At 54.8% G+C, this 57,671-nt stretch carries 31 protein-coding genes (1 of these 31 running past the window's edge); 11 read left to right on the plus strand and 20 right to left on the minus strand.

The annotated features are described in order from the left end of the window. Positions 1-108 precede the first annotated feature (108 nt). The 9 genes from HZS80_RS17605 to fhuB all read right to left on the minus strand — a co-directional run bounded on the left by HZS80_RS17605 (position 109) and on the right by fhuB (position 12,406). A complete protein-coding gene (locus HZS80_RS17605; RefSeq protein ID WP_179916782.1) occupies positions 109-1,770 on the minus strand; it encodes a TonB-dependent receptor in 1,662 nt (553 codons plus the stop codon). Between the two features lie 94 nt (positions 1,771-1,864). Beyond that, entirely contained in the window at positions 1,865-2,851 is a 987-nt protein-coding gene (locus HZS80_RS17610; protein ID WP_218927764.1) for a FecR domain-containing protein, read from the minus strand. A 9-nt stretch (positions 2,852-2,860) separates the two neighbouring features. Next, positions 2,861-3,385, minus strand: a complete 525-nt coding sequence (locus HZS80_RS17615; protein WP_179916784.1) for a sigma-70 family RNA polymerase sigma factor — start codon at positions 3,383-3,385, stop codon at positions 2,861-2,863. Between the two features lie 116 nt (positions 3,386-3,501). Beyond that, positions 3,502-4,404, minus strand: coding sequence for an ABC transporter substrate-binding protein (locus HZS80_RS17620; RefSeq protein WP_179916785.1), 903 nt, complete (start codon positions 4,402-4,404; stop codon positions 3,502-3,504). A gap of 149 nt (positions 4,405-4,553) precedes the next feature. Continuing rightward, on the minus strand, positions 4,554-6,998 hold the full coding sequence (locus tag HZS80_RS17625) for a TonB-dependent siderophore receptor (protein ID WP_179916786.1): 2,445 nt from the start codon (positions 6,996-6,998) through the stop codon (positions 4,554-4,556). 94 nt (positions 6,999-7,092) lie between these two features. Next, the gene (locus HZS80_RS17630) at positions 7,093-8,118 is read right to left on the minus strand and encodes a FecR domain-containing protein (protein WP_179916787.1); all 1,026 of its coding nucleotides are present in this window, start codon (positions 8,116-8,118) and stop codon (positions 7,093-7,095) included. Further along, positions 8,119-8,682, minus strand: coding sequence for a sigma-70 family RNA polymerase sigma factor (locus tag HZS80_RS17635; protein ID WP_235272408.1), 564 nt, complete (start codon positions 8,680-8,682; stop codon positions 8,119-8,121). After that, complete coding sequence (locus HZS80_RS17640) at positions 8,682-10,340, minus strand: multidrug ABC transporter permease/ATP-binding protein (RefSeq protein ID WP_179916788.1); 1,659 nt, start codon at positions 10,338-10,340, stop codon at positions 8,682-8,684. The genes HZS80_RS17635 and HZS80_RS17640 overlap by 1 nt, the downstream gene beginning before the upstream one ends. A gap of 65 nt (positions 10,341-10,405) precedes the next feature. Then, a complete protein-coding gene (fhuB, locus tag HZS80_RS17645) occupies positions 10,406-12,406 on the minus strand; it encodes a Fe(3+)-hydroxamate ABC transporter permease FhuB (protein ID WP_179916789.1) in 2,001 nt (666 codons plus the stop codon). A gap of 187 nt (positions 12,407-12,593) precedes the next feature. On the opposite strand from fhuB, the gene HZS80_RS17650 reads away from it, so the two are divergent. Both HZS80_RS17650 and HZS80_RS17655 read left to right on the plus strand, forming a co-directional pair. Further along, a complete protein-coding gene (locus HZS80_RS17650; protein WP_179916790.1) occupies positions 12,594-13,550 on the plus strand; it encodes a siderophore-interacting protein in 957 nt (318 codons plus the stop codon). Further along, on the plus strand, positions 13,543-14,166 hold the full coding sequence (locus HZS80_RS17655) for a cytochrome b (RefSeq protein ID WP_179916791.1): 624 nt from the start codon (positions 13,543-13,545) through the stop codon (positions 14,164-14,166). Before HZS80_RS17650 ends, HZS80_RS17655 begins: the two co-directional genes overlap by 8 nt. Here HZS80_RS17655 and HZS80_RS17660 read toward each other — a convergent pair. Then, on the minus strand, positions 14,152-15,798 hold the full coding sequence (locus HZS80_RS17660) for a cyclic peptide export ABC transporter (RefSeq protein ID WP_179916792.1): 1,647 nt from the start codon (positions 15,796-15,798) through the stop codon (positions 14,152-14,154). The two genes, HZS80_RS17655 and HZS80_RS17660, sit on opposite strands and share 15 nt — an antisense overlap. Positions 15,799-16,007: 209 nt before the next feature. Here HZS80_RS17660 and HZS80_RS17665 point away from each other — a divergent pair, with 209 nt between their 5' ends. From HZS80_RS17665 to HZS80_RS17680, 4 genes are all read left to right on the plus strand, one after another. After that, positions 16,008-17,120 (plus strand): GNAT family N-acetyltransferase, encoded by a 1,113-nt coding sequence (locus tag HZS80_RS17665; protein ID WP_281662232.1) that lies wholly within the window; start codon positions 16,008-16,010, stop codon positions 17,118-17,120. A gap of 23 nt (positions 17,121-17,143) precedes the next feature. Continuing rightward, positions 17,144-18,436, plus strand: coding sequence for a lysine N(6)-hydroxylase/L-ornithine N(5)-oxygenase family protein (locus tag HZS80_RS17670; protein ID WP_179916793.1), 1,293 nt, complete (start codon positions 17,144-17,146; stop codon positions 18,434-18,436). Positions 18,437-18,555: 119 nt separating this feature from the next. Then, positions 18,556-20,715, plus strand: coding sequence for a TonB-dependent siderophore receptor (locus tag HZS80_RS17675; protein ID WP_179916794.1), 2,160 nt, complete (start codon positions 18,556-18,558; stop codon positions 20,713-20,715). A 189-nt stretch (positions 20,716-20,904) separates the two neighbouring features. Then, on the plus strand, positions 20,905-21,792 hold the full coding sequence (locus HZS80_RS17680) for an ABC transporter substrate-binding protein (protein ID WP_179916795.1): 888 nt from the start codon (positions 20,905-20,907) through the stop codon (positions 21,790-21,792). 135 nt (positions 21,793-21,927) lie between these two features. Here the strand turns inward: HZS80_RS17680 and HZS80_RS17685 are convergent, their stop codons facing one another. From HZS80_RS17685 to HZS80_RS17725, 9 genes are all read right to left on the minus strand, one after another. Further along, entirely contained in the window at positions 21,928-29,289 is a 7,362-nt protein-coding gene (locus tag HZS80_RS17685) for a non-ribosomal peptide synthetase (RefSeq protein WP_179916796.1), read from the minus strand. Next, positions 29,286-35,858 (minus strand): non-ribosomal peptide synthetase, encoded by a 6,573-nt coding sequence (locus HZS80_RS17690; RefSeq protein WP_179916797.1) that lies wholly within the window; start codon positions 35,856-35,858, stop codon positions 29,286-29,288. Before HZS80_RS17690 ends, HZS80_RS17685 begins: the two co-directional genes overlap by 4 nt. A gap of 1 nt (position 35,859) precedes the next feature. Beyond that, positions 35,860-45,762: a non-ribosomal peptide synthetase gene (locus tag HZS80_RS17695; RefSeq protein ID WP_179916798.1), complete on the minus strand. Its 9,903-nt coding sequence runs from the start codon at positions 45,760-45,762 to the stop codon at positions 35,860-35,862. 45 nt (positions 45,763-45,807) lie between these two features. Continuing rightward, on the minus strand, positions 45,808-46,809 hold the full coding sequence (locus HZS80_RS17700; protein ID WP_179916799.1) for a TauD/TfdA family dioxygenase: 1,002 nt from the start codon (positions 46,807-46,809) through the stop codon (positions 45,808-45,810). Positions 46,810-46,819: 10 nt separating this feature from the next. Then, positions 46,820-47,557, minus strand: a complete 738-nt coding sequence (locus HZS80_RS17705; RefSeq protein ID WP_179916800.1) for a 4'-phosphopantetheinyl transferase family protein — start codon at positions 47,555-47,557, stop codon at positions 46,820-46,822. After that, a complete protein-coding gene (locus tag HZS80_RS17710; protein ID WP_179916801.1) occupies positions 47,535-48,275 on the minus strand; it encodes a thioesterase II family protein in 741 nt (246 codons plus the stop codon). The genes HZS80_RS17705 and HZS80_RS17710 overlap by 23 nt, the downstream gene beginning before the upstream one ends. Next, complete coding sequence (locus tag HZS80_RS17715) at positions 48,265-48,510, minus strand: MbtH family protein (RefSeq protein WP_144810397.1); 246 nt, start codon at positions 48,508-48,510, stop codon at positions 48,265-48,267. Before HZS80_RS17715 ends, HZS80_RS17710 begins: the two co-directional genes overlap by 11 nt. A 253-nt stretch (positions 48,511-48,763) precedes the next feature. Next, positions 48,764-48,973: a FecR/PupR family sigma factor regulator gene (locus HZS80_RS17720; protein ID WP_179916802.1), complete on the minus strand. Its 210-nt coding sequence runs from the start codon at positions 48,971-48,973 to the stop codon at positions 48,764-48,766. A 123-nt stretch (positions 48,974-49,096) separates the two neighbouring features. After that, positions 49,097-49,624 carry an RNA polymerase factor sigma-70 gene (locus HZS80_RS17725; protein ID WP_179916803.1) on the minus strand — a complete coding sequence of 176 codons (528 nt, stop codon included), beginning with the start codon at positions 49,622-49,624 and terminating at the stop codon, positions 49,097-49,099. 309 nt (positions 49,625-49,933) lie between these two features. On the opposite strand from HZS80_RS17725, the gene HZS80_RS17730 reads away from it, so the two are divergent. Together HZS80_RS17730 and HZS80_RS17735 are read left to right on the plus strand one after the other, a co-directional pair. After that, the gene (locus HZS80_RS17730; protein WP_281662234.1) at positions 49,934-50,308 is read left to right on the plus strand and encodes an AAA family ATPase; all 375 of its coding nucleotides are present in this window, start codon (positions 49,934-49,936) and stop codon (positions 50,306-50,308) included. Between the two features lie 399 nt (positions 50,309-50,707). Continuing rightward, positions 50,708-51,655, plus strand: a complete 948-nt coding sequence (locus tag HZS80_RS17735; RefSeq protein ID WP_179916804.1) for an ABC transporter substrate-binding protein — start codon at positions 50,708-50,710, stop codon at positions 51,653-51,655. A gap of 41 nt (positions 51,656-51,696) precedes the next feature. Here HZS80_RS17735 and HZS80_RS17740 read toward each other — a convergent pair whose 3' ends face one another. Then, on the minus strand, positions 51,697-53,871 hold the full coding sequence (locus tag HZS80_RS17740) for a TonB-dependent siderophore receptor (RefSeq protein ID WP_179916805.1): 2,175 nt from the start codon (positions 53,869-53,871) through the stop codon (positions 51,697-51,699). Positions 53,872-54,516: 645 nt separating this feature from the next. Here HZS80_RS17740 and HZS80_RS17745 point away from each other — a divergent pair. The 3 genes from HZS80_RS17745 to HZS80_RS17755 form a co-directional block, all read left to right on the plus strand. After that, on the plus strand, positions 54,517-56,082 hold the full coding sequence (locus HZS80_RS17745; RefSeq protein WP_179916806.1) for an ATP-binding protein: 1,566 nt from the start codon (positions 54,517-54,519) through the stop codon (positions 56,080-56,082). Positions 56,083-56,209: 127 nt separating this feature from the next. Continuing rightward, entirely contained in the window at positions 56,210-57,007 is a 798-nt protein-coding gene (locus HZS80_RS17750) for an inositol monophosphatase family protein (protein WP_179916807.1), read from the plus strand. A gap of 147 nt (positions 57,008-57,154) precedes the next feature. Continuing rightward, positions 57,155-57,671, plus strand: partial view of a glycerophosphodiester phosphodiesterase family protein gene (locus HZS80_RS17755; protein ID WP_179916817.1) — the 5' portion only. It continues 830 nt past the right edge of the window; the window shows 517 of its 1,347 coding nt (coding positions 1-517); it begins with the start codon at positions 57,155-57,157; its stop codon lies off the right edge, out of view.

Here is a 57,671-nt window from a genome sequence, read left to right on the forward strand (position 1 = left end):
GAGGTCAGCGTCTGTTGTTCAGGTTCAGTGAGAGGGGCAACGAAGCGTTTTTCCATGGTTCTGTCCGTGTCAGAAATCCTGGCATGGATATTACACGAAAACTTTATATCAGGTACTTAGTGTAACAAGTAACTGATCGTTAAATAGCCCTATCACGTTTGCCGCTGCTATGGACGTTAACTCCCTTTCAAATGACTTTGGGATATCTTTGGAGAGTTCGAACTGAGTCGGAAAGCCAATCACACCAACACTTTGAAGGCTGGAAAGGCTTACATCGCTGCTCTCGTATAGATATCCACCTTCCTCCCTTAGCTTCGACACGTTTATATTGAAGTTATGGGTAATATCACCGGTTGTTACAAGGCCGCGAATCCCTGATGTGGCGCTTCTTGTGTCAACATAGTCCGGGTAATAGACGGGAAATGAGGCCAAAGGGTTTGGCGCATCTATCAGTGAGTGATTGGTTCTAAGGTTATAGCGCGTATTGTTACGTCCCCCTAATCCACCATAGAGAGTCCAGTTAGGTGATAGATCATATTCACCTTGAATAGCGGCATAAGTATCCTCGTTCTCTATTTCTTCCCATGATTGCGCTGTTTGCTTGCTTGCATCGGGTGCAGAAGGAACCTCTACTCCTTGTCGAAGCTGAAGCCCTGAGCCAAAGCCGCTCCCAGCATCTGTTCTATCTTTTTGATAGCCTAGATCGGCTGATAAGCGATAGTTATCCTCTCGATAATCAAGGCCAAGGCTGGCAACGCCTAACGTCGAGGATTGGCCATCGACCGCCGTATCGCCTTCTCTGAAGACCCCATTAAAACGTACGCCAAGTTGATTGGCCTCTCCAAATCGGCGGCCAGTGTCTATGTGACTGCCTAACTGTGAGTCGCTTTGATAAACGGCTGAGATTTTTGTTAGAGGAGTATCACTTGCTCGCTTTGGGACAATATTTATTGCGCCACCAACCCTGCCACCAGGCGATACTCCGCCCAATAAGGTGCTGGGCCCTTTAATGATTTCCACACGCTCGACGGTTTCCATGGATATAGTGTTTAGCGGCATCACACCATAGAGCCCATTAAGAGAAATATCACTGTTGAAAAGATCAAAGCCACGAATGTGAAAGGTATCACCTCCCGTGTTGGTGCCTCTTCCGCGCGTGCTAATCTGGATTGAGGGATCATTATCAGTAAGATCGGCTATGCTTCTGGCTTGCTGGCTTTCAATCAGCTCGGAGGTGTAACTGGTGATGTTAAAGGGTGCGTCCATGATGTCCATATTGCCCAGCAAACCAAGACGCCCGCCAGTTGCCACTTGCCCTCCAAAATAAGTAACGGGTAAAGCTTGGCTTGAAAATCGAGAGCCTGTGACTTCCATTAATGATAGCTCGACATCCGGTGCCCGCTCTTCCAACCGATAACCACCCTCAGCGCTGCGCAAGGCCGCAAGGCCGGTACCTGCCAACAAGCGCTCCAACCCTTCGTCTACGCCATAGTTGCCTTGCAGCCCAGCGGTTTGCTTGCCAGCGGTCAAGGTGGTATCGAAGGCAATCTCGATGCCTGCACTGACCGCGAAACGGTTTAAAGCCGTATCGAGCGGTCCTGCTTCAATGGAATAGTGGTGCTGAGTCGCGGCACTCTGCCCTTCTCCTTCTGCTTGCTGGGCAAGCGCCGTTGCGGGCAGGCCCACCAAGCAACTAGCGAGCAGGCCGTATTTAAGGGCGCGGGCCAAAAGCGTTTGAATAAAGCGTGAGTGCGCTTGCTGCGTCGTCATGAAGATCCCCGTTAAGTGATGCATTTTTTATGTCTACATCTTCTCTTCCGAACGAGAACGAGAATCCCTCAATATTTTCTGAATTTTTTTCTTCCTAGTTACCGTTAACGTTGCGCGACGCGACCGTAACCCATAATGGCGTTCGGTAGACCACCTTTAACGACAGTGCATCGGCAAGGCTGGCCAGGGCGCGATCGGTATCTTGCAGCGAGAACACCCCACTCACTCGCCGGTCGGCTACCTCTGGTGCGCAGCGCACCACGCCATGGCGATAGCGGCTCAGCATTTCGACCACGTCAGCAACCCGCATGCTCTCGGCCACCAGCCGTCCCTGAAAGCGGGCCAATCCAGCGGGTTCCAAGGGTGCCGGTGGCGATACCCCATCGGCGCTCATGGCAGCCTGCTGGCCAGCATCCAGTATCGTCCGCTCATCACTTCCACGCAGTTCCAGCGCCACCCGGCCTTCGTAAACGGCCACTTGGGTGCTGTCAGTATGCTGCTGCACGCTGAAGCGGGTGCCCAGCGGATAGGAGAGCCCTTCCTGCGTCATAACGCCGAATGCCCGGGCATCCGATGTTTTTGCTGTAGTAATCAACACTCCGCCACGTAGCAGGTGGAGTCGCCGTTGATGAGCATCGAACCTTATGTCGATGGCGGTATCGGTATCCAACACCAGATGAGTACCATCCCTCAGCGTCACTTCGCGACGCTCGCCAATACTGGTGGCATAGTCAGCGAACTGACGCTGCCACTGGGGCATGCGCGGCAGCCCAAATCCCAGCCCGCCTAGCAGCACGGCCAAGCCGCCCCACTGCAGCAAGCCCCGCCGGGAGACCTGGGAAGACGAAAACAGCTCGCTACGGGCAGCGTGGCGTGGCAGTGCGGCCAACCGGCCATCAATCGCCTGCAACTGCTGCCAGGCGCGCTCATGTTCCGGCGATGCTTGTCGCCAGGCCAGGCAAGCGTCGCGCTGGGCCTCGCTGATGTCGTCGCTCCATAGACGTGCCATCCACAGGCTGGCCTGCTCAAGCACGGCAGGATCGATGGTCTCATGGGAAGCGTCGGCGGACATGCGGCTCATGGTATTCACTTAAGGTTGAGATTCGCTTATCGCGCGGTGGCAGGCCAGCAGCGCCCGGGCGATATATTTCTCTACCGAAGAGACCGAGACATTCAGTGCAACGGCGATGTCTTGATAACTCTGGCCGTCCAGGCGGCACATAAGAAAGGCCCGGCGAGGCTTGTCGGGAAGCTCATGGAGCAGCGTGTCGATCTCTACCAGCGCCTCGATAGTAAGTGCCTGCTCCTCGGGAGAAGACGAGTGTGTCTCTGGAAGCAGGCTGAGGGTTTCCAAATAGGCGGTTTCGATTCGCCGACGGCGGTAATGGTCGACGACCAGCCCTTTGGCGACCTGGGTCAAAAAACGCCGTGACTGTTCGGGCGCTGGCGTAGTGCCCCGCGCCAGTATGCGTAGGTAGGTATCGTGCGCTAGGTCAGCAGCGGTGTGGGAACAGCCCAGCTTGGCACTCAACCAGCGCCGCAGCCAGCTATGATGATTGTGATAGAGGGCGTCGAAAGGAACATCGCTTCTGCCCTGTTGCTTTATCGATACCATCGCCCGTTGCCATTGATTGCCTGTGCCAACTGCCCCAAAAAAGGGGCAAAACCAGACGCAAACAATAAGTGATAATACTTATCATTACAAATCATATGGTGGTGATCAGGTCCGTGTTAGGGCGTGGCTGGCCCCTCTAATGCCTCAACGAGGGATTCGGCGAAGCGGAGGGCTGAGGGAAGAGCACCGAATACCCAGAACGGAGGAACTGTTATTAAATTTTTTTCTCGAATGCTAGGCACATACTGCCATAGGCCACGGCCGTAAAGTTGGCTTGCTATATTCCCAGAAAGTTGTGGGCCCTCCACGATTACTAGTCGCGCATCAATGTCGATTAGCTCCTCTACACCGACAATTGAAAACCCCTTCTGGTTTGTTGGTTCTTGCCAGGCGTTGGCTAAGCCCAGGCGATCAAGCACGGCTTGAACCAAGCTATTTTTTCCGTAAACCCTCACATGATGGGAATCTAGAGCGCGAATAATCAGTAGTGGTTCGTTCCACTCCTTGAGTCTATTTTTTAAATGTTCAATTTTATTTTCAACGTCGGCTATATACATCTCTCCAGCATCTGACAGTGTAATAGCCGAAGACACTTCTCTTGTGAAATCTGTAAGTTCATTCCATCTATTTACATCTTCATGGTAGAGAGTGAAGCGATATGTCTTGTATTTGTCTGATAGCTTCTCATCGGATACGGCGAAAACACTGTCTGATATTATTATATCTGGGTGCATCGATGTAATGAGTTCAAGATTTGGTTGAAAAGAAAGGCCAACTTCAACTGTGTCTTCGGGTATGGATCTGATGCTTCCCCATTTCTGATAATTATTTCTCATTGACATTCCTTCAGGGGGGGCGCCAATGGCGACCAGTGTTTCGGCAGTAGTCCAACTAAGTGCTATCGTAGAAGGTAGGGGCGAAGCTAGACAGGTGACGGGAATAAAAAATGAGAGGCATACAAAAAAGGCACGCAGAGAAAATTCGTTGTTTATCTTTGGTTGAGAGAGAGGAGTACTCATGTTTTTCTCAATATATGGTAATACTTATAAAAATATATGCGCTGTTAACTTGGCGGCAACTTCAATCACTCATCATTTCAGTAGCCGTTAAGTTTCCGCCAAGTTAATAAGTCCTAGAACGGCAGGTATATTACCCTGCCCATGGGTTATTAGAAATTGTAATCCATGGTAAGCATGAAGTTTCGTGGTGCACCGTAATAATTATGCCTACTTCCTCCTCTAATTGTAGAGTAGTACTCCTTGTCGGTTAGGTTATTACCATTCAATGAGATGTCCAAGTTCTCATTGACCTGATAGCCGAGCAGTGCTGAAACAGTGGTATAACCTCCTTGTTCAGTTTTAACATCCCCACTTTCGGCATAAACTCCACTAGCGGTATTCACGCCTGCACCAACCCGCCACCCCTGACTTGGGTTGTCGCTAAAGCGATAGCGTGACCATAGGTTGAAGTTATGCTCAGGTGTGTCCGGTGAGAGTGTGAGGCCTTCTGAGCTAGAGTCCCTTACAAACTCTGTCTGCGTATAAGCATAACCAACGCTGAGATCCCAGCGAGGCAACAACTGACCGCTGATTTCAGCTTCTAAGCCTTCACTCTCGGCTTTTCCAATAGGGATCGCGAAACCTGGATTATCAGGATCGGCAAAGGCACGGTTGGTGTCTTCAATACGGAAAGCTGCGACATGCCAGTTTAAACCGCCCTCAAGGTTAGATCCTTTGATCCCGATCTCTATTTGGTCGCCTTCACGTGGATCGATAATATTGTCATTGCGGTCTGTTGCCGTCTGCGGTTCGAAGAAGCCGGTGTAGCTAGCGTAGAGATTGATCTCGGGGTTGAGTTGGTAGATCAAGCCCGCATAGGGAATGAATTCGGTTCCACTGCTAGCATTCTTGCTCACTGATCCTCCAGAACTGAGGGAACTCTCACTTTCCCACCAATTGATGCGTCCCCCCAAGGCAAGGGTGAGAGGATCAAATAGGTTGAACTGAGCTTTACTATAAGCCGCATATTGCTTGCTACCTACGTCAAAATCGACAGGGTTTTGATCGAAGGTAGGAGGCTCTGAAGTTCTATGGCCGGAAGAGAAAATGCTTGCCGGAACAGTGATCGGATTACCAGATGCAAATATACGGATGACTTCCCTATTTAAATAGCTGGCGCCGAATACGGCTTCGTGAGAGTTTCCAGCCAGTTCAAAGGGAGTACGTGCCTGAAGCTCGAGGTAATCATCTTGGCGTTCTTGATCCCACTGGATTCGGCGCATCAAGAATTCACCAGTATCGGGTGAAACGGACGAATGGCTTTCACTCTTTTGGAGGTTAGAATCTCGATTCTGGTGATTGGCTTTAAAAGTGATTTCAGCACCATTATTCAACTGATGCCCCAATTCTAGAAAATAGCGCTGGGCATCACCAGCTTGTTTTTCCCAGTCCGAACCTAGATACGTAGAGCGACTAATATTGAGTAGGGAGCCGTTGCTGTAGGTCGGTAATCCCGAGTTAGGACGGAACTCCTCCTTTTGTATGGTTGCCCCCAAGGACAATGTGGTATTCGGGGTCAGGTCGAACTCCAAGGTTCCATAACCGACTTGGTTCTCCGAATATACATTATCAATGAAAGAGCCGCGATCATCATAGACACCGACGAAGCGGCCCCGGACTCGCCCATCACTATCCAGTGCACCAGTTACGTCGACTACCCCACGGTAAGCATCATCTGTACCGGCAGAAAGGGTAACCGAAGCTTGGCTTTCAGCTAAAGCACGTTTGCGCACCAGATTGATGGTACCGCTGGGCTCACCAGTCCCTTGGAGAATACCCGCAGGCCCACGGAGCACCTCAATACGATCGAGTAGGGCTGTATCAAATACTCCAGCGCTTTCCCAGGCACTTTCTGGACTCTGAGCAGGACTACCATCAATGAGGAAGGAGTTAATATTATAACCTCGAGACTTGAGCTCGAACTGATTGGGCCCGTACTCACGCACGGTCATACCAGTAACATTGCGCATAGCCTCAGCCAATGAGGTCGTACCTTGGTCGTCCAGACGCTCTCGTGTAACAACGCTCACTGACTGAGGTATTTCCTTCACTGACTGTGAAGCTAAGCCAATGTTAGCGCCTTCGCTTGTGTAGGAGTTACTATTCTCGGTCATGCCGTAGGGCAGGCGCGCTCCGGTTACTTCTACTGTCGTCAATGCCACATCCGCCGCCCGCTCTTCCAACCGATAACTACCATCACCCTGGCGGGCTGCCGTTAAACCCGTCCCATCCAACAACCGCTCCAGCCCTTCATCGACGCGATACTGGCCTTGCAGGCCAGGGCTTTGGCGCCCTTCTCCCAGCTCACCAGCGCCGCTGATAAAAACGCCCGACTCGGCGGCGAAGCGGTTGATAACCCTGCTTACCGGGCCGCTGGCAATATCATAGTGGCGCGTTTGCTGCTGGGTAGTTTGTGCCATGGCGGTCTGCGATAGCTGCGGCACGGCCAATAGCCCGGCGGCGGCAAAATGAACCGCCAGCGCCAAGGCGCGGCGGTTAAGCGTCGGTTGGTGCTTGGCAGTAAACGGTTGAAGTGCAGTGCGCTGTTGGAGCATTACGGTTCCCCTTGCAGATACGTTTTAAGTGCTTATAAAGGGGAATCGAACCAGCGCGAAAAAGGGGAACCAGAAAAACCAATTTTTTCTCTTTTTATTCTTGGTTGGGGCTTTTCTCGCTTGCCTCGATCTTGATCCACCAGGGCATGACCCGGCGCACCTTCACCGGCAGCGTGGTCTCGACCATGTTCAGGGTGCGCTCTAGATCATCAAGCGGGAAAGCGCCGAGCAGGGTGAGATCCGCCACCGCGGGGTCGACCTCAAGGCGGCCACGATGATGATGACTAAGCTCCGCAGCGAAGGTCTTAAGCGACATGTTCTCGGCCAGCAGCATGCCGTTGGCCCAGGCTTCCCTACGGCCTTCAGCGGGGGTGAGTTCACCGATGCGGTCAGCGGCGTAGTAAGCTTGCTGTCCTGCATTGACCACCTGCCGCTGACTCGCATGCTGAGCATCACCCAGGGTCTGGATCGCCACGGCACCGTCAAACACCGCCAGCAGTTCGCCTGATGGCTGCTCAGCCACGCTGAAGCGGGTGCCCAAGGGCGTTAGCCGGGCACTGCGGGTATCGACATAAAGTGGTCGTTCGGGGTCTTTGCCGGTCGTAACCAGCACTTCGCCCGCCACCAGCTGCAGTCGGCGCCGCTGGCGGTCGTAGTCCACGTCCAACGCCGAGGCGCTGCTGAGCCACACTTGGGTGCCATCATCCAGCTCGATGCGAGTGATGTCACCGGTAGCCGTACGGTAGTCGGCGCCCCAGTAGGCTACCCATTGGGTCAGTGGCGTCCACTGCCAAGAGAGCCCTATCAACACGGCCACAATCGCCAGGCTAGAGAGACCACTTAGCAGATGCCATCGCCCTCGCCGTCGTTGCCGCGCCGAACTGATGACCCAGTCGGCGGTGTGGCGCTCAGCCTCATCCAGACGAGTGGTAAAACGTTGGCTAACGCCTTCCACCTGTTGCCAGGCCCAGCGGTGGGTATCGCTGGCTTCCAACCACGACTGCCAATGCTCACGCTGAACTGAAGAGAGCTCGCCTGCCTGCCACTCAGCAAACCACTCGGCGGCATCGGCCAAGGCGCGGCGCTTGGCGGCTTCATCAGGGCTGGCGGCAGAGGCCATTTAGAGGCTCGCCTCGAAGCCCGCTTCGATCAACGCGCACCGCAGCATGGCTTGGGCCATATATTTTTTGACCATGCGCTCAGAAACCCCTAGCTCCTCAGCAATCTGCCGATAGGGTTTGCCGTGTAGCTGGGAGGCCAGAAAGGCGCTGGCGACTTTTTCGGGCAACCGCGCCAGCATGCGGTCGATTTCGCACAGCGTCTCTATAACGATCTGCTGGTGTTCAGTAGAGGGCAAATGTGTCTCGGCACTAGCTGCCAAGGCTTGCTGCCAGGCACGCTCGATATCCTGACGGCGCCAATGATCCACACATAGCCCTTTGGCCATACGGCTGAGATAGGCTCTGGCACCGTCGAAACTATCCAGTTGGCGGGGCGTTTTGATCAATCGCACAAACGCATCCTGCGCCAAGTCAGCCGCCGATTCACTGCACCCCAACCGATGGCTGAGCAACTGCTGCAGCCAAGGCTGGTGGTGGTGATACAGCTGGCCGAGCGAGTCCCGGCAGCCGGTATGATACGCCGTGGTCTTGGCTAAATTAGGCGCCCCAACATCGTTACGCATTACCCACTCACCTTTGCCACCGCATCGCGGCTCGCGGCTTCTCGCTGCTCACCGGTGAGCTCTACCAACTGCCCTTGGCGCATTTCCAGCAGGCGATCAGCTTGGTCGAAGTAGTGATCATCGTGGCTGATTACCACCAGCGTCTTGCCCAACGCCCGTAACTGGGGCAGTAGCTCACGATAGAAGACTCGCCGAAACTGGGGATCCTGGTCGGCGGCCCACTCGTCAAGCAGCAACAGGTCGCGCTGCTCCGCAACGGCTAGCAGCATCGCCAGACGCTTGCGCTGGCCCTGGGAGAGGTTGACGTTGGTGATGCGATCGCCGTCGAAGTCGAGCTTACTGCGCATGCCCAGCGCGGCAAGCCACTCCTCCACCAGCCCCGAGTCGGGTGACTCGCCCGCAGGGCCCATCAAACGGTCAAAGAGATGCAGATCGGTGTAAATGGCCGAGAAGTGCTGGCGATAGCGTGTCCAGTCTTCTTCCCGCAGCGGCCTGCCATCGACTCGCACGCAGCCGCTTTGGGGCTGGTAGAGCCCAGTCAGCAGCCTCGCCAAAGTCGATTTCCCGCTGCCGTTACCGCCGATCAGAAACACCACCTCGCCACGCTTCAAGGTCAGGTCGATAGGGCCGATGGCAAAACCCGCCCGAGACTCCTCATCCGGGTAGCTATAGCTAACCTGATCCAGGGTGAGCGCTTGCCAGTCATGGCGCAGCGCAGAATGGCCGAACCCCTCACGGTGCTCGGCCAGGTCTAAACTGCTGATTTTTTCAAACGCCACTCGGGCGTTAATCAAGGTCGGAAAGGCGCCAATGGCCTGCATCAACGGCGCACGCAGAAACAGCAGCGTGAGTGAAAAAGTAGTGGCTACCTGCACCGATGCCCAACCCAGGCCGTTGGCCAAAAAGAACGCCACACCGATGGCCCCCAGCATCATAATGTTGAACCAGTTCACCGCGCTCAGATGATAGGTATCGCCAAGAATGAAATGGCGCCGGCAATCCTGTGCGTTAGGGGTGTAGACATCGCGATACAGCCACTCTGCCCGGTCACGGTTGAGCGCCAACTCTTTGCGTCCCTCGATTACTGATTGATAATCCGCGTAAAGACGATCCTGTATTTCGCGCAGCTTGGCCATATGCCCATAGACCCGGGCCACCAAGCGTATGCCAATTAAAATAGTCACGATCACCCAAAGCGCGGTGACGCCCAGCATGGCAGGCGAAAGCCACGCCAGGTAAAGCGTGGCACCTATCGTCAGCACTCCGCCCTGCATCAGCTCCGGCAAGCGTATAAAAGCAACGGTCACTGAACTCACGTCGGTGGAGAGACTCGCCAGCAAACGCGCACTGCCAATCTGCTCGGCGCGTTCGATATTGGTATCCAGAATGCGTTTGATCAACTGCCCTCGCAGCCGGTAGACGAAATGGTGACCCAGGGTAGTTAGCGCCAATTGTGATGTCAGGGTAATGACCAGCAGCAGCGCAATCAGCCCCAGGAATTCGGGCAGGATGCGCCAGGGATCGGAAAAGGTGCCTAGCAGCCGTTGATTGATAAAGGCGATGACACCGATGCCGAGACCAGCGCTGACCAAACTGAGCACCACCACGGCCACAAACGGCCAGCGATAATCACGCCATACAATCCTTAACAGCTCCATGACCACAACTCCCCGGCATCTTGTTTTCGGTGCATGCTAAAAGCGCGTGCTAAAAGCACGGGTAACTACAACCGCCTTAGCCCCCACATAAAGTAGGCACCGCCAATCAGCGAGGCGACCAAGCCTGCAGGTATCTCGTAAGGGAAAATAATCTGACGCCCCACCCAGTCCGCCAGCACCATCAATAGCATGCCGATCAACGCAGCACCCAGCAGGTGCTGCCCTGCACGGGAGAAGCCGACCAAGCGCGCCATATGCGGCGCCAGCAGGCCAATAAACGAAAGCGGCCCCACCACCAGGGTGGCGCAAGCGGTGAGCAGCGCCACCAGTAGCAGCAACGCCAAACGGGCACGGTTTAGAGTGACCCCAAGGGCCTTGGCCGTGGGCGCGCCCAGGGGCAGGATATCCAGCCAGCGAGTGAAGGGCAGTGTGACCAGCGCCAATACAGCGGCAAGCCCCCCTACCACCACCGCATTGGTGATATCCACGTAGTAGGTGGAGCCCGCCAGCCAGGCAATCACCTGCTGGCCACGAGGATCGCCACCTGCCAGCATTACGCTGCGAACCGCATCAAATAACGCACTGACCGCCACCCCGGTGAGCAGCAAACGCTCGGGGAGATAACCGCTCTTGCGGTTGATACCCACCAACACCAACAGCGTCGCGAAAGCCCCCAGGGTGCCCACGCCAATCAGCATCATATTGGTGGGCGCAGGCAGCAGGAAAATTCCTAGAATCAGCGCAATGGCACAGCCACCGCTGATACCCAGTACCTCGGGGCTGGCCATGGGGTTGGCAGAAAGGCGCTGAAGAATCGTCCCGGCAATCGCCAGCATCAACCCGCTGGCGGCTGCTGCCATCACCCGGGGCATGCGCCACTGCATGACATTCCAGTTATTGGGCGCCAGCCAATACCAGCCGTCTACACCCTGGCCAAACAGCAAACCGAGAACCGTTGCCCCCAGTAACGCGAGGATTAAACCAGTGGCTAAACGTGACGGCGCAGGGTGGCGATGAGCGAAAACACCGGCCCCTTTTGGCGGCTGGTCGCCCTGCAGTTTCAGGCGCGGAATCAGCCACATTAACAGCGGTGCCCCCAGGGCACCGGTAATCGCCCCGGTAGGAATAAAGGCCGCCACCATGCCACCAAACTGCTGCAGGAGCAGATCGGTGGTAGCCAGCAGCACGGCCCCCAATAGCGTCGACCAGAGTAGCCGTGGCCCTAAGCGGCGCGCACCAGCCATACGTACAATATTGGGCGCTGCTAACCCGATGAAACCAATAATACCCACCACGCTAACAATGGTTCCGGTAATAAACACCGCCAGCCCCATCCCCGCAAAGCGCAGATAGGTCAGCGAAACCCCCAGGCTCTTGGCGCTGGCATCGTCAAGCTCCAGCACTGCCAAAGGGCGCAGCAAAAACCACGCGGCTATGCAGCTAATCGCCAGCCGAGGCCAGAGGATGGCAACACCATCCCAGCCGTTTTGCGCCAGCGAACCCGCGCCCCAGATCAGCAGCCCCGAGAGCGCCTCGTGGTTAAACAGCAGCAGCGCCGTAGACAGCGCCCCCAGGTAAAGATTGACCACCAGGCCCGCCAGCACCACCACGATTGGCGCCAGCCCGCGCCGCCAGGAGAGCAGGAAAACTAACCCCACCGCCAGCGCGCCACCCAATAAGGCGACCCATTCGCGCCCGGCGACAAGCAGCCCCGGCGCTAGCAAGGTGGCGGTCATCAGCGCCAGATTAGCGCCCGATGCCACCCCCAAGGTGGTGGGCGAGGCCAGCGGGTTGCGCAGCACCTGCTGCATGAGTACGCCCGCCAGCCCCAAGCCGCCCCCGGCGAGCAGGGCGATCGAGAGTCGCGGCCACCAAGCATAGTAAAGCAGCAACTCATCAACGTTTTCAAAGGAGGGAGCCACTAACGCCTGCAGGCCTAGCGCAAAACCGCCTTGGCCCTCTAGGCCCACCCAAAACAGCACCACCATCGGCAGGCTAAGCAATAGGCAGGCTTTAGCGGGCGACATCCCCCCCGCTCTTTGGGCAAATTGCGCGGCGCCTAACATAGCGAGCACCCTTTCGTGGTAACCGGACAGTTCGCCCAAAGAGACGTGATAGGCAGCAGCGTCATTTTCTTAGCCTTACTATTTATGCAAACGAGTTTATGGAAATTAGCGATTGAATAACTAACAATGATTCTAAATGATAACGATTAGCACTACAATTGACTCCTTATATAAAGGAGACATCATTATGGCAGCCAAACCGAGCTACCGGCTTTTCGATATCACCCTCGCCCGGCGCACCCAAGTCAGCGCCTCATTAGTCAGGTTCACCTTTACTGGCCCAGATGTTGGTCAAATGGACACCTACGCCCCGGATCAGCGCGTCAAGCTGTTCTTCCCCGAAGGCGGTGGCAGTCTCGACCCGCTGTTTGAGATTGCCAAGCTGGAAGAGCACGACTGGTACGGCGCCTACCGCGCACTGCCGGATGCCCAAAGGCCCTCAGCGCGCACCTACACTATTCGCGCCCTCCGCCCGGAGCAGGCCGAGGTGGACGTTGAATTTGTACTCCACGGCGATAATGGCCCCGCATCGCGCTGGGCGATGCACGCCCGCCCCGGTGACCGCCTAGCCATGACGGCCCCCGACGCCAATGCGGAAGGCCCAAAGCTGGGCTACGAGTGGAAGCCGCCCCAAGGCGTGCGCCGTATTCTGATCATCGCCGATGAAACCGCCCTCCCCGCCGCCGCAGGTATTCTGGAAATCCTTGATGACTTGCCGCTCAAACCCAAGGTCGAAGCGCTATTCGAAGTGCCTCGCGGCGACGACGTTCAGCCGCTGCCCCAGGCCACCAAGCTGCGCTGGCTGGCACGTGACGCTGAGCCCGGCTGCCAACACGGTGAGCTGCTGATGAGGGCGCTGCGTGATATCGATTTGCATAGGGAAATTCAAGCGCTAGGCGGCACGCCTGCTAATACCACTACCAGCACCACTACCAGCGCCACGACCAACGACGAAAGCGATGATGAGGATGGCCCACTCTGGGAACCCGCCGCCCTGGACGACAACGCGCCTTTCTACGCCTGGATCGCCGCTGAAACCAAGGTCGCCATGAAGCTGCGCCGCTATCTGGTCAACGAGTGTGGGCTCCCCAAGCAGTACGTTACCAGCATGGGCTACTGGCGCCTGGGCAAGGCCAATGGTTAAAGGAACGGCAAACAACACGGCGTTAAACAGTGATCTCACAAGCAAGCCAGCTCAAACGCCTATTGGCTGGCGAGACAGCCCCAACGGCTATGGCCGGGTCAGCCGTACACTTCACTGGTTGACCGCCGCGCTGGTCACGCTGCAATTTACCGTGTTGCTGGCCTGGAGAGGAATGGGCGAAAACGCTATCACGCTGTTCTTGGCGAGCATCGGGCCTCACGGCTCATTGGGTTTTATGATTCTGATAGTGACCCTGGCGCGCCTTGGCTGGGCATGGAACAACCGCAAGCAACGCCCGCCCCTATCACCTGGTCTAGGCGGGCGCATGGCGCGCTTTGTCCATATCACGTTTTATGGGCTGCTGCTGTGGCTGCCCGCTTTCGCTATTTTGCGCCAGATCGGCCGCGGTGGAGCGCTACGCTTTTATGGCATTGAGCTGCTACCCGAAGCGGAACGCGACATCACCTGGATGGTCGCCCCCGCCGAGCTCCTTCACGGCCCGCTTTCGTGGCTGTTATGTGGATTAGTCATCGGCCACATCATGATGGCGCTGATTCACCGCTTCTGGCTCAAAGACCGGGTACTGGCGCGTATGGTGGGGTCAAGTGGCCGATGAGGGTTCCGCTAGCGGCTCTTCGGCAGTCTCAGACTCAGCAGTCAACAGCTTGCCACTCTCTAGCCGCACCAATCGATCTGCGAGGTGGAAATAGCGGTCATCGTGGGTGATCACCAGCACCGCTTTGCCCATGCGTTTTAGCTCGGGCAACACCTCGCAGTAAAACACCTCTTTGAATAACGGATCCTGATCCGCCGCCCACTCGTCAAACACCAAGAAGGGCCGATCCTCAAGGTAGGCAACCACCAGCGCCAGACGCTTACGCTGGCCCTGGGAGAGTGCTTGGGTGGTGAACGCACCGTTTTCAACCCGCACCTTGTGCTGCAGGTGCAACTTGGCCAGCAGGCGATTACCCTCCTCGTCCAGGCCATCACGCGGTGCCTCTAACAGACGTTCAAAGAGATGGAAGTCTGAGAACACCACCGAGAAAAGCTGCCGGTAGGCATCCCAGCCATCCGCTTCGACCCGCTCGCCATTGAGCAATACCTCGCCACCTTCAGGCGGATAAAGCCCCACCACTACTTTGGCCAGCGTGGTCTTACCGCTACCGTTGCCCCCCACCAGAAAAACCACTTCCCCCGGCGTAAAACTCAGATTAATCGGCCCCAACTCAAAGAAGTCATCGCTCTGCTCGTGGTAGTACTGATGGGTGACGTCGCGCAACTCGAGACGCTGCAAAGCAGGCACCTGAGGTGACACCTGCCTCTCCTGCCCCTGGGGCATCTCGCGTGTGATGTCATCAATTCGACTAGCAGCTACCCGCGCCATATTGATCCGCGGGATATTGATCAGCAAGCCTTCAAGGGGGGTCACCATAAACACAAACACCAGGGCAAATCCGGTCATTACCTGGGTTTGGTTAGGCCCATCGCCCGCCAACACAAACAACACCAGACCGATAAAGGCGTACATCAGGAACTGCCCCCAACTGGTCGAGATCACGAACAGCGACATGCCATAAGTACGCAGCCGCCGCACGCCTTCAACCGACTCCCCCAGTATCTGATCCATAAAGACACGGCTCTTGCGTTGGTGTAGCCGCAGCTCTTTTGCACCATCGGTCAGCGCGCGGAAATGTCCAAACAGACGATCCTGCTCGGATGATGCGGACTGTAGGTAATGAATAGCGCGTAAGTGCACCAAATGGTAGCCGACAGCGCCCAGTCCAATCACCCCCAGTGCAAATAAAAACACCTGCCATGAAAGCATTGCCAGATAGCCCAAGCATCCCACCACGATGACCGTATTGGTCAAAATCACCGGCAAGCTAACGAACAGTACCGCCACGTTGTTGCTGTGCTCGGTGAGTGCCGACTGGATCCGTGCACTGCCCACACGCTCGAACTGAGCAAAGGGGGTCTGGGCCACACACTGGGCGACAAAACTGCGCAACTCGGCCAACGCACGCTGCCCCAGCCGCTCAAACAGCGCCGTCGACACCATCCGACAGACCATTAGGGCCACGGCGATACCCGCGAAGGCCCAGGCCGCACTGGCGCGGCTGGCGGAGTCGCTGGTTAACGCCGCATTAATTTGGGCAATCAGCAGCACGCTGAAAAGCCCCGAGAGAATGCTGGCCAGCGCAGCAGCGGTCATCAACCCGCGAGTTCGACGAATCAGATAGGGAAGCACATTCACCTCATTGGAAAGCCATTAGAAAAAGCGACTGGAAATCGGCACCTACCTCTAATGACGAACCGCTGGCGTAAAAAGTTAACCAATTTTATGTAAACAAGCCTCATTCTCATTCGTCCTTAAATAAGGAAGTCAGTAACGCCGCCCTCCGGCGGGGTGATTTTAATTCGTTTCTTTGATTCGTTCTTATTGATAGGAGCTTAGCGGTGTCCAGTTCTGTCCAGGCACAACCCCAGGTACACGTACCCTCTGAAAGCCACGCGGTGGCCTCGCTGCTCTCACACCCAGAGGGGTGCACCTATCAAGTTTCCTATGAGGTAACCACGCAGACACTTTATGTGGAAGGACATCAAGAGCGTCTTGAGTGGTTGCTAGTAGACGATAACAGCAACTTGATGCTGCAGTGGTCACAGCGTTCAGCACCACCTTTCCCGGCATTGCTTGCCGCTATCGAAGGAGCTTTTGCCTTTTACCCGGCCAGTGTTGCCCTACGCCTTCAGCTACCTAGTGCTTTGCACACCAACCTGTGTGCAGCTGGCATCGCGGTTCAAGAAAGCCATGGAGAGCTCTGGGTATATGCGGAGCTATTTTGGCAGTTACCCACGCTCTGGCTGACCTCAACGCGCATGCGCCCCTATCCGCAGCAGCCCATCCTGGAGAACGGAAAACGGCACCCGCGCCGCCCGCCGCGCCCCAGCGGCACGGTATATCAGCGCCATATTGCCTGGCTGGATGCCACCCTGAGCTTTCGAGTGCTTGACCTGGAACTTGATCTGGAGCGCTTCAACCGCTGGATGAACGACCCGGTCGTCGCCCATTTCTGGGAAGAGCAGGGTGATTTGGAACAGCATCGCGAGCGGCTAGAAAGCACGCTCCAGAACCCCAGCGTTGTACCGCTGATCGGCTGTATCGACGGCGAACCCTTCGGCTATTTCGAGACCTACTGGGCCAAGGAGGATCGCATCGGCGCTTATTACGACGCCGATGACTTTGACCGCGGCTGGCACGTGCTGATCGGTGAAGCCGCTTTTCGCGGGCGGCCTTATGTCGCCGCCTGGCTGCCCTCTATCTCGCACTACCTCTTTTTGGACGACTGCCGCACCCAACGCCTGGTGATCGAGCCCCGCGTGGATAACGCCAAGATGCTGCGCAACCTCGCCCAGTGCGGTTATGCCCACGTTAAGGCGTTCGATTTCCCCCATAAGCGGGCCATGCTCGGTATGCAGCTTCGCGAACACTTTTTTAACGAGCGCAGCTGGATCCCGCTGCCTCCGCACCCTGGCTCAGCCCCACGACCCGATCCACGCTTCACCCCATAAATACGTCAGCCACGAGGACTCTTATGCATATTCACGATTTGATCGGCATCGGCTTCGGCCCCTCCAACATTGCCCTGGCCATTGCGCTTGATGAGCAACGTCAGGCAGGGCAAGCGAAGGATGCCTTGTTTATTGAGCGCCAGCCCTGCTTTGCTTGGCACCCGCATATGCTGCTGGAAAATGCCCATATGCAGATCTCTTTCCTCAAAGACCTGGTCACGCCGCGCAACCCAGGCAGCCGTTTCAGCTTTCTCAATTACCTCCACAGCAAAGGCCGCCTACAAGACTTTATCAATCTACAAACCTTCTTCCCCAGCCGCCACGAATTCAATGACTACCTAAGCTGGACTGCCAGCCACTTTGAACACCAGTGCACCTATGGAGAGGATGTGTTTGAAGTGCTGCCCGAAACGGATAACGACGAGGTCGCCTACCTCCGCGTGCGTTCACGGGATGAGAGTGGCGCGGTACAGGAAAGGCTCACCCGTTCATTGGTGATCAGCGTGGGCGGCGCGCCCAATGTGCCTGAATGCTTCGCCGGGCTAAAAGACGACCCAAGGGTCTTCCACTCCAGCCACTACCTCCGGGAGTTGGCAAAGCAAGACGCCCCCAAACGCATCGCCGTGATCGGTGCGGGCCAGAGCGCTGCTGAGATATTCCTGGATCTGCACGGCCGTGAAGGCCTTCAGGTGGATCTTATTAGCCGGGCATGGGCCTTTAAACCCTCCGACGATAGCCCTTTCGTCAACGAGATTTTCAATCCCGAATACACCGACTACGTGTTCAACAACCCCACCGGCCAGCGGGAAGCACTGCTGCAGGAGTATAAAAGCACCAACTACTCAGCCCCTGACTTAGCGCTGATTCAGGAGATTTACGATGTGTTCTATCAGCAAAAAGTAACCGGCCAGGCCCGCCACCGCTTCCGCCGCCGACATGAGGTTATTGGCAGCGAAGCAACTACTGAAGGCGTTGAGCTACTTGTACGCGATTTGGAGAGCGGCCATACAGAGTCCACCCGCTACGACGCCGTGGTGTTAGCCACCGGCTATGTACGCGACACTCATAAACAGCTGTTAGCCCCCGTCGCGGACTACCTGCCTGAGTTTGCCGTCAACCGCCACTATCAGCTTTACACCAAGCCTGAGTTCAAACCGGCTATTTTCCTGCAAGGCAGCTGCGAGCCCACCCATGGTTTAAGCGATACCCTGCTGTCGATTTTGGCGGCACGGACAAGTGAGATTTGTGCTGCTCTAGAGCAGACAACTGCCTCTTATGCCCCCTCTCCCTGTAAACAAGAAGTCACCGCTCCATAGCGTTCGGCCACCCCGAGGCTCACACGATGTTGACTTCGGGGTTTATATACTCATAATGCAAACAATAACAATTAGCATTTACATAAAATTAAAACGAACCCTATTCAAGGAGAACATTCGTGAACCAACCCACTTTCCGCAAGCGGTGGCTAACGGCCGCCATTGCTGTTGCTGTCTACAGCACGTCGTCAGCTGTGCTTGCTCAGAGTAATACAAACCTGTCGACAGACAGTGATGCTAGCGATCTGTCTACACTTACTGTTACCGGGGAGCGCCTGCCCTACGGTATGACCGAAAACAGCAATTCCTACACTAGCGAAAGCGCTAACATAGGCTTAGTTTCACAGTCTGTGCAGGAAACGCCACAATCCGTCAGCGTTGTGACCAGAGAACGCCTGGACGATCAAGGTACTACATCACTATCCGAAGCCATGCGTAACGTCACGGGTATCACAGTGAACGATTACGGGGGTAACCAATACGTAATCAAGGCACGAGGCTATAATATTGATTACTTTCTTGTAGATGGTAGCCCGGTTAAAGATGTCGGTTCCGCATGGCAAAGCGCTGGAATGTTCGACACATCGCTGCTCGACCGTATAGAGGTACTGCGTGGGCCCGCTGGTATTCTTCAAGGCTCTGGTGAACCTAGCGGCACTATCAACCTAGTCCGTAAACGTGCACTGGCTGAAAGCCAGGCCTCTGTTACCCTGTCTGCTGGCACCGATGATGCCTACCGGGGGGTGGTTGATGTTACCGGTGCGCTAGATAGCAAAGGGCGAGTACGGGGTCGCTTCGTTGGTATCTACGATGATAGAGGCTCTTTTATTGATCACGTTTACTCAGAAAATAAAGTCGGCTATGGTACCCTTGAATTTGACTTGTCTCCTGAGACGACTCTTTCAATGGGTGTTACTGTGCAGGATGAGGAATTTCGCCCTCACTCTGGGCTGCCTACCTACAATGACGGCACCCTACCCAATGTAGACCGTTCCACCTACCTCGGATCCAACTGGGACAAGCAAACGGGAGATTCGCAGCGCTATTTCCTGGAGCTTGAACATCGCCTCGCCAACGGTGGCGAATTAACGCTCAAGGCCAATCGGTTGGATCGCGATGCCAGCCAGATAAAAAGTAGTGAAGGGGTACTCACTGCTGACCAGAATTCTGGTGATTTTGCTATACGGCAGATCGCTTTTGATATGGAGCAGCAAGACGATTATTTAGAGGCCCAGCTTAGGACGCCATTCAAACTTTTTGACGCTTCACATGAAGCCGTATTTGGTGCTAGTTATCAAGATAGATGGCAGACGAGCAACTGGGTCTACGGCGCCCCGCAGTACCTTCCTCAAAATCTATTTGACCCCGTATATGATCGAGCTGAACCAGACTTCGACGTTTCTCCTGGCAGGTCAGCTTATAGCATCAAACAATACGCTGCCTACGGTCAAGCGCGCTTCAATATTGTCGATGATTTCACTGTTGCATTGGGTGGTCGATTCAACCGGTGGGAAACGAATAATTTCTTTGGCGGCAATGCGTCCAGTGATGACGGTACCGAATTTCTCCCCTACGCAGGCTTAATCTATCGGCTCAACGAAGAGCTCAACCTTTACACCAGCTACACAGGTATATTTCAGCCGCAAACAGCTATGGCTAATAATGGTGACCTCATTGACCCGAGAGAAGGTGAGCAGTACGAGGCAGGCATCAAGGGTTCCCATTTTGGGGGCGACTTGAACTGGCATGCTGCAGTATTCCGTATTGAAGACACCAATCGTGCCTATACGGATCCTAATAACCCAGGTTTTTCAATCCCCATCGGCGAAGCAAAGAGTGAAGGCTTCGAGCTAGAAGTCAGCGGCCAGCTGTTGCCTCGCTGGGATATCAGCGCAGGTTATGCTTATACGCAGACTGAGTTCGTGAGAGATGCCAACTCAGAAGGACTCACCCTCTCGCCTGACACACCTGAGCATAATTTCAACCTATGGTCACGTTATCGCTTTAGTGATAATCCAAATCAGGGCTGGCGCCTTGGTGCCGGCCTAAATACAGTCAGCAGTATTTATGCCGAAAGCGGTGATACTCGTATTGATCAAGGGGGCTATACCACTGTTTCAGCCCTGATTGGTTATCGAGTCAGTGAGAACTTAGATATCTCATTGAATGGCAACAACCTGACCGATAAGGAGTACTACTCTACAGTTCAAGGAATAACTAGACATAATTATTACGGTGCACCGCGTAATTTCATGGTGTCGATGAAGTATGACTTCTAAAAAAACAGCATAACAATACCAAATATCTCGATTGATAGATTTTTCACTCAGCCCCTCTTTGGGGCTGTATTTCATGCCAGAGTACTTCAATCAAAATTTACTATTACTACCATACATCACTTCTATTTAAACTAGATTTGAATTTTTGAAAAGCGCCATCTATCCAACACTGTCTAAAAAGGGTTCGCTATGCATTTTTTTCAATCGCTACCTAAATTCTGTTGCACTCTTGTTTTCTTACTTGGATTTTACTTTATCACCAGTCCAGCGCAGGCATCTAATGCCCCCTCATCCATTGCAGTTTTCGACTGGACCATCGCTGAAGCGCTTCTTTCACTTGATCCTGCCCCTGTTCTTATGGGCAATGTTGCGGCTTTCCACACATGGACCGGCAATGACTACGTTGATGCTGATATAACAAACATTGGCACCCGATCATTTCCTAACATGGAGTTACTAAGCAGCATTGATCCTCAGTATATACTCCTTGCGCCTCGCCAAACTCGTATGGCAGCTACATTAGCGAATATAGCACCTTCCTATATAACCCACTCATTTCCATTCGTGAATAATAGTAGCGATGAGTTGTGGGCAACCTTTGTTGCATTCATTCTTGAGGTCGGTGAACTTTCAGGCCGAAGAGCTTCGGCAGAGCAATTAATTACAAATACTAAACTTAATCTAGCATCTTTAAAAGATGAACTGGATCCACACCCTCCTTTATTAGTCATCCAATTAATAACTGAGCAATACGTGCGAGTATATGGTGATAACAGTATGTTTAACGAAGTGCTCCATCATTTAGGTCTCAACAATGCATGGACAGGAAAGACCAATCAGTGGGGCTACTCTATGGTAAGCATAAGGGAACTCTTTAAAGCTAAAGAAGCAAGGCTGGTCATTATGGAAAGTGCATTCCCCATAGGTATAGAAAACAATATCGAAAATAGCGGCATGTGGCGCTACCTTCCTAGCGTTCAGCGTGGAGATTTTATCGTATTACCATCTTCGTTTTGGATAGGCGGAGTCCACCCCTCTGCTCGACGATTTGCCAATGCCTTGGTGAAAGCCCTATGATAGACACAATTTTAATGAGCATACTTTTTTACTTTCATCCTAACCAGTTCACGCAAATGGAATACTATAGATGAAATAACTGTAGCGGCATGCCGCTACAGTTATTCTGTAGGCAAGAGGTCATAAAACCTTTACTCAAGCTGGCGCCTGCTCACCGATATACCGATGAGCACTTGCTTCCAGTAGCTCCTCCACTTGAGATATCAGATCCTCATCCCCAACAATTGAGAAGTGGTCATGGGGAGTCTCAATTGAGGTTCTCGGGATTCGATTTAACTGGTTCGCTAACGCCTGTCGCTCTTCCCAACCTCTTTTCGATTCCCACCAGCAGTCCACGTCACAGTCCAATGCGGGCAAGGCATCAAGCTGTAGTGAAAGGTACTTCAAATGCCGCGCCACGCAGAATATTCTAGCAAGCTCTTCGCTACCCAATGTTGCGTAACCCTCACGACCATATGCACCGAATGACGCCATTAGCTTCGACAGCTTAATGGCAACCTCATCCTCACTCGGTTCCTCCTTGCTCTCCTCCTTACCATCCCGAGCTTCAAGCGAAACACTTGGCAGTATCATCGATGCAAAGTTTGCAAAATCTCGCTGCCAGCTATCCTCGCTGTGCAGTTCACCGCCAGGTATATAGGGATCTATCAAAGCCAGTTGGCTCACATCTTGCCCCAGCCCTTCAAGTCGAGCCGCGATCAGTGCTGCCAATGCTCCACCAAGAGACCATCCCAATAGCCGATAAGGCCCCACGGGTTGTATGCGACGTATCGTCTCCACATAGTTATCAGCCATTGTTTCAAGTGAGGTATCTCGATGCTGTGGGTCGGTCAACATTCGGCAAGGTAGGCCGTAAACCGTACATACCCCCTGCAAACGTCGGGCTAACGGCTGATAGTCAAAAACCGTTCCCATTACGGCATGAATGCAGAACAGCGGCGCCTGACTGCGACACTCGCCATTGAGCATCACAGCCCCTTTTGGCAGAACCTTAGTGTGATTCCTCACTCCCAGCAGATCAGCAATGGTCGGCTTCCGCATCAGATCGAATAGTTTGAAGTCGAGTTTAGGTTCCCGCAGCGCTTGCAAATGACTCATTACTTTTAGGCTTAGCAAAGAATCACCACCTAATTCGAAGAAATTATCAGTTTCGCCGACCCGCTCAACGCCCAGCACTTGCTGCCAAATCTCGGCGAGTTGGTGTGCCTCTGGTGTGGAAGGTTCCACGTACTCCCGGGCTTCCCCTAGAAGAGGCTCAGGCAATGCTTTGCGCTCCACCTTACCGTTAGCATTCAGCGGCAGTTCATCGATCGTGACTATGACTCTCGGCACCATATAGTCCGGCAACTGTTGACCCAGTCGCTCTCGTAATGCGCTCGTGTCGATTTCGATGCCAGCTTGGGGAACCACATAAGCCACCAGTCTCGAAACGCCGGGGCCTTCTTGTGCCACCACCACTGCCTCGCGAATCTTCGGTTGCGATAGCAGTTCCGCTTCGATCTCACCTAGCTCTATGCGTAATCCTCGGATCTTAACTTGGTGATCAAGACGCCCCAAGTACTCGAGCTGGCCATCTTCCCGCCAGCGAACCAAGTCGCCGGTACGGTAGAGACGTTCTCCCGCTGTAAACGGATCGGCAACAAAACGATCTGCGGTTAAATCACTCCGGTTTAGATACCCACGAGCCAGACTTACCCCGCCCAGGTAAAGCTCACCCGCTACACCCTGCGGCACTAGGTTGAGCTCGCCATCTAAGACATAAGTGCGGGTGCCGCTAATGGGCCGCCCAATAGGTATCTGGCGTTGAGCGTCATCACGACACCACCAGTGCGTGACATGAATCGTGGTTTCGGTGGGGCCATACAGATCATGCAGATTGGCGCCATCAAGACACTCAGCCACATCTTGCTGTAGCGTCGCTGGAACGGCCTCGCCACCGCACATAATATGTTTGAGGCGCGTTTTGGCTCTAACATCGGGATAGGCCAGGAAGGCCTTGAGCATTGAGGGCACAAAGTTGAGCGTGGTAACGCCGTGCCGCTGGATCAGCTCGATAATACGCTCTGGATCTCGATGGTCACCTGGCTGGGCGATCACCAAACGTGCCCCAACGCTCAGCGGCCAAAAAATCTCCCATACAGAGACATCAAAGCCGAACGGCGCCTTGTGCAATACGGCATCGGTATCGTTTAGCTGGTAGGTCTCCTGCATCCAGACCATGCAGTTGGTCAAGGCATCATGGCGGATGGCGGCACCCTTGGGTCGCCCAGTGGAGCCCGAAGTGTAAATCACGTAGGCGAGGTGCTCGCCGTGCAGCTCCACCGCTGGATTGGAAGATGCATGATGCGCAACGTCCAGACGATCCAACTCAACAACGCTGAGTTTATTAGCTATTGGCAATGACTCGCGCAAGTGGTGCTGAGTCAGCAGCAGCTCGATGCCACTATCTTCGGCGATGAACCCCAGCCGCTCCGAGGGGTACTCAGGATCCAGCGGCACATAGGCGCCACCCGCCTTGAGAATCGCCAACAGCCCCACCACCATTTCGATGGAGCGTTCCATGGCGATGCCCACTCGAGTTTCAGGACGAACACCCAAACCAATCAAATAGTGCGCCAAACGGTTCGAACGAGTATTAAGCTCGTCATAGCTGAGCCGCTGCTCAGCGAAGATTAGTGCCGTGGCCTCAGGCGTCTTCATGGATTGGCGTTCAATCAGTTGGTGGATTGATTGACCACCGGGATGCAGGTGAGAGTTTTCTCCCCACTCACTCAACAGTTGCCGTTCGTTTTTTCCTAGCAGACTGATCTCGCTTAATAATTGCTCTGGCGCCGAGTGAAGGCTTTCAACAATGCCGACTACCGCCGCGTGCATGTAGTCACATAGCCGCTGAGCACCGACCAAACGGCTCACCTGCCCCACCAATTGAAAACCTTCTCCCAAATCATCTACCGCCATACCGATGGGATAGTTAGTACGCTCCTGGCCGCCCAATACCTCCATGCCTTCCCAGGTATGAACGGGGCTTTCATCTTGTTGAGGTGCGCTGTAACGATAGTTCAGTAAACTGGTAAAGAGTGGCGTCCCACCAGGCAATCCACTACAGCGCTGTGCTAGGCCGAGGCTGGCATGCTCGTGGTGCAGTAGTTCAGATAAAGCATTATGAGTATCGCGCAGGCACTGATCGACCCACTGTGAACCTGTTTTGATGCGCACCGGTAATGTATTGATAAACATCCCCAGCGCTCGTTCGGCCCCTTCAATGCCCTGCATACGCCCAAACAACACAGTGCCGAACACGACGTCGTCCCGCCCAGTAGTTTTACTCAGCACCAAGGCCCAGGCTAGGTGGAACAGGCTGGCCGTGCTGACACCATGCCGCTGCGCCTGTCGCCGCACCTGCCGGGCTAATTCCGATTCAAGAGGAACGCGCACTTCTTCGATATCGCTGCCATCGCCGCGCACTTCCAGCAGCCCAAAGGGCGCCGTGGGTTCCTTTACCTCACTCAGTTGCTCTCGGAAGAAATTCTCATGCGCTTCTGTACCTACACCCAGCCGGGCCTCCGCTACAAAGTTGCGGAATGGTAGCGGCTTGGGCAACGTGTCCTCACGCCCTTGCTGGATCAGGGCGATCTCTTCAACCAGTAGCTCAAGGGTGGTGTGATCCATCACTAGGTGGTGACTGGGTAACTGTAGCAACCACCGCTGTTGCTCGGCATCGTATGCAGCCACCGCCCGTAACATAGGTGCCTGGCGAACATCGAGGCGACGATATTCAGGATCCACCTGAGTGTATAACCATTCGGCTACACGGCCGGTTGACTCATCCGGCACCACTGACCATTCGATTTCCAGCACAGCATGTCTGGAAACCACCTGCACCGGCTCTCGGAGCCCTTCCCAGAGTACGGCGGTACGCAGAATATCGTGTCGGGCAATAAGCTGGTTAAAACCGGCTATAAATGCTTCCAGCCGTTCTCGACTATCGAAACCTAGCAAGCGAGGAGCCACGTAGGCATCACCCTTTTGCTGTAACCGGTGGTGAAAAAGGATCCCTTCCTGCAGCGGTACCAGAGGGTAGATATCCTGGATGTTAGCAGCACCACTCGGCACTGCTGCTTCAATCGTACTGATCTCCTCGGCGTTGAGTTCAATCAAGGTCAACATCTCAGGCTCAATAGCCTGGCACTCACGGGGGATCCGATTAGGCGGGATGACGATTTCCTGCCGCAATGGCTTTTGTGCAATGGCCTGGACAAAGGCCGCCAATGCTGGGAACTGAAACAGGGTTCGCACCTGCGTCGTCAGTCCCAGATGCCGCATTTGCTCCAGCACTTTTAGAGCCAACAGCGAATGGCCCCCCAATTCAAAGAAGTTGTCGTGACGGCCGACACGCTCAACGCCAAGGACTTCAGACCAGATTGCCGCTAATGCTTCTTCCACCTCGCCCTGAGGTGGCTCGTACTGCAAGCCACTGGCTAAATCCGGCTCGGGCAAGGCCTTGCGATCTACTTTGCCGTTGGCATTCAGCGGCAGCGCATCGAGGGTGACCACAGCTCCCGGCACCATATAATCCGGTAGCTTTTGACCCAGCGCTTCACGTAGTACAGCGGTATTGAGTTCACTGCCGTCTTGGGGAACCACATAAGCCACCAGCCTCGATCCGCCGGGGCCTTCCTGGGCGACCACCACCGCTTCGCGAACCGCCGGCTGAGCTAATAGCTCGGCTTCGATCTCGCCTAGTTCGATACGCAAGCCACGTATCTTCACCTGGTGATCAAGGCGGCCCAGGTACTCGAGCTGGCCGTCCTCCCGCCAACGCACCAGATCGCCGGTGCGGTAGAGGCGTTCGCCCTGCGCAAAAGGGTCAGCGACAAAACGTTCTGAGGTCAGGTCAGGGCGGTGCAGATAGCCCCGCGCCAAGCCCGCGCCACCGAGATAGAGTTCACCCGCAACCCCGGACGGCGCCAAGTTAAGATTCCCATCCAGTACGTAGGTACGGATACCTGCGATCGGCTGACCTATGGCTACGTGGTTGCGTCCATCGTCTTGGCAAGACCAGTGAGTAACATCAATGGCCGCTTCGGTTGGGCCATAGAGGTTGTAGAGTGCCACTTGAGGTAAACGGGAAAATACCTGGTTCTGCAACTCTGCCGGTAGCGCTTCGCCGCTACACACCATGCGTGTCAGACTGGTACAGGTCTCGACCTCGCCATGGGCCAGGAAGGCCTGCAACATTGAAGGTACGAAATGTAGCGTGGTGATCCCATGAGTACGAATCAATTCGACCAGTTGAACTGGTTCGCGGTGAGCGTCTGGTGGCGCCATCACTAGCCGGGCGCCCTGCATCAGCGGCCAGAAGAACTCCCACACGGAAACATCAAAACTGAATGGCGTCTTCTGTAGCACCGCATCGTCAGCCGTTAGGCCATAGGCATTCTGCATCCACTGTAGGCGGTTGGTCAGTGCATGGTGACGGTTGGCGGCGCCCTTAGGGCGCCCGGTAGAACCCGAGGTGTAAATGACATAGGCGAGATGTTCACCGTGCAGTGCCACCTCTGGGTTGGTTGACGTATGATGCGTCACATCCAACTGATCCAGCTCGATAACGCTGAGACTCTCAGACACCGGCAACGTATTGCGAAGATGCTGCTGGGTGAGCAGCAACTCGATGCCGCTGTCTTCGACCATATAGGTCAATCGATCGCTCGGATAATCCGGATCCAACGGTACGTAAGCACCACCCGCTTTGAGGATACCCAACAACCCCACCACCATCTCGATGGAGCGCTCAACAGCAATACCTATCCGAGTTTCGGGTTTTACACCTAGTCCGATCAGATAGTGAGCCAAGCGATTGGCGCGGGTGTTAAGCTCGGCGTAGCTAAGTAACTGCTCTTCAAATACTAGTGCCGTGGCCTCAGGGATTGCAGAAGCCTGCCGCTCGATCAGGTGGTGAACAGGCGATGCGTCGGGATACCGTTGAGAGCTTTCCCCCCACTCCTGTAATTGACGCTGTTCGCCTTTATCTAGCAACTCAATATCGCCCAGCGCACACTCCGGCGTCTCTACCAGCGCCAGTAGCATAGCCGTATAGTGCTGCGCTAGACGCTCAATGGTAATTGAATCGAACAACTCTTTTGCATAAACGAAACTTGCCTTCAGGAAATTATCCGCGCGCTCTACCACATTCAGCGTCAGCTCGAACTGCGACTCTCCCTTATCTAGTGGCCAACTGCTTGGTTCCAGTCCTGGTAGTGTCGGCAACTCGCCATAATCCTGCCACTGGTGATTGAACATCACCTGGAATAGCGGCGTCTGGCTCAGACTGCGATCCGGCTGCAGCGCCTCCACTAACTGTTCAAAAGGAAGATCCTGATGCTCTTGCGCGCCCAGCGCCGCACGTTTTCCCTGCTCCAGCGCCTTGGCCAAGCTCAGGCGACCATCCAACGGGTTACGGAGTACCTGCGTATTAACGAAGAAGCCCACCACGCCTTGGGTTTCCGTGCGGTGGCGGTTGGCGATCGGAACCCCGACCCGGATATCTTCTTGCCCCGTATAGCGATATAGCAGTGACTGGAAACCTGTCAGTAGCGTCATAAACAGGGTGGCGCCCTTCGCCTGGGCCTGCTGACGCAATCTACTCACTACCGAGGCAGGGAGCACTATTGCGTGGCGCGCAGCGTGATAGTGTCCATCGTCGCGACGTTGCCGGTCGGTCGGCAGTTGCAATACAGGATGTTCATCCCCCAGCTCCGCCTGCCAATAGGCCAGTTGACGCTCCTTTTCACCCGCCTCCATCCACTGACGCTGCCATAGGGCATAATCGGCATATTGAATCGGCAAAGCGGGTGGCTGCCAGGCCCCTCCTGTCACACGAGCGGAGTAGTCCGCAACAAACTCATCGATGATCAACTGCATCGACCGGCCATCGGAGATGATGTGGTGCATTACCACCACCAAAATGTGCTTCTCTTCTGCTAAACGTAGTAGCCCCACCCGCAACAGCGGCCCCTGTTCCAGATCGAAAGGGTCATTGCAAAGCCGATCAATCTGATCTTCTAATACCGCTTTGCGCTCATCCTTCGGCATATGGTTTAGCTCAACTTCGCACCATGCAAAGTTGCTCTCGGCCTGAACCACTTGCATCATCTCACCTTCGCCGTCGTCACGGAACAACGTGCGCAATGCCTCATGACGAGAAATCAAGGCGGTGAAGCTACCCCACAGTGCTTCAGTATCCATCGCCCCCTCAAGGGACAGAGCACCACTAATATGGTAAGCGCTGCTCTGGGGATCCAAGCGCCACAGGAACCACTGGCGAAGTTGGGCATAAGAGGGTGAGCAAGTGGTCTGTTGTGATACAGGGCGCCTAAGTATAGGAAACTGGCCAATGCCCAATCCTTGAGTACGAATCTTGTCGTAAACCACACGACGCTGCTCGCTAGGCAATCCGGCAAAGCGCTCCGCAATACGACGGGTATCGATATTACTCATTGAACGGTATCCATGCTGTCGATAAAGGAATCAATATCGGAGAGTGATTTCTCGAAACTGTGCCCACGGTTTAGCGCGACAATACATTCTGCTAAAGCGCGTAGAAGCGGATTCTTGAATACTTCAGATATATGAAGTTCAACCTGCATATCAGCTTGAACATGTGCCACCATCTGCACAGCAAGCAGAGAATGCCCCCCTAACTCGAAGAAGTTGTCGTGACGCCCTACTCGCTTGACACCCAGCACCTCGCTCCATATCGCCGCCAGCGTCTCTTCCGTTTCACCTTGAGGCGGTTCGTACTGCAATCCACTGGCCAACTCCGGCTCGGGCAGGGCCTTGCGGTCTACCTTGCCGTTGGCATTCAGCGGCAGGGCATCGAGGGTGACCATGGCGCCCGGCACCATATAATCTGGTAGTTTTTGACCCAGCACTTCGCGTAGTGAGGTGCTGTCGAGTTCACTGTCAGCCTGGGAAACCACATAGGCCACCAGCCTGGCACCATGGGAACCTTCTTGGGCGACCACCACCGCTTCGCGAATTTCCGGTTGCGATAGCAGTTCGGCTTCGATCTCACCAAGTTCGATACGCAGGCCACGGATCTTCACCTGGTGATCGAGGCGGCCCAGGTACTCGAGCTGACCATCCTCCCGCCAGCGCACCAGGTCACCGGTGCGGTAGAGGCGTTCGCCCTCGATAAACGGATCGGCGATAAAGCGCTCTGCCGTGAGATCACTGCGATTGAGATAGCCACGGGCCAGGCTTACCCCGCCGAGATAAAGCTCTCCAGCGACTCCTGGCGGAGCCAAGTTAAGATCACCATCCAAGACGTAGGTGCGGGTACCACTAATGGGTCGCCCAATGGGAATCTGGCGGTGAGCGTCATCACGACACCACCAGTGAGTGACATGAATAGTAGTTTCGGTGGGGCCATAGAGATCATGCAGGTGGGCACCATCAAGACACTCAGCCACATCTTGCTGTAGCGTCGCTGGAACGGCCTCGCCACCGCACATAATATGTTTGAGGCGCGTTTTGGCTCTAACATCGGGATAGGCCAGGAAGGCCTTGAGCATTGAGGGCACAAAGTTGAGCGTGGTAACGCCGTGCCGCTGGATCAGCTCGATAATACGCTCTGGATCTCGATGGTCACCTGGCTGGGCGATCACCAAACGTGCCCCAACGCTCAGCGGCCAAAAAATCTCCCATACAGAGACATCAAAGCCGAACGGCGCCTTGTGCAATACGGCATCGGTATCGTTTAGCTGGTAGGTCTCCTGCATCCAGACCATGCAGTTGGTCAAGGCATCATGGCGGATGGCGGCACCCTTGGGCCGCCCGGTGGAGCCCGAGGTATAAATCACGTAGGCGAGGTGCTCGCCGTGCAGCATCAACGCTGGATTGGTAGAAGCGTGATGCGCAACGTCCAGCCTATCCAGCTCAACAATGCTTAGGTTATCCGCTACTGGCAGTGACTCGCGCAAGTGGTGCTGGGTCAACAGCAACTCGATGCCACTATCGTCGGCGATGAAGGCCAGCCGCTCTGAAGGATACTCGGTATCCAGCGGAACATAGACGCCACCCGCCTTGAGAATCGCCAGCAGCCCCACCACCATCTCGATGGAACGCTCCATGGCGATGCCCACCCGCGTCTCGGGTTTTACGCCAAGACCTATCAAATAGTGGGACAGACGATTGGCACGAGTATTGAATTCGGCGTAGCTGAGCGACTGCTCTTCAAATACTAATGCAGTAGCCTCGGGCGTTACCTCGGCCTGGCGCTCGATCAATTGATGGATTGACTGAGTATCGGGATGCCGGTGGGAGTTCACTCCCCACTCGCTTAACAACCGCCGTTCTTCTTCTCCTAGTAGGCTGATCTCACTTATCGCTTGTTGCGGTGCCGCTTGCAGGCTTTCCACAATGCCAGCCACAGCAGTACTCAAATAATCACACAGTCGCTGAGCACCAATCGAACGACTCACCTGCCCCACTAATTGAAAGCCTTCTCCCAGGTCATCTACCGCCATACCGATAGGGTAATTAGTACGTTCATGGACATCCAGCGTCTCCATACCCTCCCAGGTATGGGTGGGATTTCCCTCTTTCTGTGGAGCACTGTAACGATAGTTCAGCAGGCTCGTGAATAGAGGCGCGCCACCGGGCAGTCCACTGCATCGCTGCGCCAGTCCGAGGCTGGCATGCTCGTGATGCATTAGTTCAGAAAGAGTATCGTGGGTGTGGCTTAGGCACTTATCAACACTCTGGGAACCTGTTTTGATACACACTGGTAGCGTATTGATAAACATCCCCAGCGCCCGCTCGGCACCTTCGATGCCCTGCATACGGCCGAACAGCACGGTGCCAAATACCGCATCATCCCGCCCGGTGGTTTTACTCAGCACCAAGGCCCAGGCCAGATGGAACAAGCTGGCCGTGCTGACACCATGGCGCTGGGCCTGTTGCCGAACTTGCTGGGCTAGCTCCGCTGGCAAAGGAAGGCGAACTTCCTCTATCTCGCTGCCATCGCCACGAACGTCTAACAGGCCGAAGGGCGCGGTCGGTTCTTCAATATCGCCCAACCGCTCACGGAAAAAGGTTTCATGCTCTTCCTGGCTTACCCCTAGTCGGGTCTGGGCAACGAAATTACGGAATGGAAGGGGTTGAGGTAGCTCATCTCCGCGGCCTTGCTGGATCAAGGCAATCTCTTCTACCAGTAGTTCGAGGGTGATGTGATCCATGACGAGATGGTGGCTAGGTAGCTGTAGCAACCATCGCCCATGCTCGGCATCGTATACAGCTACCGCCCGCAGCATCGGTGCGTGGCGCACATCAAGGCGATGATGATCCGGATCCACCTCAGCATTCAATTGTTCAGCGACACTAAGCGAAGAAGCATAATCAAAGTCTAACCATTCAAGCTCAAGCTGAGCATGGCGACATACCACCTGCACCGGCTCTCGTAATCCCTCCCAAAGCACGGCGGTACGCAGGATATCGTGGCGGGCAACCAGCTGGTTAAAACCGGCAGTAAAGGCTTCCAGCCGCTCTCGGCTGTCGAAGCCAAGCAAGTGTTGGGTCACATAGGCATCGCCCTCTTCCTGAAGCCGATGGTGGAAAAGAATGCCCTCCTGTAGCGGTGCCAAGGGATAGATATCCTGAATATTGCGTGCACCGCCGGGCACTGCCGCTTCGATGGCGCTGATTTCTTCACCATTGAGTTCGATCAAAGGCAGCATCTCGGGCAGGATTGCTGAGCAGCCATCTGGAATGCGGTTGGGCGGAATGCTGATTTCCTGCCGCTCTGATGCCTGAGTTAATGCCTTGGAAAAGGCCGCCAGTTCAGGGGATTGGAACAGCGTGCGTACCTGCGCCATCAAGCCCCATTGCCGCATTTTCTCCAGCACTTTCAGGGCTAGCAAGGAATGACCACCCAGTTCAAAAAAGTTGTCGTGACGGCCAATCCGCTCCACGCCAAATATTTCGGACCAGATTTTTGCGAGAGCGACTTCTACCTCGCCCTGCGGAGGTTCGTACCGCTGGCTTCCGGCCAAATCCGGTGCGGGCAGTGCCTTGCGGTCTACCTTACCGTTGGCATTCAGCGGCAGTGCATCGAGCGTGACCACGGCTCCCGGCACCATATAGTCTGGCAGATGTTGGCTCAACTGCTCGCGCATTGAGGTGGCGTCAAGTTCAATGCCTGCCTGAGGAACCACATAAGCCACCAGCCTCGAACCACTAGTTCCATCTTGGGAGACCACCACCGCCTCGCGAAGCGCCAGTTGCAATAGCAGCTGCGCTTGAACTTCCCCCAACTCCACCCGATAACCGCGGATTTTAACTTGATCATCCATACGGCCAAGGAATTCCAAGCTACCATCTGGCAATTGCCGCACACTATCACCGGTGCGATATAAACGTTCTCCTTCACCAAAGGGGTCAGCTACAAATCGTTCCGCCGTCATATCAAGACGCCCCAGATAACCGCGGGCCACCCCTACCCCTCCTAGATAAAGTTCACCGTTCACTCCTTGAGGCACAGGGTTCATCCAAGGGTCAAGTACTCGAATTTGCATGTTACGCAAGGGGGCGCCAATCGGTAGCGTAGATGCTCGCTGATCAGCACTTTCATATCTTTGTGTCAATGCTCCGACAGTTGTCTCGGTGGGGCCATAATGGTTAACAATTTGACAAGATGGATTTAGGTCTGAGATCCATTTAACCAGAGACCAATCGCTTACCTCCCCCCCAAGAACTAAACACCTTCTCGGCAATGTAGTTAATGGACTCTTTACACTCATTAGAGCGCGCAAATGGCTAGGCACTATTTTGAGGACATCAATTTCATGCTCATGCATGTATCTAGTAAAAGCGTCTGGATCAAGCGTGCTATCAGATGAAATCAAATGAAGAGTTTGCCCCTTGTACAAGGCGCCGAAGAGCATGGTATGGCCTAAATCCGCGGCTATTGTCGACACCATTGCAAAACTACGAACATCATCAGATAGCGCTAAAACTTCCAGAACCCCTTCCGTATAATTGCTAAGGGAACCATGCGTGATCCCAACACCCTTAGGTCGTCCGGTAGAGCCCGAGGTATAAATCACATAGGCGAGGTTCTCTCTGTGCATTACCACTTCAGGGTTCGTTGACGCATGGTGCGTGACGTCCAACTGATCCAGGTCGATAACGTTAAGGCTCTCGGCCACCGGCAACGACTCGCGAAGCTGCTGCTGGGTAAGCAACAGCTCAATGCCGCTATCCTCGACCATATAGGCCAACCGGTCACTCGGATAATCTGGATCCAGTGGCACATAGGCGCCGCCCGCCTTAAGAATAGCCAGTAAGCCCGCCACCATCTCAACTGAGCGCTCCATGGCGATGCCTACTCGGGTTTCAGGTTTTACACCCAAATCAATCAGATAGTTCGCCAACCGATTGGCGCGGGTATTGAGTTCGGCGTAGCTGAGTGACTGGTCTTCGAATACTAGCGCTGTGATATCAGAGGCTGCCGCTGCTTGGCGTTCAATTAGATGATGAATAGCTAGAATATCGGGGTATCGTTGAGTGTTGCCTGCCCATTTCTTCAATTGATGCTGTTCATTCTTATCAAGTAGTTCGATATCACTCAACGCACGTTCTGGCATCTCTGCCAGCGCCTTTAAAAAAACGACATAATGCCGCGCCAGTCGTCCAATGGTGGTGGAATCAAACAGCTCTTCAGCATAAATAAAACTTGTCTTCAGGTAACCATCATTACACTCCTCCACATTTAGCGTCAGCTCGAACTTCGCCTCTTTCTTTTCTAGTGGCCAGGTACTCAACTCCAATCCTGGTAGTGTCTTCAGCGCACTATGATCCTGCTGCTGATAATTGAACATCACTTGAAATAGTGGCGTGTGACTCAGGCTGCGCTCCGGCTGCAGCGCTTCTACTAACTGCTCAAAAGGCAGATCTTGATGTTCTTGAGCACCAAGCGCCGCACGTTTTGCCTGCTCTAGCGCTTCGGCCAAATTCAGGCGACCATTTAACTGATTGCACATCACCTGAGTATTGACGAAAAGCCCTACCACTCCTTGAGTTTCTGTACGATGCCGATTGGCGATTGGCACGCCTATACGAATATTTTCCTGCCCAGTATATCGATACAACAACACCTGTAAGCCCGTCAGTAGCGTCATAAACAGGGTAGCTCCCTGAGTCTGAACTCGTTGACGCAATCCTCTCACTAACGGTTCTGGAAGTACCATGTGGTGGCGTGCAGTGTGATAATGCCCATCGTTGCGACGCGGGCGATCAGTTGGCAATTGCAGCACTGGGTGTTCGTCACCTAGTTCCCCCTTCCAGTAGGCGAGTTGACGCTCTTTCTCACCCGCGTCCATCCATTGACGCTGCCAGAGTGCATAATCAGCGTACTGAATCGGCAAGGCTGGCGGCTGCCACGTCTCACCCATTACCCGAGCGGAGTAGTCCGTAGCAAACTCATCGATGATCAACTGCATCGACCAGCCATCGGAGACAATGTGGTGCATGACCACCACCAACAGCTGCTCTTCTTCAGCTAAACGCAATAGTCCCACCCGCAATAGTGGCCCTTGCTCCAGATCGAAAGGGTCATTGCAAAGCCGCGCAACCTGACTCTCTATTGCCGCTTCTCGCTCACCCTTTGGCACATGGCTCAGGTCAATATCAGACAATACGAAGTTATTTTCAGCCTGCACCACTTGCATTGCCTCGCCTTCACCATCGTCACGGAACACCGTGTGCAATGCCTCATGGCGTGCTACTAAAGCCGCGAAGCTCCCCCGCAATGCCTCAGAGTCAAGAGTTCCCTTAAGGATCACGGCACCCGTGATATGGTAGGCGCTGCTTTGGGGATCCATGCGCCACAGAAACCACTGGCGAAGTTGGGCATAGGAGAGTGTTCTGCTCTCTTTATTCTTAGACCTAACGATTGGCAACTGCGAAAAGTCGATACCCTGTTGTCTTAATGCCTCAAGAAATACGCTCTGCTTGTCTCGTGGCAAGTGTGCGAAGCGCTCAGCAATAGTGTGTTTATTGAGTTCCATATCAGCTCTCCATTCCATCTAGTAGCGCTGCCATCTTTTCGAGCTGTGCGCTCTCGTTCTCTTCCGCACCTCCCCTGCTTTCCTGAATGGGCTCACCCATAGAGGCCAATGTAGCGTGTTCGAAATAGCTGCGGAGAGGGAGACGTATATCGAAATGTTCTTCTACTCTAGCTTGCACCTTTAGTGCCAACAGCGAGTGCCCCCCTAGCTCGAAGAAGTTGTCGTGACGCCCTACCCGCTTGACACTCAGCACCTCGCTCCAAATCGCCGCCAGCGTCTCTTCAATCTCACCTTGGGGTGGCTCGTATTGCGAGCTGCTGGAGAAGTCGGGCTCGGGCAATGCCTTGCGATCCACCTTGCCGTTGGGCGTTAGTGGCAAGGCATCAAGCATCACCACCATACTTGGCACCATATAGTCGGGCACTACCTGTCCCAGGCGTTCGCGTAGCTCGGCAGTATCGATCAACTCATGTGGCTGGGCGACGGCATAAGCCACCAACCTGGCTCCTCCCGGCCCTTCCTGGGCCACCACTACCGCTTCTCGTATAACATCGAATTCCACCAACCGAGACTCTATCTCTCCCAACTCAATACGCTGGCCCCGTATTTTGACCTGCTGATCGGTGCGTCCGATGTATTCAAGCACCCCATCAGTGCGATAGCGGGCCAGATCGCCTGTCCGGTAGAGCCTTTCCCCGGGCACATCGGCAAACGGGTTGGGCACGAAGCGCTCCGCCGTCAGCTTCGGCTGGTTCAGGTAGCCCCGCCCAACACCGACACCGGCGACATATAGTTCGCCACTCACCCCCGTTGGTAGTGGGTTCAGTTGGTTGTCGAGAACGATTAGCTGGGTGTTATCGGCCGGTTTGCCTATCGGTAATACGGCTGAGTGCTCATCATTGCCACTACGCAGCAAGTGCAGGGATACGTCATCGGCACATTCAGCAGGGCCGTACGCATTGACCAATGGGATCGCTGGATAGCGCGCAAACCATTGGCGCACTAGCTCGGAGGTGGAGGCTTCACCTGTGGGCAGCAGCCAGCGCAGTGCTGGCAGGTCGACTGAGACAGTGTTCAACATTCCCTGGATCAGTGCGGGCACGCTTTGCAGCACCGTGACGCCGTTGTCGCGCACATAAGGAAGCAACGCACTGGGGTCGCGTGCAATCTCATCAGGCACAATCTCGATGCAAGCACCACACAACAGCCCCGCCAGCGTTTGCCAGACGGAGATATCGAAACTCAGCGCTGCGGTCTGAGCAATAACATCGCTGGCCGACAGATCCAGGTAGGGAACCTTGCTCAACTGGTTGTTGAGCATGCCACGGTGACTGACCACTACACCCTTGGGTTCACCGGTTGAGCCGGAAGTATAGATAATGTAGGCGGCCTGATCAGGGTGAGCCGTTACAGCGGCATCCCCCTCTAGTCCTTCCGCCGTGACGAGATCCTCGAACACGAGCATCCGCGGCGGGTTGGGCATGGATTCAAGCACAGTTTCGAGGCGCGGTGTTTGCTCAGCAGTGGCAACCAGAACCGATGCTTGGCTTGACGCCAGCATATCGGCGATACGTTGATCAGGAAGTCGGGTATCCAGCGCTAGATACGCACCGCCAGCCTTGAACGTACCCAGAATCATGCTTGGCAACGCTAGGCCGCGCTCGGCATGCAGAGCTACGACATTATCCTTCTTCACCCCTGCTTGCCGCAGTGCTTGGGCAATGCGATTGGAGGTGTCCTCTAGCTGATCATAAGCGAGTGTGTCTCCCTGATGGCGAACGGCAACTTGGCGTGGATGCTGTCGTACCTGCTCACGGAACAGGTCGATATAACCTCGCTCAAAGGGATAAGCAACCGACTGCCCTCTACATTGCGCCCGCTGTGTCTCCATCTCATTAACAGGCAATACGTCCAATTCATGATAGGGAGCATCAGGCCTGTCAATAATGTGCAAGAGAATTTGACGGAAGCCCGAGAGCAGCCTCTCGACCTCGGAATCGTCAAACTTTCGGGCGTCGTAGGAGAGCTGCAGCATCAATTGCTCGCCAGGCACCACCACTACGGTCAAGGGGTAATTGGTGTGGGTGCGGTTGCCCTTGATAGACACATGAAGATCATGGATTTTCTCCGTTATGCTGGCATCTATCGGCGCATTTTCGAATACAAAGAGGCTATCAAAGAGACTGCGTCCTTGTGACTGCTCTCCCAACGATTGAATTTCGACTAACGGTAGATGCTCGTATTGGCGCATCTCCAGGTTTTTCGCCAATAGCGCATGCAGCCAATCAAGGACAGATGTTTGCGGCGAAGGGGCTAACACACGCAGGGGAATCGTGTTGATAAACAGCCCCATCGTCTCCTGTATGCCCTCCAGTTCTAGCGGGCGCCCAGCCACTGTCACGCCGAATAGGATGTCATCCACCTGGGAAAGCCGCCCTAACAGCAGTGCCCATGCCCCTTGTACGATCGTATTGACAGTCAATTGATGCTGTCGGGCAACGTTCTGTAGCTCTGCACTCTCATCGTGGGAGAGCGAGGAGAATACATCAGCCACCGTGGCAACACTGTCGTGCGAACCGTGCGGCTTAAGATAAGGAATCGGCGTTACCTCATCGAAACCTTCAAGCTCATGTTGCCAATAGTTGCGTAGCACATTGGCATCCTGCTGCTGCAACCAAGCGATAAAATCACGATACGGCCTTGGTTGCGTCAACTCTTGATTCGTCCTGAGACGATAGGCATCGTAATCGTAGTAGTGGAAAAAATCGCTGAGCAACAGGGAGCGGCACCAGGCATCCATCAGAATATGGTGGAAACTCTGTACGACGTAGAACAGGTTCTCCGCCAGTTGAATAAGGCGTACCTTTAGCAATGATGGCCGTTCCAGGTCGAAGCCATCATCAAGCTCCTGACGCAATAACACCGCCAAGCGCCGATCAGCCTCATCCTCGTCAATACCGCGCCAATCGATATATTCCACGGGTGAAGGAATTTGCCGATACACCACCTGCAACTGTATCTCTTCGGTTTGCCATACGAACCCTGTACGTAGAACCTCATACCGTTCGCCGACTCGCTGCCAGGCTTTCTCGAAAGCATTGACGTCGATAGGCGAAGCAAACCGGTAGCGATCCTGCATCATGTACATACCAGCACCTGGATTGAGCAGGGTATGCAATAGCAGCCCTTGCTGCATCGGCGCCAACGGGTAGATGTCCTCAACATTGGCGACATCCAATCGCAAGCCGTCAAGCTGCCCTTGACTCAGCCCCGCCAGCGGGAAGTCCGAAGGTGTTGCGCCACGAACGCCACTAGCACAGTGCTCAATCAATGCCTCTAGTTGCGCTTGGAAGCTTACTTGCAAGGCATGTATCGCTGCCTCGCTGTGAATCTCACGACTGTAACTCCAGTCGAAGCGCAGTTGGCCATCTTGAACCCAGGCCACCACCTCAATCCAGGTACGGCGCTTGCTTTGCGGCGCGCGAGCCTGCCCTGCATTCTCTTTAGCGAGCCGCCAGGCCCCATCGCCCTGTAGGGAGCGATCCAACTGGCCTAGATAATTGAAGGTGACCTGGGGGTAGGCACCACCGACCAGCGCGGGCTCTTCTTTCAAATAGCGCAGTACGCCGTAGCCGAGCCCCTTATCGGGCACTTGGCGAAGCTGCTCCTTGATCGCTTTTAGGCTCGAACCAGGTTCCCCGTTATCTGACGTCAGGCGAACCGGGTAGAGCGAGGTGAACCAACCTACGCTGCGACTGAGATCGACACCGTCGAACAGGTCTTCGCGACCATGGCCTTCCAGTTCGATTAGTACACTGTCTCGCTCCGCCCATTGGCACAGGGCGCTCGAAAGTGCAGTGAGGAGCAGGTCATCCACCTGGGTGCGGTAGGCTTTATGCACCGGCCCCAGCAGTTGCGTGGTCGCTTCGGTAGGCAAGCTGCCAACGAGCGATGCGGTATCAGCGACGGTGTTGCTGCCACGGGGATTATGTGCCGGTAGGCTAGGCTCTGGCTCTTTGACGATGCTTTCCCAATAAGGGCGTTGCTCAGCCAACGCCTCCGATGTGGCGTAGTCGGCCAGGCCGCGAACCCACTCATCTAGCGAGGTGGTTGCCGGTGGTAGGTCGATTGTCTTGCCTGCACTTAACTGCGTGTAGGCCGCTTGCAGGTCGTCGAGGATCACGCGCCACGAGACGCCGTCTACCACCAAGTGGTGAGCCACTAGCAGCAATCGCCCGCCGCGCTCGCCTCCCAGTGCCATCCAGATAGCACGGAACGGTCGCGCCAAACTCAGACTGCGTTGCGCAGCATCGGCAGCCTGGGTGATGGCCTGCGCCGGATCCGCATGATCGCTTAAATCCACGTGCTCGAAGAGATCGTCGGCTAGCTTGCCATAGGCTTGTTGCCAGCTATCGCCAACGCGCTCAAAGCGTAGTCGCAAGGCACCATGGTGATCTTCCACTCCCTCAATGGCACGCCGTAGCAGTGTGGTATCTACACCACTGACCGCTTCCAGCATCAACGACTGATTCCAGTGGTGTGGCTCGGCAAAGTTCTGCTCGAAGAACCAGCGCTGTACCGGTAGCAGCGCAAAGGAAGCAGCCTTATTGGGCGCAGCCGCTTGTTTAGGGGCGGTAGCAGCTAGAGGCGTGGCCATCGCCGCCACTGCGGCAATGGTCTGCCCTTCCATCAACTGCTTGGGCGTTACCTTGTAGCCACGCTTGCGCGAGCGCGCGACGATCTGCAAGCTGAGGATGGAGTCACCACCCAGCTCGAAGAAGTTGTCGTTGCGCCCCACCTGCTCGCAGCCGATCACGTCAGCCCAGACCGCTGCCAACGTCTCTTCTGCTTCTCCCTGGGGCGCTTCAAAGGTTTTACCACTACCGGCTTGCACTGGCTCGGGCAGCGCCTTGCGATCCAGCTTGCCATTGGCGGTTAGTGGCAGAGCCTCCAGCCGTACCAGGGCGCTGGGAACCATATAGTCCGGCACGCGCTCGCCAAGCTGCGCGAGTAACACAGCATCTTCAACGTCGCTCCCGGCTGCCATCACCACATAAGCGTACAGTTGCGCGCGTCCTTCCTCATTTTCCCGAGCGACCACTTCGGCCTCCGAGACCCCTGGCTGGTCGCGCAACAGGGCAGCGACCTCGCTCGGCTCCACCCGATAGCCGCGAATCTTGACCTGATCATCTACACGTCCAAGGAACTCCAGGCTACCGTCGGCCAGTTGGCGCACAAGGTCACCGCTGCGATAGAGCCGCTCCCCCGTTTGGAAGGGGCTGGCAACAAAACGTTCCGCCGTTTGCCCCAACCGCTGCAGATAGCCTTGAGCCAGTCCTGGGCCACCCAAGTAGAGTTCGCCGGCAACGCCCTTCGGCACCGGGTTAAGCCAGGGGTCGAGCACATAGGCCCGAGCATTGGCCAGCGGTGTACCGATCGGCAGCGTGCTGGCAGCTCGATCGGCCATGTCGGCTTGCTGGGTGAGAATACCTACCGTGGTTTCCGTAGGGCCGTAGTGATTAAGCACCCGGCAGGTTGGCTTGAGTTCGGCGATACGTTCCAGTAGCGCCCAGTCGGTCGCTTCGCCGCCCAGAATCAGGCGCTCGTGCGGAAGCACGTCAGCCGGGGTTGCCGCACTCAGCAGTGCTCGCAGGTGGCTGGGCACAATCTTGAGTACATCCACCTGCTGTTCACGCATATAAGCCGCAAAGGCATCCGGGTCGAAGGCACATTCCGGTGAAATTAGATGCAAGGCGCGGCCGGTGCACAAGGCACCAAACAGTACGGTATGCCCTAGATCCGCCGCCACCGTCGAGACCATCGCCATGCTGCGGGCTCCCTCTGGTAGCGCCAACGCTTCCAGAACGCCCTGTACGTAATTGGCCAGCGCACCGTGACTAACCGCCACCCCCTTAGGCTTGCCCGTGGAGCCAGAGGTATAGATCACATAGGCGGTCTGCTGGGGATGAATGACCGGCAGTTCGTGCTCTACGGCAGCCGGAATATCGTCGATAAACGACAGCTCCATTACCGGAACGTCATCACTCCAGCCGCAAGGCGTACTGCTCAGTAGTAAGCGAGCGCCACTATCAGCCAATTGATAGGCCAAGCGCTCCGGTGGCAGTTGTGGATCAAGCGGCACGAAGACCCCGCCTGCTTTAAGTACAGCGAGGATACCGAGTACGTATTCACACGAGCGCTCGGCGTGAATGGCAACGCGTACTTCAGGGCCGACGCCTTCTGCCATTAATTCTGCCGCTAACCGTTGGGCCTGAGCATCCAAACTGGCATAGGTATAACGGTGTTGCCTATCCTCTACGGCTAACTCATCAGCATTAGCTTCCACCATCTTCGACAGCAGGGTGGGTATAGCCTGAGTGAGAATCTCGCTTTGGTTTCCTTCCAACACGGAGATAGGCTCAGGTAGCGACTGCATCGCTATGTGAGACCGCGGATCAACGACGACCTGCTCGGCCAGGAACCGGAATGCCTGACAGAAGCGCTCGATCGTGGTGGCATCGAATAGCTCTGCGGAGTAAGCGAATAGACCTGCTATTCCCTCGGGCTCATCGCAAAAATCGAGACTCAGGTCGAAGTGAGCAATGCCCGTGAATACCTGCTCGGCTTGAATGGCCAGGCCAGCCACGTGACGCTCCGCCTGCCACATTTCCTGCTGAGTACACTTCACCTGAAATATTGGATGTACCCCCGGTTGCCGTTCGAGCTGTAGCGCCTCCACCACTTGATCGAAGGGGACATCCTGATGCAGCTGGGCATCGATCAGGGTAGCGTTCACCTCATCTAACAAACGTTCGAAATTTCCAGTGGGATCAATCTGAGTGCGCAACACAACGACATTGATAAGGTACCCAATTAAGCCCTGAAGCTCGGCTTTATGCCGATTGGCAATCGGCGCCCCTACCTTGATATCTGTCTCACCGCTAAAGCGATACAACGTCTGCTTCAATAGCGCCAAGATCACGGCGTAGAGTGAAACGTTTCTTTCACGGGCTAGGCTACGTAGCTGCTCGCTCAACTCACCGGGAAGCGTAAAGCGCAGTTGGCCTTCGCTCGGTGCGGACAGCGCTTGGCGTGGACGATCCAAGGGCAACGCTAGCGGGGGATGATCCCCGGAGAGGCGTTCACACCAGTGAGTAAGTTGGCCCTGCCGCTCACTACTATGTCTCTCACTGCTATGCTGCTGACGCTGCTGCCAAACCGCATAATCTGCGAACTGTACTGGCAGTGGTGCAAGCTTGACTTCTTGCTGTGTGCACGCACCCTCATAAAGTGCGCATAGATCATCGATGAGCACCTGTACTGACCATCCATCGCCAGCAATGTGGTGCTGCACGACAGCTAACACATGGTGCTCCGTGGACAAGCGGTAGAGGGCGATGTTTAAAGGAGGCGCCTGATCCAGGTCAAAAGGCTTCCGGGCCAGTTTAATGAGTGCGTCATGCAGTGCCTGCTCCTGTTCATCCACGGTATCACCGGGCATCTCGTTACAAATCAACTCAGGATGCCAATCCTGCGCTAGCCGCTGAACAGGTTCTCCCGCCTCACTCAAGGGGTAGTAAGTACGTAAAATATCATGTCGTTGTACGAGGGCTTCCAGCGCTGCATTGAGCGCTGTTGGTTCCAACACCCCCTTGAGATGCAGTGCCCCTGCCATATTGTAACCAGCGCTCTGGGGATCGAGTTGCCACGTCAGCCATAGGCTGCGCTGCCCTTCTGACAGCGGTATATCGCCTTGACGCTGATCATCTTCAAGACGGGGGATGGCCATCCCTCGTTGATCCGATGATACCGCCAAACGTGCTTCGATCGCTTTAGCCATGGCAGACAAGCGCGGTTGTTCGAACAGCGAGTGCAGCGATAGCTCGACGCCCCAGTGATCACTGATGGCGGCGGCTAGGCGCACCGCCGCCAGAGAATTACCCCCGCTGGCGAAGAAGTGGGCATTGTTTCCCAGTGGCGCCTCCTTGTTGTCTCCCAGCACTTGGCGCCAGAGCGTCGCTAGCGTCTGCTCTGTTTCGCTCCCAGCTTCCGCAGTAGATTGTGATGACTCGCCACCACTAGCGTCCCCATCGTCGCTGCCGCTGACAAAATGCCCAAAGGCGTAAATGGCGTAGGCATCCAGGCTGCCCGCTTCCCAGCCTTGGCGGCAGGCGCTGCGCTGTAGCTTGCCGCTGGAGGTTTTGGGAAGGCCACCTGGGTTAAGCAGTAACACTACCGAAAGCGGCTCGTGGCAAGCGCTCCCCACCGTCTCGCTTAGCGCTTCGACCAACTTCTCGGCGGGAACTAGTTTCTGTATGCCGCGGGAGACCTCTGCCGCGACACCAATCCCCTCGGCGCCTTCGGGGGTGGTCACTGCAAAAGCCGCCACGCGCCCTTTGCGCACTGCTTCCACCTCGGCTTCGATAGCGCTTTCGATATCCTGGGGGTAGACGTTATGGCCGCGCAGAATGATCAGGTCTTTGATACGCCCAGCAATATACAGCTGCCCTTCGTGCAGAAAGCCTAGATCGCCGGTGCGCAGCCAGCGATCATCGCGAGCATCGTGGTTCTGTCCATCAGTATCATCGGTGCGCTGCCAACTGACCCCATCGCGGGTGACAAAGGCTTTCGCTGTAGCTTCTGGGTTCTGCCAATACCCGTGCGCCACGCTGGGCCCGTTGACCCAGATCTCGCCGACTTCACCACTGGGCAGCGAGTGAAGCCCCTCAGGATCGACAATATCGATAGCGTGACCGGGTTCCGGCGTGCCGCAGCCCACCAGGGTGTTGCCTTCAACCGCTGAGGCAGCCTTTCCCTCGGCCAGCAACTGTTGAGAAAAAGCCGTGCCCACCACGCCCGTACCGCGCTGATTACAGCTAACCAGCAGCGTGGCTTCAGCTAAGCCATAACAGGGGGCTGCGGTATCAGCGGCAAAGCCCGCTGGGCGGAAGCGTTCAATAAAGCCAGTGAGGGTATCGTGGCGTACCGGCTCGGCGCCTGAGAACGCGACCCGCCAGCTAGATAAGTCGAGCGCCTCAAGCTGCTCGTCGCGGATACGCTCAAGACAAAGCCGATAGGCAAAATCGGGGCCACCGCTAATGGTGCCCCGGTGGCGGGAGATCGCTTCCAGCCAGCGTACCGGCCGCTGTAAAAAGAAGGTGGGGCTCATCAATACCGCAGGGATACCGCGATAGATGGGCTGCAGCAGGCCACCGATCAGCCCCATGTCGTGGTAAAGCGGCAGCCAACTGACGAAAACATCGTCGGCACCAATCGAGAAGCCCGTCTCGATAGCACGCTCGTTCGCCATTAGGTTGCCATGGCTGACCATAACGCCTTTGGGCGTGGCCGTGGAGCCTGAGGTGTACTGTAAAAAGGCGATATCACTACGCTTTGGGTGATGCTCTACCCAGTGTTCAGCGCGGCTCTCATCTACAGCATCTACGGGGATCAGTTCGGCGCTGCCGAAGCCTTCACTTGCCGATGCGACCACATCGATAATCGTTGTAGAGGTGAGCACACAAACAGCCTGGGAGTCGGCGGCAATGGCGAGCAGACGTGCCAGGTGCTGCTGTTTGGCCGACTCTGGAGGGAAGACCGGCACGGCAATCACCCCGGCATACAGGCAGGCGAAGAACGCCACCACGTAGTGCTCATCGTTATCCAGCAGGATCAAGGCACGCTCACCAGCCGGGAACCGCTGCTGGAGCTCGCTGGCCAGGGCGCGGGAGCGCCGCTCCAGGGTAGCGTAGTCAAGGGTGGTCTCACCTTGCGCGTTCACTACAATCAACGCCCTGTCGCTGGGCCTTTCCCGGGCCAGGCGACTTAAATGCTCAACGAAGCTGAGGTTAACAACGTTATGGGACGGGTGGCTGTTCATTGTCTGGGCGTGCCTAATATTCATATGCGTACCTGCTGAAGCTCCTGGCCGTGAGATGAGGCGTTATGTTTAGTCGTTGGAGAGGTTGCCGTGACCTTCCGCCATGGCGACGACGACTTTGCGCGGCCCTTTGAACGGCGTGCGTGCATGGGCGACCAGCATGTTGTCGAGCATCAACACATCGCCCGCTTGCCAGGGGAACATCACCGTTTCGTCGGCCAGTACGCCGCGGATCTCATCGAAGATGGCATCGTCGATGGGGCTGCCATCGGCAAAGAAAACGTTGCGTGGCATGTCTTCGGGGTCGAGCAGCTCTTCCAGCGATTCACGCACTTCTGGCTGCAGGTTGGAGACATGGAAAAGATGGCCTTGGTTGAACCACACCTGCTCACCGGTGACAGGGTGAGTCTCTATGCTTTGGCATAACTGGGTGGTACGCAGGTCGCCATCGGGCTTCCATTCACAGCGAATACCCGCGCGCTGGCAGAATGCCTCCACTTCAGCGCGGTCTTCGGTGTTAAACACCTTTTGCCAAGGCATATCGAAATCGCCGTAGTTGCGTACGTAGAGAATGCCGGGGGCAAAGCGCTCGCGGATCTCTGCAGGCATACGGCGGTAAATAGCGCGGCTATCGGCTATCGGCGTCTCTCCCCCTTCGGGGGAAGCGGTGACACAGTGGAACCAGATTTTCATCGGCCACTCGCGGGTGTAAGCCTGCTCATTGTGGAGGGGAATATGTTGATGAGCGGGATACTCGGTCGAGGTATAAATGCCTGACGAAACCGCTGAACGCGGTGTTGAGGCGAACTCATAACTCAGCAGAGGATGACCAAAGGCGGCAGCAAACTGCTGAAAATCGTCCACGGAAGGAACATCGAAGCCTCTTAGCAGCACCCCGCCGACTTTGGCCACTAATGACTCAATATCCCCACGCAACTCGCCAAAGGCTTCCAGCAGCGGCTGCCCTGGATAGGAGGGGGAAATCATAATGGGCAACTCTGAATCAGCAGGCCCCTGACGTTTGGATATGACGTTGGCGTGTTGCGTTGGTGTTGCGCTTTGGCTGTCCATTATTGATCTCCTAAAAAGTCGTTGAATAGCGTTTGCCATGGGCATAGCAGGTACAGTCCGAGTCGACATAGCTTTTGTCGACATAGCCCAGGGCAGCGGCATAGCCACTCGGCGCTGGCAGCGGCCATGCTTGCAAAGGTGATGAAACGGGAAGCGAGTGTTCAAGGTGATAGCTGTTTGGCGGCCCTAAAGAGGAAGTGATCGAGATCGAGAGCGACCGCAAATGATCAGCAATGCCCAGGCCCAGGGCTTTGAGCACCGCCTCTTTAACCACCCAGCGCTCCATAAAGGGCAGCGCGGAGCTGTCGCGTGCGTGGTTGAGCTGCTCACTCGGCGATAGCACCAGCCCTTGCAGCGGTGCCAGTTCGGCCTCGGATCGGCAACGCTCAATATCGACCCCCACTGCGCCACCGGGAGCAAGCGCGATTAGGGCGACATGGCCAGAGTGGGAAACATTGAAAGCAGGCCCATCAGCGTTTTCCAACGCTGGTTTGCCGTAAGCGTTCTGAGTGAACACCAGCTTTTCTGGCGCTATACCGGTGTGCTCGGATAGCAATCGCCGCAGGGCCGCACGAGCCGCCACGGCGCGTACGACATCGGCGTGACGGCGAAGCCGCTGGGCGCGCTGCCACTCGGCTCGACTCAGCAACCGATCATCTTCGTCAGCCACCGGGGCGTTCAGGTCGAGCGATAAACGCCAGACTTCAAGCCCCTCAGGAGCCCCTTCAGCTAACTGCAGGCGCTGCATGGGGCACCTCCTCAAGCCGTCGGGTCAGTGCCCGTTCGATAGTCTCCAGCACTTGTGCTTGCTGCTGGCGAATAAAGAAGTGCCCTCCTTCGAACCAGTTCAACGAGAGCGCCCCGCCCGCTTCTCGCTGCCACGCTTCTAAACGCTCTCTTTCGATATCGTCATCGCGCCCTGCGAGTACCTGTAAGGGATAACCAAGCGGCGACCCGCCGCGATAGCGGAAACTGCGGCAGAGGCGATAGTCCGCTGCCAAAACATCGAGAGTGAGGCGCAGTAGCTCCGGACTTTCGAACACTTCCTCTGGGGTACCGCCCTGCTGGCGTAGATCCGCCATCAGGGCTTTGTCATTATCAAGGCCCGCCAAGCGGTCTGCGTCGCGCATTGAGGGCGCCGCGCTGCCTGAGGCGAACAGCATCCGCGGCTGAGGTCGCCCTACATCGCGCAAGCGAGCTGCCATGCCGTAGGCCAACAACGCCCCCATGCTGTGACCGAACAGGGCAAAGTCGCCGCGCATCCGCGTTGCTTGCTCTTCGCACAGCCGCACGACCTGGGTCTCGAAGTCATCGATGAGCGACTCACCCAGACGCTCACCACGCCCCGGCAGCTCGACGGGATACACCTCGATCCAGGCGGGCAACTGGCGCTTCCAGCGCAGATACATGGTGGCGCTAGCCCCGGCACAGGGCAGGCAGAGCAGTCTTAAACGCTTAACCTGCATCCACCTGCTCCGCCTCACTTTTGGCCTGCGCATCCATCCACTGGCGTAGCGACAATGGCCGCATATCAGTCCAGGTCTTTTCGACGTAGTCGAGGCAGGTTGGCTTATCGCCGAGCACACCGGTATCGGTCCAGCCAGCGGGAATCGCTTTCCATTCTGGCCAGAGGGAGTACTGCTCTTCGTGGTTGACTAATACGCGGAAGACACCATCTTCACGATCAAAACAGCTTGTCATGGGACTAACCTCACCGTTGCCTAAGAAATGAGAAATAAAACGCAATTGCTTCTCATTACTTAATGACGAGTGAGGCGTCAGAAAATTTAATGCTGAGGGGAAGAAAATAGAAAAAAATAAGGAGGGGGGTCGCTAGGGCGTCGGCATAGAATTACCCTTGCCAGGCTAAAAATGGCACCTGTGGGAGGCCGCTTTAGCTCGCGACCATTGGGTTAGCCTGACAATCGAAGGAGGAGATTAAAAAAACAGTGACTTATCCACTGCGCTCATCACCGCTTGGGATCATCCCCGTTAACAGCCATAGCTGTTCGGCTTCATGAAATACCTGGCGGTGCTGAGAAGAAGCCGCTAGCCACGCATGGAGCGCTTCGCGATCAGCATCACTCAACGTCTCTTCATGCTCGCGCATCAGCCAATCTAGCGCTGTTTGCCAAACGGCATCATCGCCGCTTTCGTTATCCATCGTTATTGTCAAACCTCGCTATTGCGGCCTACTTATTACCTGCCTATGGAAGCGTCTGATATTCTTAACGCTATTTGCTGACATTGTAACAAAGCGACAACAAAGAGGGGACGGAACGTGGGCTTACCGACCTGACAACGTCTGGCCTTTTAGCGACTGGCGGCAATGAGTTAGTGCATCGCGAATCATAAAATTAACTAACGTGGTGGAAATACCTAACAAGTGAGCCACTTCCCGCTGCGTATGACTACCCGAACGGTAGAGCTCAAAAGCGCGCCGCGTACGCTCGGGTAGCTCGTCCAACGCGTCCACCACCTGTGCCAAGGCCTGGCGGTCAATCGCGATCACCTCTGGGGAGTGTGACGCGTAAGAGGCGGCCTCGCCCTCCTCTTCTTTTGCAAACAACGTTAACTCAAACGCCGAACGGCGGCAGCGGTCAATGGCGAGGTTGCGCACCACGCGTGACACGTAGGATATGGGCTGCCTCACTTCAAAAAGCGTGGTTGCTTCTGAAATTTTCAGATAAGCATCCTGCACGACATCATCGGCTTGATCAGCATTGCCCAAGACTCTTGCAGCGACACAGCAGAGCCGGGGCCGCTGATTAACGAAGATATCTTCTAACTCAGCGCTCCAGGTCTGGGTATCCACAGCTCGGCCTCCTGCCTTGATTACACCACAAATTAAATGGCAATAATTATTATTTGCGTTAAGGCGCGGTAAGTCAACTGGTGAGAGCTAAATCACTTTTTATAACGATATGCTTGTTGGCGGCACTGCTGCATGAGATGTTTCTCCCCCCTCTCCAGCACTTGTTACTTCATTCATTGCCACCAACACCTCTGCCTTAGGCTGCGAACAACACTCGGCACGCTGACGACTCGTGGCTAGGCATTTCAGCCCCTGAGCATGCTAAACTACTGCTGCTCGTATCGCTGTTTTTTGCTCTGGAGACCCACCGTGACGGATGCCCATCGCCGCAAGCTCCCCATCGGGATTCAGACGTTCACGGATATCCGCGAGGGCAACTATTACTACGTCGATAAAACCCCGCACATTGAGCGCCTAGTTAACCAGAATAAATACTACTTCCTATCGCGGCCACGCCGCTTCGGCAAAAGCCTGTTGCTGGACACCCTGCACTGCCTGTTTGAAGGTCGGCAGGCGCTGTTCGAAGGACTCTATATTCAAGACAAGTGGGACTGGCAACAGCGCTACCCGGTGATTCGGATTAGCTTCGCCGATGGCGTGATGCAGGGCCGTGAAGGCTGGCGCAGATCAAACACAAAGGCTATGCCGATAAACACCGCGCCTATGGCAAACCCATCCACCTGATCGGCGTGGAGTTTTCCAGCGTTGAGCGCCAGATTGTGGCGTTTGAGGTGGAGACCCTAGCTTAGACCTACTGCACTCAATGACACAGCTGCTTGATGTTGGAAGCACGGACGAGTGATACCTGTTCATCACTAGATCAGGCAACCGCCTTATATGCCCCATTTTCCTGTAAGCAAGTAGTCACAGCGCCGTACTCATCAACCGATCCAATGCCATTAAGCTTGCTCAACATTGACATCGGAGTACAGCTGCCCATAACATAAACAGTAACAATTATCATTTAAAGCAGTGCTAAAACAACCTTCCAAAGGAAGAAGTTGGCGTGCTGAGCCGACACTGTAAATATGGACACTTAATATTCGTTATGACGTTTTTTATCCACACAACATAGGCATGATCGTGGAATATCAAAATGATACTTTTTGTCATTATGTACGCCATAAAACCACCTTATTACCGGTCACTTTGCTAATCGGCTTGTTGATAAGCCACGCTTCGATGGCGGGAAATGAAAACAGTGAAGCGCCAATAGCAACATTTGATTTCGCAATCGCGGAGACACTCAATGCAATTGGCCACCCACCGAGATTTTTAGCAGGTTTAAAGGGATACGAAACCTACTCACGTCAAGAGGGCATTATTCCCATGGCGACTAATCTTGGTTCCCGTTTCCTGCCTAACTATGAACTTCTAGCAAGCCGCCCTCCACAGCATATTCTGATTTCACCGCCCGCTCACACCAACTTACTACCAAGGCTTAGTAAAATTGCCGATGTTAGGGAGTATCCGATTTATAAACATACTGATAGTGATGGCGACCATAACGACTGGGAAACAATCGAGGAGTTGACGCGTCAGCTTGGTTCCCTCGTCAATGACGCTGCCGCATCAGAGCAGTATATTGAGCAAACCAACCGTTACTTTGACGATTTAAAAAGCCAGCTTAGTAGCTTCGACGGACCGGTCTTAATGGTGCGCCTCGTAGATGAGCGCCATGCCCGGGTTTATGGCAAAGGAAGCGTTGAAGGCATGGCGCTAAATCGCCTTGGCCTTCAGAACGCTTGGCAGGGCAACCTAGGCCAGTGGGGAATGGCCACCGTTAGCGCAACACCTCTGTTTAGCATCAACGCTAAAATGATATTCCTTGAAAGCCCCTATGACCCTCCTGGAGGGCAGAGTCAACTACTCTCTGATGGCCAGTGGCGGCACTTACCAACCGTGAAAGAAGGCAACTATATTATTATTTCTACCAACTACTGGTCTTGGGGTGGGCTACCTGCCGCATTGCATTTTGCCGATAGTCTGGTCAGCCGTCTTCTTGAAAGCGCCGCACCGCCACTCAGATAGGCGATGCGACACGAGCGATTACTTCCTTCAGTGCTTATGCACTACCAATCGTAGGATACAGTACCCAGCACGGTGCGATCAGCTCCCCAATAACAACGCCCTCCGTTGTTACAGCGTGCAACATATTCGCGATCAAAGAGGTTATTAACATTAAGCTTAGCGCTCCAGTTATTGCCGAAATCGTAACCGATGGCTGCATCGACTAGTGTCTCGCTACCTACCTCAAGCGTGCCATAATCAAGACTCTCCGGTGGATAGGCGTAGGATTTGCCCAAGTAGCGGACACCAAGCCCCGTTTGCAGGCCGTTCAACGCACCTTGACGGAAGGTGTAATTAGCCCAAACAGAAGCCTGGTGACGCGGAATGCCCGTAATTTGCTCGTCTTCTAAGCGCGAACCGGCATCTTCGACAATCCTGGCATCGATATAACTATAGGCAGCAGTAAGGCTCAGACTTTCGTTAATATCGCTCTTAACCTCTACTTCTAAACCCTGGGATTGTGTCTCGCCAATTTGTCGATAGTCGCCGGTGCTGCCGTCGTAGCTAACGTCATCTTGCTTAGTGATGTCATAAGCAGAAACCGTCACTTGGGTATTCCAGCCCTCAGGTTCATACTTCACCCCTAGCTCTACCTGGTCGCCGGTGATGGGTTTGAAATTGTCTTCAGTATTAAGTTGAACCGGTACGAAAGTAGTAGAGTAACTAACGTAGGGAGAGATGCCGTTGTCAAACTGATACATCAATCCGGCTTGCCAACTGAATGCTTCGTCGGAGCGCTGAGTATCGTCATTGGCTGCTGTATAGTCATCGTATTTACTATCCGCCCAGTCATAACGACCGCCCACCAGGGCAATCAAACCGCCTACCTTGCCTTGCCACTGTGCATAGGTTCCAAACAAATCCTGCGTTAGATCACCATCACCAGACAAACTAGAAGTTTGCGGCTCGCTGCTATACTGAGGGTCAAAAATATCAATAATATAGAATTCACCACTGGCGATGTCACTGGCATACTGGCTCTGTAAGAATGAAGTCTTATCGAAGCTGGCGCCAAATAGCATAGTGTTTTCGAGCGCTCCGGTGGTCACGTTGCCGACCACTTGGTTGTCGATGGAGTAGATCCTGGACTCATTGGCCCGGTCAAGATTATAGGCTCCAATGTTAGAACCGTACCCGGCATCGACGAACTGCAACCAAGTTTCCTGTCGATCTACCAGTGATCGCGTGTAACGTCCATTTTGGCGAAACGTCCAATCGTCATCAAAGCGGTGTTCATATTCATAACCCAATGTCCAGAATTCCCGATCAAAACCATCCCAGTCGGGATGCCCTAAGTTGGTGTCAGTACCCAACTTACCGCCTGGATTGTCGAGTAGCGTGCCCGAGGCTGGCAGCCCCAATTGAATCTCGGTGCTGTCCTTTTGATATTGTCCTAGCAGGGTCAGAGTATCGCTATCGCTAAGATCGATAGCCAACGAAGGGGCAAAGTAGATTCGATCATCCTCCATGCTATCGATTTGTGTATCGGCCTCGCGAATCAGGGATACCATTCGCCCACGGACACTGCCCTCTTTATTCAGAGCGCCTGAAACATCAACAGAGAACTGCCTGCGGTCGTGGGTTCCATAGCTAAGATTGACCTCTCCCTGATGTTCATAAGTAGGACGTTTACTGACTAGGTTAACTATTCCACCGGGCACGTTTTCACCGTATAAAATTGAAGTCGGCCCCTTGAGCACCTCAACTCTTTCTAAACCATAAGGTTCGGCCGAAGTGGCGTAGGCATTAGACTGCACGCGCAAACCATCTCGATAGGTACCGTATCCGTAATCGCGCTGGTTCATACCACGGATATAGAAAATATCACCAGCCAAAGCATCACCGCCAGGGTAGTTAGCACTGTTAACACCAGGGACATAATCCAAAATGTTGCCAAGCGTTTGTGCTCCCTGATCCTCAATCTGATTCCTCGTCACCACCGAAATGGAGCGTGGTGTCTCAGATAGTGGGGTATCGGTTTTGGTTGCCGTTAGACTGCGCTCTGCCTGATAGCCCACATCTGGCCCCTGTGCCCCCACTCGCTCTGCGGTTACCGTTAGGCTCTCCAATTCGGAGACCGATTCTTCTTCCTGCGCTGAAGAATAAGCTGGCACCGCAACCAGTGTGGCGACCAACAACCCGCTTTGACAGGACAGCGCGTATTTTCCCTTGAACATACAATCTTACCCCTTTTAGAAGTTTGCAAAACTAAAGGTAAAGCAAATTATTATGATTATCATTTGTATTTTATAGTAAAAACTTGCCCTCCCTCAAGTTCCCTTCGCCAACTCCTGCTATCGAACTATGAGAAAAATCTCTCGAATCAATAAATACCCAGCATTTCTAGCTACTTGCGCGATTCCGAGCAGGTCGTATGTGATTCCTATAGTTCATTTTTTCTTAAACCGGGGGTATTGCAGGGTGCACCAAAAATTTATCTTCAAAATAATGCCTTCACTGCTTCGTGCAAATATCGCTTAGTACTTATTCGTAGCCGCTTTACTATCTGAGATATCAGATCCTCCTCCCCAACAATTGAGAAGTGGTCATGGGGAGTCTCAATTGAGGTTCTCGGAATTCGCTTGAACTGGTTCGCTAACGCCTGTCGCTCTTCCCGACCTTCCTCACTCCCAGAAAATCAGCAATGGGTGGCTTCTGCAGGACTTGCACATGGCTTCTACCTACTAAGCTTAGTAGGCAACCACCTTCTACCTAACACTGCGAACAATACTCGGCGCGCTGACAATTTGTGGCTAGGCATTTCAGCACTGGGGCATGCTAAACTCCTGGCCATAACGTTGTTTTCTATCTGGAGACCCACCGTGACGGATGCCCACCGCCGCAAGCTACCCATCGGGATTCAGACGTTCTCGGATATCCGCGAGGGTGACTATTACTACGTCGATAAAACCCCGCACATTGAGCGCCTAGCTAACCAGAATAAATACTACTTCCTCTCGCGGCCACGCCGCTTCGGCAAAAGCCTGTTGCTGGACACCCTGCGCTGCCTGTTTGAAGGTCGCCAGGCGCTGTTCGAAGGGTTGTATATTCACGACAGGTGGGACTGGCAGCAGCGCTATCCGGTGATTCGGATTAGCTTTGCCGATGGCGTGATGCAGAGCCGTGAAGGGCTGGATGAACGTATCCGTGAGCAGCTGCGCGTCCAACGTGAGCAACTCGGCATTACCCACCACCATAAAACCGATATACCGGGTGAATTTTCCGCCCTCATTCGTGCCGCCCACCAGCAGCGTGGTCAGCGGGTGGTCATTCTGATTGACGAATACGACAAGCCGATTCTGGACAATATCCTGGTACCGGAGCGCGCCCGGGAATTGCGTGAGGGTTTGAAGAACCTTTACAGCGTTATTAAAGACGCCGACCCATACTTGCACTTTGTGTTGCTCACCGGCGTTTCCAAATTCAGTAAGGTCAGCCTTTTCTCAGGATTGAATAACCTCAACGATATCACTCTGGATGCCCCCTTCAGCACGATTTGCGGCTATACCGACGAGGACATTGACACGGTGTTCACCGCTGAGTTGCCCGGCCTTGATCGCGAGGCGATCCGCCAGTGGTATAACGGCTACCGCTGGGGTGGCCGTGAGGTAACGTCCGTCTACAATCCCTTCGACGTGCTGTTGCTGTTTCAGAAACACGAGTTCGGCCCGTACTGGTTTGAGTCTGCCACACCGACGTTTTTGGTGGATATCCTCAAGCAGCGCGGGGTATTTACCCCGTCATTGGATCATTGGGAAACCGAGTACGAACTGCTCAGCCAATTTGATGTGGATCAGATCAGCACCGAAGGCCTGCTGTTTCAAACCGGTTACCTGACCATTCAGCAAGTAGAAGAGCCTCTGCGGGGTTACCGCCAGTACACTCTTGGCTTCCCTAACCGCGAAGTCGAAACCAGCCTCAACCATGCGCTGCTGCCGTCACTGGGGGTCGAGAACGCCCCACGCGAGCGCAGAACGCTGTTTCGCCATTTAAGCCAGCACGATATTGCCGGGTTAGAAGGTCACCTCAAAGCGCTCTACGCTGGACTCCCCCACGATTGGTACCGTAACAATCCGATTGCCCGCTACGAAGGGCATTATGCGAGTGTCTTTTACAGCCATTTTGCGGCCCTGGGGCTGGATGTGACGGTAGAGGATGCCAGCCATCACGGCAAGGTGGACATGAGCGTGGATTTTGGTGGGCATATCTACCTGTTTGAGTTCAAGGTGGTGGAACAACTGCCGGAAGGCAAAGCGCTGGCGCAGATCAAACACAAAGGCTATGCCGATAAGCATCTCGCCTCTGGCAAGCCCATCCATCTAATCGGCGTGGAGTTTTCTAGCGTCCAGCGCCAAATTGTGGGGTTTGAAGTGGAAACTCTGGCTTAGTTATCAAGCTTTCCGCCGCTGTCATCGGTATGTCATGAATGGCTAGTTACATTGAATGGTTTGTTACATTGCATAGATACAGTTTTGACCATTCAATAAGACACGATGCATGCTTAGGGGAAATACAATGCTCGATAGCAGCAATGACCTGCTCGAAACGGTGAAGCAGGCGGCGTACGAGGCGGGTGCGCTGTTACGCGAGGGATATTCGCTCAAGGGTCGGATTGCCTTTGAGCAAAAGGGGGCGTCAGACTTTGTCAGCTACTACGATACAGCCGCCGAGAACATCATTATCGACTGTATCAGCAGCGTTTTTCCCGATATCGCTTTCCTCGGTGAAGAGAGCGGGCTTACACCCACCGATAGCAACTATACCGTGGTCATTGACCCTCTCGATGGCACTAGCAACTTTCTGCATGGGGTGCCTCACTTCTCGGTTTCCATCGCGGTGACTAAAGGTGATGAGCTGATCATTGGTGTTGTTTATCAGCCATTACTTGATGAAATGCTTTGGGCAAGCCTTGGTTCCGGCGTGTTCCTCAACGACACACCACTCAGCACGCCTGAGCCGCGCCCACTGAACGAGATGTTAGTAAGCACCTGCCTGCCCTACCACGCTAAAGGCGACTGCTCGACGGCCCTAAAACAACTCGCTGCCCTAATGCCCCGGGTGGCCGGCATCCGCAGCCCAGGCTCAGCGGCGCTGGAGATCGCCTACACCAGCCTGGGCCGGTTTGATGCGTTTTGGTCTCAAGGCGCTAAGCTCGACTTTTGGGATATCGCCGCCGGTATTGTGATTGCCCGAGAAGCTGGCTACACCGTCACGGATCTCACTGGCGAGCCGAATCCCGCTCAATGGGACAGCCTAATTGCAGCGCACCCTGAGCGGCATAGCCAACTGCTAGCGTGCTTAACTTCCTGCTGATGGTAGCGAGGCAATGTTCGAGCCTTCACGGCTCGGGTCATTCGAGAATTCCAGTCACTTTTACGTCGCATTCATCGCTGCACGGAAGCAGGCGTGAAACCTACCTACACTCAAAACACCCACTTCGCCGCAAAGAGAATCTCGTTGATGAAGGCTCCCGGTCTCCTAACAACTACGTTCATATCAGTTGGCCTGCTAGCCGCTAACACCACCCATGCTCAAGAAGAGAGTGACGCAAAGCGCTGGGATGATGCCCTGGTTAACGCGGCTCAGCAGGTGACGCTGGGGCCGCGTCCGCTGTTCTTGGTTAACGACATGAGCGCGGATAACGATCACGAGCGCGAATTGAAAGCCTCTTTATTGAATTGTGCTGCGGAGCAAACCCAATGGCAGCGCTCTCCCTTGACGATTGGACATCGTGGCGCGCCGTTACAGTTTCCAGAACATACGCTCGAATCTTATATTGCCGGGGCTCAAGGCGGGGCGGGTATTCTTGAGTGCGACGTCGCCTTCACCGCAGATGAGGAGCTCGTCTGCCGTCACTCCCAGTGCGATTTACACTACACCACCAACATCGTCGAGACCGACTTAGCTGAAAAATGCAGCGTGCCTCCCGCTTTTGACGAAGAAAATGGCGAGCTAGTAAATGCAGCCGATATACGCT

It is taken from the genome of Vreelandella glaciei (assembly GCF_013415125.1).
Lineage (GTDB): Bacteria > Pseudomonadota > Gammaproteobacteria > Pseudomonadales > Halomonadaceae > Vreelandella > Vreelandella glaciei.

Coding starts and splice junctions, on each gene's coding strand:
- HZS80_RS17605 (WP_179916782.1), bottom strand. CDS start 1,770: ATGACGACGCAGCAAGCGCACTCACGCTTTATTCAAACGCTTTTGGCC.
- HZS80_RS17610 (WP_218927764.1), bottom strand. CDS start 2,851: ATGAGCCGCATGTCCGCCGACGCTTCCCATGAGACCATCGATCCTGCC.
- HZS80_RS17615 (WP_179916784.1), bottom strand. CDS start 3,385: ATGGTATCGATAAAGCAACAGGGCAGAAGCGATGTTCCTTTCGACGCC.
- HZS80_RS17620 (WP_179916785.1), bottom strand. CDS start 4,404: ATGAGTACTCCTCTCTCTCAACCAAAGATAAACAACGAATTTTCTCTG.
- HZS80_RS17625 (WP_179916786.1), bottom strand. CDS start 6,998: ATGCTCCAACAGCGCACTGCACTTCAACCGTTTACTGCCAAGCACCAA.
- HZS80_RS17630 (WP_179916787.1), bottom strand. CDS start 8,118: ATGGCCTCTGCCGCCAGCCCTGATGAAGCCGCCAAGCGCCGCGCCTTG.
- HZS80_RS17635 (WP_235272408.1), bottom strand. CDS start 8,682: ATGCGTAACGATGTTGGGGCGCCTAATTTAGCCAAGACCACGGCGTAT.
- HZS80_RS17640 (WP_179916788.1), bottom strand. CDS start 10,340: ATGGAGCTGTTAAGGATTGTATGGCGTGATTATCGCTGGCCGTTTGTG.
- fhuB (WP_179916789.1), bottom strand. CDS start 12,406: ATGTTAGGCGCCGCGCAATTTGCCCAAAGAGCGGGGGGGATGTCGCCC.
- HZS80_RS17650 (WP_179916790.1), top strand. CDS start 12,594: ATGGCAGCCAAACCGAGCTACCGGCTTTTCGATATCACCCTCGCCCGG.
- HZS80_RS17655 (WP_179916791.1), top strand. CDS start 13,543: ATGGTTAAAGGAACGGCAAACAACACGGCGTTAAACAGTGATCTCACA.
- HZS80_RS17670 (WP_179916793.1), top strand. CDS start 17,144: ATGCATATTCACGATTTGATCGGCATCGGCTTCGGCCCCTCCAACATT.
- HZS80_RS17680 (WP_179916795.1), top strand. CDS start 20,905: ATGCATTTTTTTCAATCGCTACCTAAATTCTGTTGCACTCTTGTTTTC.
- HZS80_RS17685 (WP_179916796.1), bottom strand. CDS start 29,289: ATGAGTAATATCGATACCCGTCGTATTGCGGAGCGCTTTGCCGGATTG.
- HZS80_RS17690 (WP_179916797.1), bottom strand. CDS start 35,858: ATGGAACTCAATAAACACACTATTGCTGAGCGCTTCGCACACTTGCCA.
- HZS80_RS17695 (WP_179916798.1), bottom strand. CDS start 45,762: ATGAATATTAGGCACGCCCAGACAATGAACAGCCACCCGTCCCATAAC.
- HZS80_RS17700 (WP_179916799.1), bottom strand. CDS start 46,809: ATGGACAGCCAAAGCGCAACACCAACGCAACACGCCAACGTCATATCC.
- HZS80_RS17705 (WP_179916800.1), bottom strand. CDS start 47,557: ATGCAGCGCCTGCAGTTAGCTGAAGGGGCTCCTGAGGGGCTTGAAGTC.
- HZS80_RS17710 (WP_179916801.1), bottom strand. CDS start 48,275: ATGCAGGTTAAGCGTTTAAGACTGCTCTGCCTGCCCTGTGCCGGGGCT.
- HZS80_RS17715 (WP_144810397.1), bottom strand. CDS start 48,510: ATGACAAGCTGTTTTGATCGTGAAGATGGTGTCTTCCGCGTATTAGTC.
- HZS80_RS17720 (WP_179916802.1), bottom strand. CDS start 48,973: ATGGATAACGAAAGCGGCGATGATGCCGTTTGGCAAACAGCGCTAGAT.
- HZS80_RS17740 (WP_179916805.1), bottom strand. CDS start 53,871: ATGTTCAAGGGAAAATACGCGCTGTCCTGTCAAAGCGGGTTGTTGGTC.
- HZS80_RS17750 (WP_179916807.1), top strand. CDS start 56,210: ATGCTCGATAGCAGCAATGACCTGCTCGAAACGGTGAAGCAGGCGGCG.